Origin of the sequence: Halorhabdus salina (genome assembly GCF_013839425.1) — an archaeon.
GTDB classification, from domain to species: domain Archaea; phylum Halobacteriota; class Halobacteria; order Halobacteriales; family Haloarculaceae; genus Halorhabdus; species Halorhabdus salina.
Genome location: NZ_JACDNP010000006.1, coordinates 56,382 through 112,965, shown reverse-complemented (window position 1 = coordinate 112,965; position 56,584 = coordinate 56,382). Strand labels below are relative to the sequence as shown.

Here is a 56,584-nt window from a genome sequence, read left to right as displayed (position 1 = left end):
AATTCCCACGCCGCCAGGCGGCATGGCACAGGAGAGTAACGCGACGATAGCCACAGACCGACAGACGTCGAGGACCCAACAGGCAGGTGACGAGGATAACGACGATGCGGCCGGGACGTCACCCAAGATACCCACCGCCGAAGAGACGGCGCTTGGCGCACTCGCCCTGGTCGGCGTCGTCGGGATGGCCCGGCGGAGTGGGTTGACACAGCGCGGCTACCGGGCGCTATGGCTCCGCTGGCAGCCGCGAACGGATCCCGCCGCCGACGTCGAACGCGCCTTCGAGCGTCTGGAGTACGTGCTGGCACGAGACCATCGCGAGCGACGGACGGGAGAGACCGTTCGAGCGTATCTCGATGCCATCGACGCGGGCGAACGCGTCCACCGTGTCGCAGCGATCCGTGAGCGGGCACGGTACGGTGGCCAGATCGACGACTCGATGGCCGAGGAAGCTGTCGAACTGGTCAGCGATATCATCAACGAGTGAGACACTGCCAACTAGATCGGTGATATCCGGTATCGGCCGTCGTTCCCATCCTATCTCGACGGCTAATAATCGAGTGGCGTCAGTTGCGTATGCCCAGAACCGTGGTACGTCCCGACAGTGTTTAATATGAAGCTTCCCAACTTCGGACTGTAATGTCGGAAGTCTGCTCGACGTGTGGGCTTCCTGAGGAACTTTGCGTCTGTGAAGACGTCGCCAAAGAATCCCAGGAAATCAACATCCACATCGACGAGCGCCGTTACGGGAAAGAGGTAACGATCATCGAAGGGTTCGATCCCAACGACGTCGACATGGACAGTCTGTCCTCGGATCTCAAGTCCAAGTTCGCCTGTGGGGGGACTATCGAGGATGACCAGATCGAACTCCAGGGCAATCACACCGGGCGCGTCGAGGATTTCCTCCGTGAGAAAGGCTTCAACGTCGCCTGACTGACCCGCGGCCTGCGTGTTCTGGGTTGCGGTCGCCGGCGGGCCAGCCGCTCGTCTCTGGGAGCGGTCGTTGGCGATATCGGCCAGCCGCAGGGTCGAACGGGCGCTTCAGCGACCGATAGAGCGTCCCCCTGCGGGATTCGACGAAATGCCAGGGCACGATCCCGAGAACCGTGGAATCCTGACAACGAATAAATAGCGCCGGGACGATTTTTATACGGGAGAGTACACACCGGTCACCACCCGGACCGGGACCCAAGAGCCCACCACTCGGGCCAGGACATTCACCATGAACGCCTCAACGGACGTGATAGTCATTGGCGGTGGCGTCATCGGCACAGCTATCGCCCGCGAACTATCCCAGTATACGGTCGATGTCGTGTTGCTTGAAGCCGCCCCGGACGTCTGTACCGGCACGAGCAAGGCAAACACGGCACTGTTGCACGCCGGATTCAACGCAGATCCAGCGAAACTGAAAGGGCGACTGAACGTCAGGGGTAACGAACTGTATCACGAGCGGATCCAGCACGAACTCGACGTACCGATCGAGTGGCGTGGCGCGCTCGTCGTCGCCACCGAGGAGTCAGAGCGGCCGAAACTCCAGTCGCTGCTCGAAAAGGGGCGGGACAACGGCATCGAGGACCTCGAAATCGTCGAGGGCGAGCGCCTTCAGGACCTGGAGCCGACGCTGCACGACGACGCCATCGCCGCGCTGTGGGCACCCACGGCTGGCCTCGTCAACCCCTTCGAACTCACGGCCGCCTTCGCCAACAACGCCGTCGAGAACGGGGCGTCGGTCGAACTGAACGCCGAAGTGACCGACATCACGGAGACTGGCGACACCTTCCGCGTCGAGACAGTCACAGGCGACATCGAGGCCGATGTCGTGATCAACGCGGCGGGGCTCTATGCCGACGAGGTTTCGGCGATGGTCGGCGTCGACGACTTCGAGATCACGCCACGGCGGGGCGAGTACTACCTCTACGACAAGAAGATGGATGTCGACGTTCAGCGGACGATCTTTCCTGTCCCCTCGGAAGTCAGCAAAGGCATCGTCGTGACGCCGACCGACGAGGGCAACGTGATGATCGGCCCCAACGCCGAGGAAGTCGGCGATCCGACAGAGAAGGCCACGACACGGGAGGGCCTAGACGAGGTCCTCGCGGGCGCACAGAAGACCGTCCCTGACCTCTCGAAAGACGACGTCATCCGAGAGTTCGCTGGCCTGCGCCCGGCGATCAAGGAAACCGGCGACTTCCGGATTCAGATCGAACGCGAGGAGCCTGGATTCATCAACGCCGCCGGCATCCAGTCGCCCGGACTGGCCTCCGCGCCAGCGATCGCCGAATACGTTGCCGATCTCGTTGCGGATCTCCGTGGCGACCTCACAGAAGATCCGACGTTCGACCCACACTATTCGGGGCCACCGAAAGTCAGGCACTTGAGCCACGCCGAACACGCCGCGTTGATCGAGGAGGACCCCGACTACGGGCAGATCATCTGTCGGTGTGAGTCGGTGACGGAGGGCGAGATCCGTGACGCGATCAACCAGCCGGTCGGCGCTCGAACGATCAACGCGATCAAGCGCCGGGTCCGGCCCGGGGCCGGGCGCTGTCAGGGCGGGTTCTGTCAACCACGCGTCGTCGAGATCCTCGCCGAGGAACTCGGCGTCGATGAGACTGAGATCAAACTCGAAGACGACGGGTCGGAGGTCCTGATCGGTGAAACCAAGGAGCTACTGCTGGCCGAGAACGGCGAGGAGGTGCGCGCCGATGACTGAAACCGAGGCCGAGGCCATTGAATCGACGCAGTCGGCCGCCGCGGCCGAGAGTGCGATCCGCCGGGAGGAACACGATCTGGTGGTCGTCGGTGGCGGCCCGGCCGGACTGGCCGCGGCCCAGGAAGCCTACGACCACGGCGTCGATGACATCGTGATCCTCGAACGGGACTTCGAACTCGGGGGCATCCTCCAGCAGTGTATCCACAACGGCTTTGGCCTGCACTACTTCGACGAGGAGCTGACGGGGCCCGAATACGCCCAGGAGTTCATCGAGAACGTCGCCGAGCGCGGCGTCGACATCCGGCTGAACACGATGGTCGAGGAAGTGACCGACGAAAAGCTCGTGTATGCCGTCAGCGAGGACGACGGCCTGACGGAGATCGACGCCGAGGCCGTCGTGCTGGCGATGGGCTGTCGCGAGCGAACCCGGGAGGCCCTGGACATTCCCGGTGACCGACCGGCAGGCGTCTTCAGCGCCGGGACCGCCCAGCGCTACATCAACATGGAAGGGAAGATGCCCGGCGAGAAAGCGGTCATCCTCGGCTCGGGCGACATCGGGCTCATCATGGCCCGGCGGATGTACCTTGAGGGGGCCGACGTCGAGGCCGTCCTGGAGATCCTGCCCTACACCGGCGGGCTGACGCGCAACGTCGTCCAGTGTCTGGAGGACTTCGACATCCCGCTGCGGACCCAGCAGACTATCACGGAGATCTACGGCGACGAACGCGTCGAGGGCGTCACCGTCCAGGAGGTCGACGACGACTTCGAGCCGATCCCCGGCACCGAGTACGACATCGAGTGTGACACCGTCTTGCTGTCGGTCGGGTTGATCCCAGAAAACGAACTCTCGGAAGGCGCTGGTGTAGACATGCATCCCGTCACCGGTGGCCCAGTCGTCGACGACGGCCGCGAGACCAGCGTCGACGACATCTATGCTTGCGGGAACGTCCTGCACGTCCACGACCTGGTCGACTGGGTGACCGAGGAGAGCATGATCGCGGGTCGCTCGGTCGCCAAACAGCTCCAAGGCGACATCGAGGTCCGCGAGGAGCCGATCGAGATCGAGTCCACCGGCGCAGTGAGCTACGTCGTCCCCGAACGAATCAGCAACGTCGACGACGATCGAGAGGAACTCCCGCTGTATCTCCGGGTATACGCACCGATGGACGAGGTTTTCGTCACGGTCGAGAGCGGTGACGAGCAACTGGCCCGCGAGTTCGAGCGCCGGGCCGAGCCGGGCGAGATGATCACCGTCGATCTCGACACCGAGGCGCTTGAAGACCTCCCGGAGAATCGGCTTACAGTCGACGTCGTCCCGAAGGAGGAGATCTAGATGAGTACCGAAACCGTCGAGATTACCTGTATCGCTTGCCCGGTCGGCTGTGACGTGTCCATCGACGTCGAAGACGGCGAGATTCAATCGATCGAGGGCAACACCTGCCCCAGAGGGGCCGAGTACGCCAAAGAGGAATACCGGAATCCGACCCGGATCCTGCCGACGACTGCCCGAGTCACGGGCGGCGTCCTCCCTCGCGTGCCCGTAAAGTCCGCCCAGCCGATGCCCAAACCGAAATTGGAGGACGCGATGGTCGAGATCGCGGCCGTCGAGGTCGAGGCCCCGGTCGAACTCGGTGACGTGATCGTCGAGAACGTCTGTGACACCGGTGTCGACATTGTTGCCACCCGGGACCTGCCGGCAGCTGAAGATGGCCCGAAAGCCGTCGAGTAAGTGGCCGGTCAGGGGACGGTTTAGGAGGGTTTACAGCCCCGTTCGCTACCCAGCCGATTCGCTCACTACAGACCATCTTTTTCCCGCTCGGGTTCGCGCTTCGCGCGAACCGCTCGCGGCAAAAACATGGGTGAAAAAGCTGAATCCTCGCTTCGCTCGGATTCAGTGAATCGCGCTCGCTCCGCTCACGCCAATGCCCGCGATCAGTTCGCACCCATACAGAGTAGTCGATTCAATTTCAAACCGTCTGAAATAAACTCCTGTGTAAATTAGTCGATAACACCCTGTGAGCATTTGCACTTCACCGAACGATTCGAGGAGCATACGCGCCGCAGAGCGGCGCGTTTCGCCGAACTCGCGGCGAAGCCGCGAGTTCGGACATTTTTGGTCCAGATTTTTGCAAGGAGGGTCGCCGCCGGCGACCCTCCGCAGTAAAAAGGTGGAAATCAGGTCGTCTTAGAAGAACTGAAAGAGGTCGTCGCGTTCGGCCTCGTGAAGGTGGTGGCGGACGGCCTCGTTGAGGGTATCGATCGAACCGCGTTTGGCCGTGATCGGTGCGATCGTGTTTTGCCACTGCTTCCAGGGAGGATGCAGGCCCAAGCGATCACAGAGGGCGTCCAGGCGCTCGTCACGATCGTCGACCTTGTCCATCTTGTTGACGGCGACGACGGTCGGAATCCCGACTTCCCGGAGGAAGTGAAACAGTTCGACGTCGTGGGGGATCTCATCTGGCCCGGAGTGACGGTCGATGATGTCGATGACGCTCTTGCCGTCGACGACGAGGATCCCCACGAGGATGTTCTCGGCATATTCCTCGACGTAGTGGACGACGTCGGTCTTGATCTGCTCGCGGGCCTCGTCGGGGACGCCCTCCATATAGCCAAAGCCGGGGAGGTCCGTGATGACGAAGTCCTGGCTCGTCCAGTCGTAATGATTCGGCTCGCGGGTCACCCCGGGCCGTTGGCCGGTATCGAAGGTGTGGCCGGTCAGCTCCCGCATGAGCGTCGACTTGCCCACGTTCGATCGCCCCGCGAGGACGACCTCACTCCCCCGATTCGGCCGCGTCTCGAACATATCGACTTTACTGGATCTGATGGGAAAGACACCTCGGTTTCTATCGCCGGGAGAAGGTTTATGCTCGCTTGTCCAGCAGAGTTCTGGTATGGTCCCTGCAACTGATTCCGACCGTGGCTGTCCGAAGTGTGGTCACACCGAGACCGACGTCGGCGAGATCTCGACGACCGGCGGCGGGTTGAGCAAGATGTTCGACATTCAGACGAACAGCTTCAAGGTCGTCTCGTGTACCAACTGCGGGTACTCCGAGCTCTATCGGGACACGACGTCCGGGACGAGCGACATCGTCGACGTGTTCCTCGGCTGATGGCTGCCGGCGTAATCGTCGTCCTGGTGCTCGTGATCGGGGTCGCGTTCCCGATCGTCCTCTACGCCCTGGTTCGTGGAGAACACGACAAGCGGGACACGATGACCCGCGAGGAGGCCGAACGGACGGCGCGCCGTGATACTCGCAAAGAGCGGTGAGTTCCTCACCCGGATGGTGAAAGCGTAGGCACACGTCGCGGCTGACTCGACAGCGCGAGCAACCACAGGTATATGGGCGTACCGGCCGACGGGCCGGGTGTGCGACTCGTCCAGATCACGATCCCCGCCGGCAAACGCGAGGCCATCGAGGGCGCTCTGGACGATGAAGACGTCGATTACGTCCTCACCGACGAGACCAGCGGGCGGGAGTACACCGCCGTCGCGTACGTCCCGTTGCCGACCAACGCCGTCGAACCCGTTCTCGAACGGTTGCGGGAGGCTGGTATCGACGAGCAAGCGTACACCGTCGTCGTCGAGGCAAACACGGTCATCTCGCGACGCTTCGAGGAGTTACAGGACCGCTACGCCGAGGAACGCGACGAGGAACGCATCGCTCGCGAGGAACTCACCTCCAAGGCCGCCGATCTCGCACCGGCGACCTGGAGTTACGCGATCCTGACAGTTGTCTCGGCGGTGATCGCCACCGCTGGGCTCTTGCTCGACTCGCCGGCAGTGATCGTCGGCTCGATGGTGATCGCACCGCTGATCGGCCCGGCGATGGCAGCCAGCGTCGGGACCGTTGTCGACGACGAGGCGCTGTTCCGGCGCGGCGTCGGGCTGCAGGTCGCCGGCCTCGCGCTGGCGGTGCTCAGTGCCGCCGTCTTCGCATTCCTGGTGCGCAATCTCTACTTGATCCCGCCGGGATTCGACGTGACGGCGACCCCGGCGATCCGTGAACGACTGCTGCCGGACTTCCTCTCGCTGGTGGTCGCGCTGGGTGCTGGCGTCGCGGGCGTGGTTAGCCTCTCGACGGGCGTCTCGACCGCCCTCGTGGGCGTGATGATCGCCGTCGCGTTGATCCCACCGGCCGCGACCGTCGGCATCGGAATCGCCTGGGGCCTGCCGACCGTCAGCCTCGGCTCGGGCGTGTTGACGCTCGTGAACGTCCTCTCGATCAACCTGGCCGCACTGGCGGTGCTGTGGTACCTGGGGTACCGACCGACCCACTGGTTCCGTGAGGACGACGCCCGCGCGAGTACGCTCAAGCGCGTCCTGGCGCTCGTTGTCGCGATCGCCGTCCTGTCGGTGTTCCTCGGCGGCGTCACGTACGATACGTACGCGCGGGCCACAGTGGACGGTCAGATCGACGAGGGAGTCAACGATGTTGTCGCCGAGACCCCCGGGGTGACTGTTCAGGACGTGTCGGTCGAGCGATCGAGCGGCCTGTTCTTCCAGCAGCCACAGCGCGTCGAGATCACCGTCGGTGTGTCCCCCGGCGATCGACCCCCCGATCTGGTCGATCGACTCGACGAGCGCCTGGACACCATCGTCGCGACGGATCTCACCATCGAGGTCAGGTACGTGACGACCGAGACGGCGTGATAGCTCAAACGACCGTTTGAGCTTGAGATAGGTGTTTTTAGACCCGGGTCGAAGGGGGTAGTGATGCGCACGAACAGATCAGTATTCGTAGTAGCGATCGTCGCCGTGACGCTCCTGGCGGCGGTCGGCGTGGCAACGGCTGTCTCGCCAGTCGCACAGACCGACCAACCAGACCGACAGATCGAAGTCGGCGCGTCGGGTGAGGTCTCGGCCCAGCCCGATCAGGCGCTTCTCCGTGTCGGAGTGGTGGCGACGGCCGAGGACGCCACGACCGCCCGGGATCGAGTCGCCGAGAACGTCACCGCGCTGCGATCGACGCTCGACGAGCGTGGAATCAGCGACGACAATATCGAAACCGTCCACTACGACATCGGCGAGGTGCGGGAACGATCCGAAACGAAACGAACCACCGAATATCGAGCCGTCCACACCTTTCAAATCACGCTCGACGATCCAGACAGGGTCGGTAAGGTAATCGACGGCGTCGTCGACAGCGGGGCCAATCGCGTCCAGGGCGTCTCCTTCACACTGTCCGAGGAGCGCCGGCACGAACTCCGCCAGGAGGCCTTAGAGAACGCGATGGGCCGGGCCCGTGGCGAGGCCGAAACGCTCGCCGGGAGTGCCGACCTAACGATCGAAGGCGCAGCTTCGATCAGTGCAGACGACGTAAGCGTCCGGCCCTACCGCGTCGAACAGGCGATGATGGCAACAGAATCCGGGGACGTCGCTACGTCGACGACCATCGAGAGCGGACCGGTCGACGTCTCGGCAACAGTGCAAGTTATCTACAACGCGACTGCCGTGTAAGGAACCAATCAGACAAACAATAGAACTCGTCACACCCCGATCATCACTCCTCGAAGGGTAGTTCAGGCTCGTACCCGACGGCGTCGATCGCCGCATCGAGGACACCCTCGACGTTGTCGTCTTCAGTGACGCTCATATAGTGGTCGGCCTCGACGTCACGGGATCGGTCTGCCTTGTTGGCGATCGTCAGGACGGGAGCGTCCTGGAAACGTTCGACGACATCGTCCCGGAGGTCCAGCTGGACATCGATCGGGAACCCACACTCGCCGCTGGCATCAACCAGGACGAGCACGGTATCGGCAAGGTGTTCGAGCGCGCTGATCGCCTGGGTCTCGATATCGTTGCGTTCCTCGGGCGGTCGATCGAGGAGTCCCGGCGTGTCCACCAGTTGATACCGGATGTGATCGCGTTCGAGGTGGCCGACGTGGATCTGGGTCGTCGTGAACGGATAGGCAGCGATCTCGTTATCGGCCCGTGTCACCCGATTCACGAACGACGATTTTCCGACGTTGGGGTAGCCCGCGACGACAATCGCCGGTTCGTCGGGCCGGATGTCCGGGAACACCCGAAGGGCATTTCGGGCCTCTCCGAGCGCCGCGAGGTCGTCGCTCACTTCGCGGGTGACGTCCGCCAGACGCGCGAAGGCCTGCTTTCGGAGTTTCCGGGCCCCGTCGGTGTCGGCGTTGCGCAGCCGAGACTGGTACTCGTCGCGGATGTCGTCGGTTTTCCGGCTGGCCCAGGTGACCTCCGAGAGGTGCTTTCGCAAGTCGTCGACGCTGCTCTCGGCATCGGCCAACTGCCGGTAGAACGGATCCAGATCGTCGAAATCCGGCCAGGCCGTGACGACGTTCTCTAAATTGTCCGAAAGGATGTTCGACGCCGTCTGGAGCATCGACTCCTGGGCCTCGTGGCCCTGTTTGGCCCGGCCCGCCCGGGCGGCCCGCGAGAAGGCTTTGTCGATGAGTTCCTCCGACGTGGGCGTCGTCGGCAGAGTCTCGAATGGATGGCTCATTGACGCTGGGTAGGCTGTCACCGGGTAAAAGGGCGTTCTTCGAGGCCTCACCTTCGGTATTCATTTTGAGGTCTCGCTTCGCCCGACCTCGCTACCGTCGCTCGCGCAACTCCGCCCGCAAATCGCTCAGATCCATATCGTTCATCGCAAGCAGGACCAGCAGATGATAGACGATATCGGCGCTCTCGTGGGCGATCTCCTCGCGATCGTCGTCCTTGGCCGCCAGTAGCAACTCCGTCGATTCCTCGCCGAGTTTCTCCAGAACGGCGTTCTCGCCCTTCTCGTGGGTGAACAGGTCGGCTGTGTAGGAATCCTCGGGCAACTTCTCCTTGCGGTCCTCGATGACGGCGAACAGTTCATCGAGGATTGCGTCGTCGGTCATGCCCGAGTCCACGCGGGGCCGGCCCCTAAGCGCGTCGAAGCAAAGTGCGGTCACTCCCGGGTCATCCCCGCCAGAACGTCGGCGTGAAGATCACCAGCACCGAGAGCACCTCCAGGCGGCCGATCCACATCAGGAATGTCATGTAGAGCTTCCCGAGGTCGGAAAACGGCAGGAAGCTATCCATCGGCCCGACGACGCCAAAGCCAGGGCCGACGTTGCCAAGCGTGGCGATGGCGACACTCATCGCGTCCAGCCCGGATAGCGTTACCTCGGGCGTCCGGAGACTATCGAGGTACAGCAGGACCGTCGAGACGACGAAGATCACGAGAAAGAGCGCGACGAACGCGAAGACGTCCCGGACGGTCTCGTTGTCGACGATCTCCTTGCCCAGCCGGATCGGCCGCACTGCGTCAGGGTGAATCGACGTGAACAGCGAGCGGTCGATGCCCTTCGTGACGAGCACCCACCGGACGATCTTGATCGAGCCGGCGGCCGAGCCCGCCGACCCACCGAGGAAGTACGCGAACAGCAGAATCGTCTGGGCGACGGGATCCCAGGTATTGACGTCCATACTCGCGTACCCGGTCGTCGTCACGATCGCGATCGCCTGGAACAGCCCCTGCCGGAGGGCGTTCTCGGTGTTCCCGACGATCGTGCCGACGTTCGCGGGCGTCCCGGCCAGGCCGACACCGGCGAACAACAGTGCCGAGAGGACTGCCCCTACCCCAGCGACGGCGAGCAAGTACGACCGGAACTCGGTGTTGTCGATCAGCTCTCGGGGATCGCCCCGGAGGACGTACCAGAACAGCGCGAAGTTGGTCCCGGCGATCAACATGAACGGCATCACGACCCACTGGACGGCGGGGACAAACGCCTTCATGCTCCGGGCTTCCGGCGAGAAGCCGCCTGTGGGCAGCGTCGTCAGCGCGTGGGCGACGGCGTTGTACAGCCCCATGTTCTGCGCGATTCCGGCGACGTTGAGTGCGTAGTAGACCACCGCCGCGAGGACGGTGAACCCGGCGTAGATGGCCCAGAGGACGCGCGCTGTCACCTGGATCCGGGGCGTCAGCTTCTCTAAGGACAGCCCAGGAGCCTCCTGGTCGATGACCTGCGCGCCGCCGACCGAGAGTTCGGGGAGGATCGCGACCATCAACACGAGGATGCCCATCCCACCGAGCCACTGGGTGAGCTGGCGCCAGAGCATCATCGCGTGGCCGTGCCGGTCGACCGAGATATCCCCCAGGACGGTCGCGCCGGTCGTGGTGAACCCACTCATGCTCTCGAAGAGGGCATTGACGGGACCCGCGACGGTACCCGTCCCCGCGACGAGATACGGGATCGTCCCCGCCAGTGGCACGACGAGCCACGCGAGACTCACGAGCAGGAACGCCTCCCGGTTGCCGAGATCGTCCCCGGAGTCGACCGCTTCGAGCACCCGGCCGCCCAACACCATGACGACACTCGCGACGAGGAACGGGAGTGGGTCCTCGCCGTAATACAGCGATAGGACGAGCGGGAACAGCGGCGTCACGCCGATGTACTTCAGCACTGTCCCGACGTAGGCGAGGCTCACCCGGTAGTCGACGTACGTGCCCATCCTCGCGCGTACCATCGGACGTTCGACACCGTCGGGCGGGGGACAAATGGCCGTTTCGGCCCCGGGGATTCGGCGACTGCGACGGCCACCCGGCTACGCGCCGTATCCCTCACTCTCTATCGGCCCGCTGAACACGCTATAAAGGAACTTGAAGTACCACAGGACGACCAGCAGTACCGGGAACCCGAGGATCGTGGTGAGGTTCAACGCGAGCGGCGAGACCACGGCCATCTCGACGGTCAGCGCCGTCCCCGAGGCCGTCGCGGGATAGATTTCCGGGTACAGCAGGAGGGCGACGAGCAAACTCAACAGTACCGGCAGGGCGAGTGCGAACCCGAGCCACGCCCTGTAGCGATCCCGGAGCGCGAGGACGATCCCGGCGACACCCGCAACGACCGAGAGCCCGACGATGGCGACCCCGGGAACCGAGAGGATCGTACTCGCGGCCCCGCCAGCGTCGGTCCAGATCACGACTGCCAGCAGGACGACCACGCCGCCCAGGTACGCGAGCGTCGCGACAATGCCGAGATCGCGCATCTCCTCGGCGAGTGCAGGCCCGGTCTTGGCTGCCAGGAACGCCGCACCGGTAGCCGCCGAGACGGCCACCAGGCCGACGCCGGTCAGGATCGCGGGCAGTGAGATCGCGCCCACACTGAACACCCACGAGCCGGCCAGGACGCCGAACAGGAACGGCGCGAGGATACTCCCGCCGACGAACGACCAGTCACAGGCCCGCTGCCACTGCTCGTCCTCGCGCTGTTCGCGCAATTCCGGACCGACGCCACGGAACAGCAGCGCGAGGACGAAGCCGAGTGCGATCAGGTAGTTGTCGGCCAGCAGCCGCGAGTAGACGTCCGGGAAGGCGGCGAGCGTCATCGTTCCGAAAGCGATCAGCCACACCTCGTTGGCGTCCCAGATCGGCCCGAACGCCGCCAGGAGCGTCTCCCGATCGTGGTCGTCCTCGCGGGTCGCATACAGCATACCAATGCCGAAGTCGAAGCCGTCCAGCACGACATACATCGCCAGGGCGAACATGACCACCCCGAACCAAACGTCGGGCAACGACGGATGGAGATACTGATCGACCGGGATCACTAACGGCTTACTCATCGTTTCCCACCCCCGGAAGCTCCGGAATCGGACCGTACCAGTGATCGTTTGGCGACTCCTCGACGCCTAGTTCCCGGAGTTCGCCCTCGATCAGCCACCGGAGGGTGTACAGCGCGGCCAGGACCAGGCCGATGTAGATCACCACGAACGCGACCAGGCTCGCTGTAGCTTCCGTGGAGGAAAGCGTCGAGGAGACGGCCTCGCTCGTCTTGAGGACGTCTTGGATCACCCACGGCTGGCGACCGATCTCCGTGACGTACCACCCCGTGAGCAGGGCAGCGTATCCCAGCGGCGACGCGGCGATCATCAGTTTTAGATACAGGCTGCTGTCGGACAGTCGGTCACGGTAAATGAGATAGCCGCCCCAGAAGGCCAGCCCGATGAACAGGAATCCCAGCCCGACCATGAACCGGAACGACCAGAATACGAGCGGGACTGGGGGATTTTGTTCGTACTCGTCGAGGCCTTTCACGACCGCGTCGAAGTCACCACCGCTTGCAAGGAACGACCCGACGCGGGGGAGACTGATCGCAAAGAGGTTCTCCTCGCTGGGATCCATGATTGCGTCGGTACTCGTCGGGATCGCGAAGAGGTGCAGATCGGCTGTTCCCGTCTCGTAGTGCCCCTCCATGGCGGCGAATTTCTGAGGCTGGGTGTCCTCGACGTGGCGGCCGTAGGCATCACCGTGGACGGCCTGCAGCGGCGCGGCGACGATCAGGATCAGGACGGCGATCTTCAAGGCCGTCTGCCAGGCTTTCGCATCGCGCTTCTTCCAGATGATGTAGGCGGCGACGCCCGCGACCAGCAGCGCCACGGCGATCACCGACGCGTTGATCATGTGGACGTACATCCAGGTCATCCGTGGCGTGAAGAACGCGGCGATCGGATCGGTCAGTTGTGCGACCTCCATCCCGTTGCGCGTGATCATCTCGTAGCCCTGGGGCGTCTGCATCCAGGCGTTGACGACCAGAATCCAGAAACCAGAGAGCCACGCGCCAAAGCCAGTCAGGACTGACGAGAGGAAATAGGTCCGGTCGCTAACCCGTTCGCGGCCAAAGAGCAACACGCCGAGGAAGACGGCTTCTAAGAAGAACGCCATCTTGGCCTCGAAGGCTAAGGGTCCGCCGATCAACTCGCCGGCGACCGCCGAGAACTGCGGGAAGTTCGTCCCGAACTGGAAGCTCATCGGGATTCCGGTGACAGTTCCCATGACGAACCCGACGGCAAAGACCTTCAGCCAAAAGGAGCGCAACCGTTCGTAGCGGTCCCTATCGGTCCTGATTGCTTTCCACGTGAAGTAGACGATGAACGGGGCAAGCCCGATCGACAGGGCAGCAAAGAGAATGTGGACACTGATCGTCCAGCCGAACTGGACCCGGCTGGCGAACTCTGCCGGTAAGAACAGTGCCGTCCCGTCCAGTGGTGCCCCGGCCCCAAACGCGACATCGAATAGCTGACTGGGTGGTTCCATCCGTTGGGCCGCGTTTGAACTACCGAACCGATAAGCCGGCGGTATTCTCCCGTCAGCCGGGAATAGGCGAAAATATTTTTATGATTGGGCGAACTGTGTTTTCTGAAGCGGTAAAATCTGAAGGAGCTCGGCTGCGTCACCCACCGGCTGTTTTGAGGGACAATGTCCGAACGCGTCAGTACTGCGGCCGTCCTGGCGCTACTCGAAAAAGGCGAGATCGTGAATCCGATGATCACCGGTCAGTTCCGGATGGAACGAGGTTCCGACGACCGGCCCGTCCTTGACTGCCACGGGTCGGTCCTCCCAGGTGGCGAGGACGTCAGCGTCACCGACCGAACTGATGACCGGCGCACGAATGAACACCGCCTGGAAGGGGTCGTCCAGCCCGTCGACCGACAGTGGCGCTTCGAAGCTGTCTTTCTGGCGACCAAAGGCGTTGCGCTCGACGGTGATATCGAGCAGGTCGAGCGTGTCGACGCGCTCGTCGCCGGCATCGCGGGCGGCGACGATCAAGCCAGCGCAGGTGGCGAGAACCGGGTTGTCCGCAGCCACGTGCTCGCGGATCTCCGGGGCGATCCCCTCACGGTGGATCAGCCGCGAGATCGTCGTCGATTCACCACCGGGCAATAAGAGGACGTCACACTCCGGGACGAGTCCTGCTTCCCGAATCTCGACCACGTCGACGCCCTCACCGTGGGTCTCAGCGGCCGATTTGACGGCCTCGGCGTGTTCGCTGACGTCGCCCTGGACAGCGAGGACACCCGCACGGAGAGTCATACGGTCGCTATCCGATCGAGGGACAAAACCCTCCCGTTACGCGTTGGGTTCACACCCAAGCCGATCCGCGAGCTGGCGACCGGCCCGGAGCCCGCTCGCCAGGGCAGCGTGGGCCTGCCCGACGCCAGCCACCCAGTCACCGGCGATCGCGAGAGCAGCGTCGAGCGTTCGGTTGTGCAGTGCAGCGTCCAGCCCGGCCGTCGGCACGCCCCGTCCCCACCGGTGGTGATCCCACCAATCGGGTTCACGGAGGCGGTCGTCACCGACGAGGCGCGCGACGTAGTGGGCCGACTCGATCGCCGTCTCTCGGGCCGTTGCGTTGGCGTTGGCCGCAGACCACAGCGACCCCAGTTGAAGCGTCAGGACGGATTCACCGTCGGGGACGTGACCGGGTTTGCACTGCTCGCGTCCCATCCAGACGACGTCGCTGGCGCGTTCGATACTGACGAGTCCGTAGTACTCGGCCTCGAAGGCGAACGGATAGTGCAGAGCCACGACGTCGATCGTCCGATGGGCAATGTCGTCGGCTGCTCGGGCGAGCTCGCCCCGGACGGCAGCGTCCCAGTCAGCCCCCTCGAACAGCACGACTGCGGCGGCGGCCGGGACAGCGAGTACCACCGCATCGAAGGCGCGTCGTTCGCCGGCGACGGTCACGACCCACTGCCCGCCCCGACGATCGAGCGTCGTCACTGTCGCCCCTTCCTCGACGCGCGCGCCGCTGATATCGAGCAACGACCGGACGAGACTGTCGATCCCGTCCCGGCCGCTGAAGCGGGGAAACTCCTCGGGTCGTTCGCTGATCGTCCCGTCCGCGTCGAACTGCTTGACGGGCCGATCGATCTCGACGAGGGTGTCACCGGCAGCGTCAGTGACCAGGTCCCGAAGGTCCGCATCGGCCAGGAGCACGTGGTCGGTCCCCACGTCGTAGATACATCCCTCGCGGCGACGACTGGCGAGCCGGCCACCCACTGAACGCGATTCGAAGACGGTCACGTCGGCGGTATTGGGAAGCGCGAGTGCCGCCCCTGCCCCAGCGATCCCGCCGCCGATCACACAGACCGACGGATCCATACGTCGGCTTCGGCCGCCAGCGGTTAAAACCGACGGGCGATGGCGGTCCATTCCTGCCGAGTGGACACCGACAACCGGCGACGATACGTGCCTCGGTCACGTGGCTGCGCCCGGGACCGCCGGCAGACACTTCCCGACGCCACGCACAGACCCCACCATGACCAAGCGCGATCCGATCCAGCGCGCTCACGACGGAACCCTCGACCTCTACGATGTCGTCGAGTGGAACCCCCGGTCGTGGCTCGATCACCTCGCGATCGGGATTCATCGACGCCTTGCCGTCCTGGCCCGATCGATCGTCATCCTCCTGGCAGTGGCGATTCTCGCCGCCCAACTGCTTCTAGGCGGGCTCGGGACCGTGACCGATCCCGTCGTCGGGGCGTTGACCGTCCTTTCGGCCGTCCCGGCACTCGTGCTTGCGGCCTACGTCTGGCGGGCCGACGTGACCACCCAGGAGCCAATCAGCCTGCTCGTGAGGACGTTCCTGCTTGGGGTCCTCTTTGCGGGCTTTGCAGGGATTGTCAACTCCATCTTCGATCCCGTCTTTCTCGCAGTGGGGACGCTGGTCGGTGATCCGTTCTTCGGGCTTGTCGCCATGTTCTATCTCGTGGTCGGCCCGGTCGAGGAAGGCGTCAAGCTCCTGGCGGTCCGACTTGGGGCGTTCCGGGACGATCGCTTCGACGCCGTCGTCGACGGTGCCGTCTACGGGGCCGTCGCCGGCCTCGGCTTCGCCACGATCGAGAACGCGATCTACATCACCGGCGCGACGGTGGGCGAGGGCGGAGTGGCCGTCCTCGCGACCGGTGGCTCGGCGGCCACGGTCCGGGCGCTGGCCGGCCCGGGACACGTCATCTACTCGGCGATCGCGGGCTATTATCTCGGCCTGGCGAAGTTCAATCCCGACGACGCCGGCCCGATCGTCATCAAGGGGCTGGTCGTCGCCTCCCTGATCCACGCCACCTACAACGCGCTGGTTTCGGTCGTGCCCTTCGCACTTGCCCGGAACTTCCCGATCGGACCACTGGCGGCGATCGTGATCTTCGTCCTCGCTTTCGACGGGTTGTTCGGATACTACCTGCTGGGGAAACTTCGAGCCTACCGGCTGGCCTATCAGGCGACACGTGCCGGCGAGCCGTCCGATCCCGTCCCGGAGATGACTGAATTCGACCCGTGACGACCACTGCGAGACGCTTTTGCCGACCGGGACGAAAGTAACCCTCATGGCTGCCGGAATCATGGAGACGATCGGCCGCGCCGGAACGGCAGTGATCGTCGCCCCGATCGCCGTCATCGCACTGGACTTTCTCGCCAGCGGCCGGGTCGTCGGGGGACTCGCCTTTCTTGGAATCATCGGCCTCATCTTCGCCATCGAGCGGTACGTCCTCACGTTGGGAGATCTACTAGAGCGTGGCCTCGGCGGGCTAGTTGGGACTATCGTGAAAACCGAATCGGCCGACGACGAATAGTGACGAGCGGACAAACGTGCCGCGTGCCGCGATCAGTGGTTCTCGTTGTAGGCGTCGACCAGGTCTTGCATCGACTGCTTGGCGTCGCCAAAGAGCATACTCGTGTTGTCCTTGGCGAACAGCGGGTTGGGGATGCCCGAAAATCCGGGCGAGAGGCTGCGCTTGTTGACGATCACCGACCGGGCGTCCCAGACCTCGAGGACAGGCATCCCGGCGATCGGACTCCCCTCGTCCTCTTTGGCCGAGGGGTTGACCACGTCGTTGGCCCCGGTGACGATCACCACGTCCGTCTGGGAGAACGTGGGGTTGACTGACTCCAGTTCACGCATCTGCTCGTAGTCGACATCGGCCTCGGCCAGCAGGGCGTTCATGTGGCCGGGCATCCGGCCGGCGACGGGGTGGATGCCGAACTCGACGTCGACGCCGGTCTCTTCGAGCAGGTCGGCCAGTTCCGCGACGGCGTGCTGGGCCTGGGCGACGGCCATCCCGTAGCCGGGGACGATCACGACCCGTTCTGCGGCGTCGAGCATCATCTCGACCTCTTCTGGTGACGTTTCCGTAATATTGCCCTCGTAGATGTCCTCCATGTCCTCGTCGCCCCCCTCGGCCATGCTGCCAAAGAGGACATTTGTCAGGGACCGATTCATCGAATCGCACATGATGAACGTCAGAATCAACCCGGCCGCGCCGACGAGCGTCCCGGCGACGATCAGCGCCGTGTTATCGAGGACGAACCCGGTCGTGGCGGCGGCCAGGCCCGACATCGAGTTCAACAACGCGATCACGACCGGCATGTCCGCGCCGCCGATCGGATAGACCAGCAGGATGCCAAAGATCGCGGCGGCGGCGACCAGCGCCCAGTAGGCGGGCAACCACTCGGCCACCGGCGCCTCGCCGAGCAGGCCGGACTGGACGATCAAGAAAAGGCCGGCCAGGACGGCAGCGGCGAAGAAGAGGGCCTGCATGACCTGATTGGTCCGGCCCTGAATCGGCGAGTCACCGACGAGCCCGTGGAGTTTGCCCGCGGCGACGAGACTGCCAAAGAACGTGACCGTCCCGACGATACCTGCGATGGCTGCGGTGGTGGTCAACTCGAGGCCGAGGCTGGCAGTCGTTGCCGGATCGACCGCGTCGACCAGTTCCGCCCCGGCAACCAGTGTGGAAGCCCCGCCGCCAAAGCCGTTGAACAACCCGACGAGCTGGGGCATCTCCGTCGTCTCGACACTGACGGCCAGCCACGCGCCGACCGCGCCACCGACCAGCAACGAGGCCGCAAGCAGGACCGGCGAGAGGATCTCGAAATAGAGGACTGTCGCGAGGACGGCCAGGAACATCCCGCCCGAGGAGATGAGATTCCCGCGCGTGGCCGTCCGGGGATGGGTCATGTCTCGCAGGCCCTGGATGAAGAAGATCGCCGCGACCAGGTAGGCGAGTTCCAGCGCCGACGGGGGCAGGTGCCCGAGAACGCCGTCGGCCATTTAGCGCCCACCCCGGTTGAACTGCGAGAGCATGAAGTGACTCACGAGATACCCGCCGACGACGTTGATCGTCGCCATGACGACCGCCAATACCCCGAGAACGGTCGCCAGCATGGTCTCACCGGACCCGGCCACGAGGACCGAGCCCAGGAGCGTGATGCCCGAGATGGCGTTGGCCCCGGACATCAGCGGCGTGTGGAGGTTCGTCGGGATCTTCGTGATGATCTCATAGCCCAAGAACGCGGCCAGGACGAACAGCGTGAGGTTAGTGACGAGACTCACGTCTCCCCACCCCCGTCGGTGTCGCCCGGTTCATCGGGTTGTCCATCCCCATCGCTTTCGGTTCCGTCTCCGTCACCGTCGTCCGCCTCGCTGCCCGTCGACTCGTCGTCACGGTGGGGATTCCGGACGGTCCCGTCGTGCGTGAGAAGGGTAGCGTCGACGATCTCGTCGTCAGTGTCGATCACCAGTTCGCCGTCTTCGAGCATGTTCTCGACGAAGTTGACCAGGTTGTTGGCGTACAGTTGACTCGCCGTCCGCGGGACCGTCGCCGGCAGGTTCGTGGGGCCAAAGACGGTCACGCCCTCGTGGTCGACGCGCTCGTCGGGCACCGTCGGATCACAGTTCCCGCCGCCGGCAGCGGCCAGGTCCACGACGACGGAGCCGTCGTCCATCGCGGCGATCGCCTCGCTCGTGACGAGCCGCGGGGCCTCGCCGCTCGCGACGGCTGCGGTCGTAATCACGGCGTCCGATTCGGCGACGACGTCACCGAGTTGCTCGCGCTGTTTGCGGTAGAATTCCTCGTCTTGCTCGGTGGCGTGACCCTCCTCGTCGCTGGCCTCGTCGGCGTGGACGTCCAGTTCGACGAACTCGGCACCGACGCTCGTGATTTCTTCCTGGGCTTCGGGCCGGATGTCGTAGGCCTTCACCGACGCGCCGAGGCGATCGGCCGTCGAAATCGCCTGCAGACCGGCGACGCCAGCCCCGATGACGAAGACCTCGGCGGGCTGGACGGTCCCGGCCGCAGTCATCTGCATCGGAACCATCCGTCCCAGTGTGTCGGCAGCCTGGACGGCCGCCTTGTACCCGGCGACGTTGGCCTGCGAGGAATTGGCGTCCATGCTCTGGGCCCGACTGATTCGCGGGACGAGTTCGAGTGCGAACGCGTCGACGCCCATCTGGGCCACCTGTTCGACCCGCTCGTCGGCGGCGTCGAAGGGCCCGAGCATCCCGATCACGGCCTGGTCGTCACGATACTGCCCGGAGTCTCCCTCCTCGACGGCACCGAGTGCCGCGACCTCGAAGACCACGTCGGCGTCTGCGATGACGTGCCCGCGATCGTCGCTGATCTTGCAACCGACCTCGCGGTAGGCGTCATCGGCCCAGCCAGCGGCGTCGCCGGCCCCGCTCTCGACGTGGACCTCGTGGCCAGCGTCGATCAGGTCCGCCGCGACGGCGGGCACCATCCCAACGCGTGTTTCGTCGCCCGGGGCAGACGGGGCCCCGACGATCATGTCTCACCTCTCGATACCAGTCCGTCGCCGTCGTGGGACTGTCGCCGTCCGCTCCAACATGTAATGACGTAGTGTAACATGGACAGTCAGGTAGCGGAGCCACTCGCCTGGCAGTATTAGGACTTTCGCAAATACTGCACCAAGCGGAACGGTTACGGCAATTATTGCAGCTACCGACCGACACACCGTCCGCATTCACTCGACACGTTCGCCAGCGGCCAAATACTCTTCGAGCAGCGGTGGGAACGACCGGCCGCGAAGATAGCGGAGGCCAAAGTCCTCGGCCCAGTTGATGATACCCGTATCCTCCGTGACGACGCCGGCATCGAGTTCGCGTGCCAACAGCAGCAGGTCGAAGTCCTCCCGGGAATCCAGGACGCCCTGTCGGAGCGCGCGACGATACTCGTCTCGGAGGTCGGAGATGACCTGGTCCACTTCGCTCATGTGCTCGTGATCGACCCCCGCCTCGCGGGATTGATCGGCTTTCCGGACGGCCTTCTCGGAGACGCGCAATCCTCGGTTGACCCGATCGCTCATCTCGTCGATGAACCCGTAGACGATCTCGGCCGGGATCATGATCTCGTACTGGGCCGGGCTCTTGGTGATGACCCAGGTGTCGAGTTTCTCGATCGTCTCCTCGCTGACGTCGCGGTCTTCGAGCATCGTCGTCAACTCGTCGTTGATCGAGGGGGGCATGTAACAGGAGATGTTGTGTTCGAGTTTCACCTCGGCGACGAGATCCAGCAAGCGCTGTACGGCCGTCTCCAGGTCTTCGTCCTCTTGCCGGATTTCCGGCGTAATGAACACCGACGTGTCGAGGACGAACCGCTGTTTCAGCGGATACTCGGCCATATTGGCACTTGGCGGGCCTCCGGCAAAGATTCTCCGGCGAATGTATCGTGAGGTATGGCACCACACCTATATCGCTCGCCAACCGACAGTGACGTATGGACGCCGATCGCGAACTCGCCGCCACGCTCGGCGTACCCGAAGGGGAACTCGACGCGCTGCTCGAACAATTCCAGCACGAGACGTTCGAGGGGCGGCCGTACCGACATCTTTCGGACGCCCGCCACGGCGTCGAGCGCGGGACCGCGATCGTCGAGGGTGTCGTCGTTCGCGGGTTTCCATCCATTCCGCGCACGCTGGTCCTCGATCCAGGGGTTCCAAAGCACTTCGAGGGTCGCCTCACAATCGAGGAGAAACGCAACGGGTACAACGTCCGAATCGCACGAATCGACGGGGACGTACTCGGATTTACCCGGAGTGGCTACCTCTGTCCGTACACCACGAACACGGTCCGAGAGTTGCTGGAGCCAGATGCGTTCTTCGACGACCATCCCGACCACATGCTGTGTGGCGAATTGATCGGCCCCGAGAACCCCTACACGACCCACGACTATCCCGAGGTCGACTCCGCACGGATCGAGGTCTTCGACGTGCGCCACCGGGAGTCCGGGACGCCGCTTGCAGTCGACCGTCGGCGCGAGATCTGTGCGGAGTACGGTCTCGCCGAAGTCCCCTCCTTTGGCGAGTACGACCCCGAGGCAGCTCCCGAAGCCGTCGCCGAGGTGATCGCCGATCTCGATCGCGAGGGCCGGGAAGGCGTCGTGATGCAATCCCTCGATGGCACCCGCCAGCTGAAGTACACCACTTCGGCGACCCACCGGGCCGATCTCGAGCACGCCTTTTCCCTGCCGTTCGACTACGGACGGGACTTCCTATTCTCGCGGATTATTCGGGAAGTGTTCCAGGCGGTCGAGTGCGACCGGACGGCCGGCGAGTCACGCCAGCGCGCCCAGAAACTGGGCGAGTCGATTCTCCTGCCTGCCATCGAGACCGTCCGGGCGGTCCAACGGGGTGAATCCGTCGGCGAAGAACACACGGTCCGTGGCGACCCGGCCGTGATCGAGGCACTACTCACACACCTGCGCGACCAGCGTCTCTCCCTCGAAATCAAGCGGGATACACGCGCGGACGGGAAACGCATCGTAACCTTCGTCAAAGTCGCGGCCGCGACTCGGGACAACACCCGCGAGTACCTCGACGGGAAATTGAGAGACGAATAGCAGGGTCGCCCATTACGGAAGTACAAGGAGAAAGCCCCGCCCTTCAGGACGGGGATGAATCCGACAAACGACGACACAGACCACCGACGATAGCATGGCCCGATATTCCAACAGATACTCAACCAAGAGTGTGAAATTACAAATGTAATGGTCACGGTGACTGTCACCGCGAAGTTCCACAACCCATCCCTCTCACGGCGCAAAGAGTGGCAACACGCCTCCCGCCTGTACCGTGACACCAAGCAATTTTGCATCGACGGATGGGAGAACGGCGACTTCGACAAATCCGTGACCACGGCCAGCATCGACAACGACCTCTACTCGGCCATCCAGAACCAAGCCATTCGAGAGGCGAACTCTGACCACAACACGGACGGAGCGGTTCGCTACCGAGAGAGTTAGCCGTTCGCCGTCAACAACCAGAACTGGGAACTCGATACGACCGAGAACGGCACGGTCGTCGTCGGCTTCCCATGTGTTTCCCAATGGTGGTACACACCCATCGAAGTGTACGACGATATTGCCGACCCCGTAGACCGACTGGTCGAGGGAGACGCTGACAAGACTCGGCTACAGGTCTATCGTCGCGGAGACGACTGGTTCTGTACGTTCAACATCGAATACGACACCGACACATCTGGTGAAACGCCTATCGGTGTCGATATTGGTGAACGGCACATTCTCGCGGTGACGGCCTACGGCGAGGATGAGTCGATGCTGGTGTCTGGTGGTGAGGCGAAGTATGTCCGACGCAAATATCGTTCCCTACGCGATTCGCTTTCGGAAGCGGGTGCGCTTCGCGCACGCAACCGTGTGGGTGACAAAGAACAGCGTCGAATCAAGGACTTGAACCACAAACTCTCCCGTCGTCTCATCACGTTCGCGGAACAGTTCGAGAACCCCGTCATTCGGATGGAAGACCTCGAAGGCATCCGCGAGAATAGTTCGTGGTCGGGCGTTCACTCTTGGCATTTCCACCAACTCCAACAGTTCATCACGTACAAGGCTGAACGCGCTGGTATCCGCGTCGAAACGGTCGATGCCTATCATACCAGCCAGCGGTGTTCGGCGTGTGGTTCGATGGGAACCCGTGATGACGACCACTTTTCGTGTCCGGAGTGCGGTCGTGGACGCCACTCAGACCTGAACGCGTCGGAGAATATCGCACAACGGGAGGGTGAACCATGCACGGCGTAGCAGTTCGGCTGACGCGAACCGTGCTACCTCGCTGGTTGAACAACCAGCCGTCGTCATCGGGCTACGCCCGATTGCTCGTGGAACGTTGTTCCACGCTGTTGACGCCCGCTGTATGCGGGGAGGAAGGCCCTATTGACAGGGCTATACGCGCTGGAAAGCACGTCCTTGGTCACAACTGGACGGCGACCTTCGACGGCCCACGCGAAAGCGTACTTGAGGTCCGAGGAAACGCGCAACCTGAATATCCCCTTCGGGGAATCCTCGTCCTCGAAAACGCTTCGCGTTTTCGGGTGCAACGAGACGCAACGCGTCTCGTCATGCCCCATTAGGGCGGGGAGGATGTCAAAGCTCAATGTTGCTTGACTGGACACCTGCAAGAAGAGAGAACTCTGGCCGTTCAGTGGACGACCGTGGCTTCCTCTCCAAGGATGTCACGCAACATCTCTGCGGGCTCTTGGTCGGTCGGTTCGTCGTTGAGCAAGACGTCAATCGGCAGCGTCGGCGCGCCGTCGATGAGATTTTCCATGATGACCAGTCGTTCCCGGGCCCGAGACATGCCGACGTAGAAGACCCGTCGCTCGTTATCGGTCAGCGTCGGGACTGGGCTTGTATGTTTGGTGAACTCCTCGCCGCCCGGGATGTCGATACCCGCCTGCTCTGCGGTCGCGGCCATTTGCTCGACGACCTTCTCGGTGAGATCCGTCGTGACGAAGACGTGGTCGGCTTCACGACCTTTCGCGCTGTGGATCGTCCCGACTCGGATACGATCCGGGCTGACGTCCTGGTTATCGCCACGGAAGTACGCCTCGATGGTGCGTTCCTGAAAGCTCGTCACTTTCCGGACCATATCGGCCGCTGCGGGTGGTTCAGGCAGGAAGGGGGCGTGGTCACGTACCAGATCGGGTTCGAGATCGATCTCGGCGAGGTCTTCGGTCTCGGCGGCCTCGGAACGCTCGTCGATCGCATCGAAAAGGTCGTCGCGCTCGCCCGTCCCGAAGGCCGTATCGGCGAGCATGTCAGCCAGCCGGCGGGCTTCTAGGGCGGTCAGTGGCTCGTCAGCCGAGACCGATTCGATCCCGCTGACATAATCGCTCAATCGGTCGGTCCACATGCGCTGGTCGGTCATCACCGAGAACGGAATCCCATCGCCGATGAACTCATCGATAAACTGAAACATCTGATAGCGCGCCCGGAAGAGGATCATCAACGTCCCGTCGTCTTCCTCGACGGTGTCCCGGACGTTGCGTACCAGGTCGAGCATCGACGGTCGCTTTACCGCTGCGACTCGACCGCCCTCTTTACGTGGTGAGAGGTTCTTCTCCTGGCGCTGATCGATGTGGCTGACCTCCTGTTGGACCACTTCGAGGATCTTCGAAGGCAGGCGGTATGACGTATCGAGGATGACGTCTTGGCCCTCTTCTTCGAGTAGCAGTCGCGGGTCGGCACCCTGCCAGGCGTAGACAACCTGGTCGTCGTCACCGCCGATCAACACGCCGTCCATGTGGGGTTTCCACTCCTCGTAGACATCGTACTGCAAGGTTGTGATGTCCTGAAACTCGTCGATCGCCAGATAGTCGACGTTCGGTAGCAGCGACCGCTGTGTAACACGTTCGAGCATGTCCGCAAACCCGACAATTCCTTCCTCACCCTTGTAGGACCGCCAGGCACGGATGACTTCAGGGACATCGATACGGTCGTCATCGCTGGGCCAGGTCGGCGTGTACTTGTTGCCCGTCTGGGCCGCGTCGTCGATCTCGGGGGGCAAACGGACGGTCTCGTCGTCCCACTTGAATGGAACATCGTACCAGTCGCCCACGTCCCGGCGGGTTCGCTGGAGCCACTGGTTCGTGGCGATGATCTTGTTCCCAATTGTCGTTGACCGGGCCGACCGACGACGCGAGCCTTCGTACTCGCCCTCGTATTCGATGCCGAACTGTTCACAGAAGTCCTGTTTGTCGGACTCGCCGACGACGTCGCCACGCGAGAGATTCAACAGCTCGTAGGCTTTCGCGTGCATCGTCGAGACGTTACCCTTCAATGATCGGGGCGAGATGTCGAGGCGCTCGGCCAACCGTTCCCGGACTTCTGAGGCCGCTGCCCGCGTATACGAGACGACCAAAATGTCACTAACGTCGACACCGTCCTCGTCAAGCAATTTCTCGACCCGATCCAATAGGGCCGTCGTCTTCCCGCTCCCTGGTCCGCCAAACAGCCGCGTCACCTGCTCATCGTCGTTCATTGCACAATTACTAGAGCTACTCCCTCATAAGGGTCGTGACTTTTTCCAGAACCCGCAAATGCGACTCAGCGGTATAAAGAGAGGTATAACATCGCAAATCCGATGATGAACGGGACAACCTGGGTGATGTTGAAGAACAATCGCGCCCCGGGGCTGGGTTCAGCGGTGAACATCTGGGTGACGATATTGCTCACCGCCACACCCATGCTGATAAAGGCGAACCCGATGAATGCAAACTGGAGGCGATCGCTCTCACGTTGCTGGTAGGCCTGGAAGCTGATAACAGTGATCCCCAGCGTCAACCCGAACAGAATGAGCCGCAATAACACCAAAAACGCCTGGCCGTACTGCACAATACTAGCGACCATCTATTCATCACGAAGTTGACTACGCCCCCATATCAATGTGACCAAATGTCGCCAGAGTCGACCCAAACAGAGTCGATCGAGGCGGCGGTCCGCTGGACGTCCGACTGATTAGCCGACACCCAGCAGCGCCTCACTGAGAGGAACGAACACCCGAACGTCGAGGGCAACCACCAGCACCGCACCGACCACGTCGAAGACGAGATCGAGGGCGGTATCGAGCCAGCCATAGTGGACTAACACCGGTTCGACGTCGAGTCGGTCGCCAACGTCCCTGGCGAGAAGTTCGAGTCCTTCCCAAAGGACGCCAACCAGCAACGTTCCCGTCACCGTGACCACACCCGGCAATGTCGTAATCCCGGTCGTCTCACCGAGCACGACCACGGCCCCAGCGTACACGAGCGCCGCGACCAGCGCTGCAGAGACGGTGTGCGTGAGATGGTCCCACCACCACGTCGACTCGTAGACACCGAGCATGCCGATGGCGTGCAACAGACTCGCGACCCCGATCCAGGCCGGCAACAACGGCCCAATCGCGAGACGCTGATAGCCAATTGCGTCGAGCAGCGGGGCAGCAACGAACGGCGTCACGACCAGAAGTGCACCGATGAATGCGTTGGTCGCCACGGCAATATCCCGCCGACGAATTGCCCACCCGAAAATACCGACCACCGCAGTCTCCATCACCAGCACGACCAGCCAGAGCGGGTCGGCCATACGTGAGTCCCCTCGTGTACAGCAATCACTGCTGACTGTCAATATTCTTGGGGTCATCGCCCCACGGAACGGACGGCGAGAGCCTATGCGTTGCCGTCAGTTGTCGCTTGGGCAGCACCGTCGATGCCATCACGATAGCGATCGGGAAGTCGATCGATGACGGGGCTTGGCAGTACCGCTGTGAGATCGGTCACCACCGCCAGTCCAATCGACGGCAAGTGTCGCCGGACGGCAGTATAGACGACGGCGATCCCCAGCGAGGCCATGACGAGCGCTTCGAGTCCACCATCGACGATCACGAGCAGCGGCAGGGCCGGGACGACTGACAGCGCCAAATCGCCGGGAGAGCCGTCATAACCCACCCAGCGACGCGGTGCGATCCAGCGTCCCCGGTAGTGGTCGTACACCGCCCGATTGGAGGTTCCCTCCCAGGGTCGCAGTTCCAGCCCACCGCCGTAGACGTCACTTCGACTGTGAAGAGCTGCTGCACTCACGCCCACACCAAGTGCGATCGTCAGCGCGCTCGGGAAGAAGATCCCGACCGCCACGGCGGGAACGACGAGTCCAGCGTAGACAACCGGGTAGTGAAGCGTCTTCCGGTGGCCCACGTACATGTCCAGGTCGGGAACGATCCCGCCCAGAAAGCCCGCAAGTAGCGCAACCCCGGCGTACTCCGGCGCGGTCCAGACGACCGGCAGCGCCAGTGCCATGCCCCAGAGGGCATGGGTGGGAAGCATCATTACCCCCTCGTAGCGCGCCGAACGGGTTTAGTATGTCGGTGTCGTGAGGGATGGTCACAAGGAACAGCCCTGTGGGACGCCACAGACAGGGCTACTCGGCCGAGAGGTCCGCTGTGTCGATCACCGCAGGATCCAGTGCCCCTTCACAGCGTTCAGTATCGATAGTTGTCACGTCAAAACCAAGGGCCTCGTAGAACGATCGCACACCGGGATCGAATCGCGCGACCAGCCGATCGCGCTCGCTGGCGGCGGTCCGAACCAGTGCCGTGCCGATCCCCTGGCCGCGCCGCCGTCGACGCACGGCGATCGACACGATTGCCGGGCCATCGAGGACGCACGCACCGATGACCCGTTCGCCGTCGGTGCCAGCGACGGCGACGAGGACATCCCCCGCTCGAAGCCTGTCGAGAATTCGCTCGCGGTCGGTTTCCAGGGCTGCCCCATCGAGGACGTTGAGGACGGAAACCAGATCTTGAGGCGTCCCCTCCCGGATGCGGACGTCCATTAGCCACCCTTGACGACCCGCAGCACTTCGACACGCTCGGCGCTAACCTCGCCATCCTCAGGCACCGGCTGGCCGTCGACAAGGACGGACGCCTCGTGCGGACTGACATCACATGCCGCCAGCAAGTCGGCATACGTCGCCCCCGACTCGACATCCAGCTCGCGCGTGTCCTCGCCGACGACCTCAACCATGACGTGCATGTGCGGACGTTCGCCCGCGCGGCAATGAGCTCTTCGGCGACGTCCGCCATCGTTCGAACCCGGAAACGCTGTCGGCGGACCGACTCGCGAGGTTTTTCCCCCCTCCCCTCCACGTCCAGACCATGAGCGAGGCCGAGCCAGCCCGGGCGGGCCGCCAGGAAGTCTGGATCGAAAAATACCGCCCACAGTCTCTCGCGGACATCGCGGGCCACGAGGCGATCACCGAACGCCTCCAAAGTTACGTCGACAGCAATGACCTCAGCCACATGCTGTTCGCCGGGCCGGCCGGGACCGGCAAGACGACCGCCGCGATGGCTATCGCCAAAGAACTGTACGGCGACGACTGGGAGGAGAACTTCCTCGAACTCAACGCAAGCGACGAGCGGGGGATCGACGTGGTTCGGGACCGCGTGAAGTCCTTCGCGCGCACTTCGTTTGGCGGACATGACTACAGAATTATATTTCTTGATGAGGCCGACGCACTTACCTCAGACGCACAGTCAGCACTTCGCCGGACGATGGAGCAGTTCTCGAACAACGTCCGGTTCATCATGTCGTGTAATTATTCAAGTCAGATAATTGACCCGATCCAGTCCCGATGTGCCGTCTTCCGGTTCTCGCCACTCGCCGACGAGGCCGTCGAGGAAACGATCCGCACGATTGCCAAGGAGGAGGGTATCGAGATGACCGACGACGGCATGGACGCACTGGTCTACGTCGCCGGCGGGGACATGCGCAAAGCGATCAACGGCCTCCAGGCCGCGTCGATGTCCGGGGATCGGGTCGACGAAGCGGGTGTCTTCGAGATTACCTCGACTGCTCGCCCAGAAGAGATCCGCGAAATGGTCGAGCGAGCCCTCGATGGGGATTTCACCGCTGCCCGGTCACAACTAGATACGCTACTGACCGAGGAAGGGATCGCCGGCGGCGACATCATCGATCAGCTGCACCGTTCAGTCTGGGAGTTCGGGCTGGATGACGACGCAGCGGTTCGGATTCTCGATCGAGTCGGTGAGGCTGACTACCGCATCACGGAGGGGGCGAGCGAGCGGATTCAACTGGAAGCGTTGCTGGCGTCGCTGGCCCTCGAGAAGTAAGCGGCGATCCCGGGCACTCAATCCATAACGGTATCGAGCCGGGTTTCGACGCGATCGACATCGTCTTCGAGTGTGTCTATCTGGTGAGCTTGAGTGTCGGTTTCGGACGCGATCGCTTCGACGGCGTCGGCGACGTCGTCGGCGCGGTCGGCGACTCCATCGATCATACTCGCAATCTCTTCGGCGCTTGCGGCCTGATCGTCCGTCGCGCTCGCGATCTCAGTGACGCCCTCGTCAGTCTCCGTAATGGCCGCTCGAATCGTCTCCTGGTTGTCGATTATTGCCTCGATGTCCGCCTCGACAGCCTGGATCGAACCGTTAGTCTCTCTGACGCGCTCGGCCGTCTCGGTCGCCATTTCCCGAATCTCTTCGACAGTCGTTTCGATCTCGGTGGCGTGTTGTTTCGACTCGTCAGCCAGATCCTTGATCTCGTCGGCAACAACGGCAAACCCGTCGTTGTTGCCCTCGCTGCGGGCGGCCTCGATGTTTGCGTTCAGCGCGAGCATGTTCGTCTGGTCGGCGATGTCGTCAATGACCGCGACGAATTCCTGAATCTCATCGATCCGCTGGCTGAGACGCTCAGTTTTAGTCGCGACGTCCGCCGATTCTGCAGCGACATCGCCGACTTGCTCACTCACGTCCGTCGCGGTCTGGACAGAGTCTCCAGCCAGTGAGGTGGCCTTGGAACTTTGATTGCTGACTTCCTCGGCACTGGAGGCGATCTCTTCGATGGTCGCACTGAATCCCGAGACCTCCGACTGGACCTCCGTCAAGTCTGTTGCCTGCTCGGCAGCGAGGTCGCTAATCTCCCGTGACTGTTGGGCAACGTCACTTGTCGACGCCCCGAGTTCGTCGACCGAAGACTTGACACTCTCCGAAAGGTCGACCTGTAATTCGTGTAGCGTCTCGCGCTGTTCGACGACCTCACTCACGTCCAGTAAGATCTCGACGGCACCGGTAACTGACCCGTCTGCCGATCGGATCGGGACTCCGATCGCACGTGCATGAGCCTGTTCCTCGTCTGCATCCCCGGCTGAGCGAAACTCCGATTCTCTGACGGCCTCGCCTGTCCGAACGACTGTCTCGGCAAGCGTCTCCGAGTGGCCTTCGGTTCCGAAAATGTCGTAGGCATCCATCCCGATCGCTTCCGACGCCGGGAGACCGATGAGCGACGCGACAGCGTCGTTCCAATGAGTGATCGACCCCTCCGTATCCACAGCGAAAGCAGCTTCCGGGAGTCCATCGAGTAACGATTCGAACATAGCTTGCCAGACAGTCGGATCGTCGGTTTCTCCAGCGAGCGAGCGTGAATTGTCGGTTGTCATTTTTGCATGAAAGCCGATCGAGACGGATAAGTTCACGCAAATGATTTCGCGATTCGTCACCGCCATAGCGTCTGAGACTGTGATCTACCCCCTTACAGCGGACAGCCGACAATCGGCAATCGTGCCAACAGACCCATGCGGGCGAACTTCGCCAGCGGTTCGAACGGAAATGCCGTCTAGACAGGCTATACCGGGCGAATCTGTCGGAAAGTACCCTTCGGAACTGATTTACGCCAGGATGGGCCACAATACACCCAACGAATGAGCGATCTCGAGGAGGAATACCGGCTCGACTATTTCGAGGAGCACGGATTCCGACGTACGGAGTGTTCGGAGTGTGGGGACCACTTCTGGACGCTCGACCCTGACCGGGAGACCTGCGGTGAACCGCCCTGTGATGAGTACAGCTTCATCGACGACGCCGGATTCGACGAGGAATTCGAACTGGGCGAGATGCGCGAGGCGTTTCTCTCCTTTTTCGAGGAGCGCGACCACGACCGCATCGATCCCTATCCTGTTGCCGCCAACCGCTGGCGCGACGACGTGTTGTTGACCCAGGCCTCGATTTACGACTTCCAGCCGTTGGTGACCTCGGGGACGACCCCGCCGCCCGCCAACCCGCTGACGATCAGCCAGCCCTGTATCCGGATGCAGGACATCGACAACGTCGGCGTCACGGGCCGACACACCATGGCCTTCGAGATGATGGCCCATCACGCCTTCAACGCGCGTGAGGACATCGACGACCCAGAGCAGTACGCCTACGAGGGCGAGGCCTACTGGAAAGAAGAGACGGTCGCCTACTGCCTGGAGCTGTTCGAGGAACTCGGAGCCGACCCCCAGGAAGTCACACTGATCGAAGACCCCTGGGTCGGCGGCGGCAACGCCGGTCCGGCCTTCGAGGTTATCTACAAAGGCGCGGAACTGGCGACGCTGGTGTTCATGCAGTTCGAGCAGGACGCCGACGGCGAGTACGAGATGAAAGACGGCAACTGCTACAGCCCGATGGACACCTACATCGTGGACACGGGCTACGGGCTCGAGCGATGGGCCTGGGTCTCTCAGGGGACGCCCACCGTCTACGAGGCCGTCTACCCCGACACGATCGACTTTCTCACGTCGAATGCGGGCATCGATCACACCGACGAGGAAGCGGAGATCGTCCACCGGGCCGCGAAACTCGCCGGCCGGATGGACATCGACGAGGCCGAAGATGTCGAGGCTGCCCGGGACGACATCGCCGCCGAGATCGGCGTCGAGACCGAGCGACTGCGCGAACTCGTCGAACCGCTTGAGTCCATCTACGCGATCGCCGACCACTCCCGGACGCTCGCGTACATGCTGGGCGACGGGATCGTCCCGAGCAACGTCGGGACGGGCTATCTCGCGCGGATGGTCCTCCGGCGAACAAAGCGACTGGTCGACACCGTGGGCGTCGACGCCCCGATGGACGAACTCGTCGACATGCAGGCCGAGCGGCTGGACTATTCGAATCGCGATACGATCCGTGACATCGTCCGAACGGAAGTCGAGAAGTACCGCGAGACCCTCGATCGGGGCTCGCGACGAGTCGAATCGCTCGCCGAGGAGTACGCCGAGACTGGCGACCCGATCCCGACCGACGAACTCGTCGAGTTGTACGACAGCCACGGAATCCAGCCGGACATGGTCGAAGAGATCGCGGCCGAACGCGGGGTCGACGTCGACGTGCCCGAGGACTTCTACTCGGCGGTGGCCCAGCGCCACGAGGAAGAAGACGTCGCCAGTGCGGCCGAAACGGCCGGCTACGCGGACCGGATTGCCGACCTGCCCGAGACCGATCGGCTCTACTACGAGGACCAGAATCGGACCGAGTTCGAGGCCGTCGTGCTGGAAGTCTTTGAACGTGAAGACGGCGACTACGACGTCGTGCTCGATCAGACCATGTTCTACCCCGAAGGCGGGGGCCAACCGCCGGATCACGGGACGCTCTCGACGGAGGACGTCACCGCGGACGTGACCGACGTCCAGGTTCACGACGGCGTGATCGTCCACCGTGCCGACGCCGACCCGGGGACGGGTGATTTCGTCACCGGGCAAGTCGACGGGACCCGGCGGCGACGCCTCATGCAACACCACACGGCGACCCACGTCGTCGGTCACGCCGCCCGGCACGTTCTGGGTGAACACGTCCGCCAGGCCGGTGCCCAGAAGCGGACCGACTCGGCACGCTTAGACGTTCGGCACTACGAGCCGGTCGCCCGCGAAGAAGTCAAAGAGATCGAACGCGTCGCCAACGATCTCGTCACGGACAACAGCCAGGTCACCCAGGAGTGGCCCGACCGCCACGCGGCCGAAGCCGAACACGGCTTTGACCTCTACCAGGGCGGGATCCCCCAGGGCGAACAGATCCGGCTCATCACGGTCGACGAGGACGTCCAGGCCTGTGGTGGCACCCACGTCTCCCGGACCGGTGATATCGGAGCGATCAAGATTCGCTCGACGGAACGCATCCAGGACGGCGTCGTCCGGTTGAGTTTCGCGGCGGGCGAGGCCGCCATCGAGGCGACCCAGGAAACCGAAGACGCCCTCTACGAGGCGGGTGACGCCCTCGACGTCGACCCGATGGACGTCCCCGAGACGGCCGAACGGTTCTTCGAGGCCTGGAAGGACCGGGGCAAGGAGATCGAGGAGTTACAGGAGCAACTCGCCGAGGCACGCGCATCTGGGGCCAGCGACGGCGAGGAAGTCGACCTCGACGGGACGACGGCCGTCATCCAGCGGGTCGACGCCGAGATGAACGAATTGCGGGCAACGGCCAACGCCATCAGCGAGGACGGCTCGGTCGCCGTCATCGGGTCAGGGGCCGACGGCGCACAGTTCGTCGTCGCTGCGCCGGAGGGAAGCGGCGTCGACGCCGGCGCGGTCGTGAGTGAACTCGCTGATCGAGTCGGCGGTGGCGGCGGCGGACCGTCTGACTTCGCACAGGGTGGCGGTCCCGACGCGGCGGCGCTCGAAGACGCCCTTGCCGACGCCCCGGACGTGCTCCGGCAAGTGATGAGCGCCTGAGAAACAGTCCAATTACTCACAGTAGTCGATCGCTGTCCTGACGTCGTCGTGACGACCCAGGAACGTCAGGTGATCACCACGTTGGATCTGCTGGCCCGGTTGGGGGATCTGACTCTCACCGTCTCGCGTGACCATCGCGAGGTGGGCACCTTCCGGGAGTGCTGCCGAGAGGTCCGCAACTGTGTCACCGACGTGAGCTTCATCAGTCACTTCGATCTCCTGGACGTCGCCCGTCTCGTCGAGTTCGGTCATCCAGCGGGCGATGGCGGGCCGTTCGAGCAGGTTATCCATCGACCAGGCGATCGATCGCCAACTCGAGACCGTCTGGACATCCAGATCGTCGAAGGCGTCGATATTGCTCGGTTCGTTCACTCGGGAGATGACTGTCTCGACCCCGAAGGTGTTGTTCGCGAGCTGGGCGACCAGGAGATTGACGTCGTCGTCGGCGGTCGCCAGCGCGACGATCCGGGCGTTGCCGATGCCGGCGCTTTCGAGCACATCCCGATCGGTGGCGTCGCCTTCCCTGACGGTGTAGCCGTCGCCACGTAACTGTTCGACGACAGCCGGGTCTCGTTCGACGATCACCACTTCCTCGCCCCGGTTGGCGAGGCGATCGGCTAGCGACCGGCCGATCCGCCCGCCGCCGACGATGAGGACGCGTTTTGGGATCACGTTCAGTGCCTGTGCGAGATGTCGCGCTCCACCCCCTTCAAACGTCACGGTCAGGAAGATGACCAGGAAGACCGTCCCGACGAGTGTCGTCGCAGCTGTCGGGTTCTGAGACTGGAGTTCGAGCGCGAACAGCGTCGCGACCGAGGCCGGGATGATCCCGCGGGGACCGATGGCGCTCATATACGCCCGCTCGGGGAGCGTGAACGGTCGACCGATGGTACAGAGCATGACCGAAAGCGGGCGGACGACGACGGCGACGAGAACTGCCACGAGGACGCCAGCGACCCCGAGGAACTGCAGATCGGACAGCGAGAGCAACGACGCCAGCGTGATGAACACGAAGGAATTGACCAGCAGCGTCACGTCGCCCTTGAACTGCTCGACCGTCTCCCGGTAGGGGAGATCGACGTTCCCGAGAACGAACCCGCCGGCCGCGACGGCGGCGATCCCTGCCTCAGAGAGGATCGACTCGGCCCCGCCGTAGGCGACCAGCGCCGCGACGAGGACGACCAACCGGGCGTTCTGTGGCTCGTTGTCGTTCGACTCGATCCGCGTCAGCACCAGCCACGCCAGGCCGGCGACGCCGACGCCGACTGCCACCCCAGCGCCGAGGCGGTACGCGAATTCCCGGAAAAACATCCCCAGGCCGCGAGTCTCCAAGACGACGTACTCGAAGACGACGACCGCCAGAATCGCGGCCGTCACGTCGTTGATGACACCCTCCGTCTCCAGCGTCGAGGCGACCCGTTCTCGGACAGCCACGACGTTCATGATCGGCGTGATGACCGTCGGCCCCGTCGCGACGAGCAACGAGCCGATCAACAGGGCGAGCGCCCAGGACGTATTCAATAGGACGTACACGGCGAGGGTCGTCCCCAAGAGGGTGATCGCCGCGCCGACGGTGACGAGTCGTACGACCGTACGGGGGGCCTCGCGCAGTCGTTCGGTTTGCAGCGAGAACGCGCCCTCGAAGACGATGATCGCGACGCTGAGTCCGACGATGGCTGGGAGCGCACCGTCCCCGCCCCCGAAGACGGCCGGCGTAATCAGGCCTACCCCTTCAGGACCGACGAGCACGCCCATCAACAGCAAGAAGAGAACGCTCGGCACCCGAAACCGATCGGAAAGGATCTGGGCGAGGACGCCCAGCCCCGCGATCGTTACGACGACCTGGATGATCTCGACGGTCCCGCTCACAGTCGAGGTTCAACGTCGAGTACAATCAACATGGCGCTCGTTAGACCGGGGCAGTCCGGGGCGTCACTGCCCGTAGGTCGTTTCGAGGTGGGCTAGGATGTCGTCGACGAGTCGGGGTTCGAACGTCCAGTAGCCCCGGTATTCGTTGGGTCCGATCTCCTCGGCGACGAGGGCAGCCTTGCGGTCGTCATCACCGTCGCCGTCGTGGACGACGAACCACGAGGTCTGCAATTCGTCTGAGTCTCCGGCGTGGACGGTCAACTCGTCAGCAAAGGCCGGCGAGTCCCAGCCGCCCACACCGTAGACGTGTGTGTCTACGCCCGAAGCGGCCAGTTTTCGGTAGGTCGATTCCGTCCCGCGTTCGTCTCGAACCCGAGAGAGTTGCTGAAACGATGAGTGCAAGGCGCCGGCGTCAGTCTCGAGGGCGAGGGATTCGATATGTCTGGAGATGTGGATCAACAGGAACTTCTGTTTGTCTTCGACGGTGAAGGTAACGTTAGAGAGATGGGCGACGACCTCCGGAGTCTCGACGTCCTCGACGGGGACAGTACCGGTGACGTACAGGTCCGAGTTGACCAGCAAGAGGGTATCACTGACGTCGTTCATCCGTGAGACTGCAAGCGTCCCCGTCTGTTCGTCCTGTAACAGGACGACGTCGCTTGGCGCAGTGGGATCCTCGGACTCGGAAACGGACACCGTCTCAGAATCGAACATATCGGCCAGCATGCGATAGAGGGGGTCGACGGACTCACGATTGAGGACGGTCACCGTCTTCTCACGGTCGTCGAACGCGTCGATAAATGCCGAAATCCCCATTACGTCAATATAGGGCCGCAGGACCTAAAGATTCAGTGGTCGATGCAAGTCCAGTGCCCGTTAGCGGCCCGGGCCAGAGTCGAGTTCGACGCCCGACCGGCGGCCCTAAACCAGCCCCGACCCAACTGGAGGATATGCCGACAGTGCAGAACGGCGACGTCGCGCTCAGATACGCGACGGCCGGCGAAGGACCGACTATCGTCTTCGTCAACGATGTCGGGTTCGGGGCGTGGTACTGGAGCTACCTGCAACCGGCGATTGCCGGCCCCGACGAGACGGTCGTCTGGGACCCGCGCGGGACGGGCGACTCCGGTGCGCCGGATGGTCCCTACGCGATAGAAACGCTCGTCGAGGACCTGGCAACAGTCATCAGCGCTGTTGACACGCGACGAGTCCACCTCGTGGGAGCCGGTCTCGGTGGCGCGATCGCCTTCGAGTACGCCCGACGCAACGACAACGTGGCGTCGCTGGCCCTGTTGGGGACTGCAGCGGGCGACGCCGTCGACGCCGAGCGGTTGGCGGCCCTCGCCGCGCCACTGGACGAGCCGGACGCACTACGAGAGTCACTTTCAGGGGGGTTCAAGCCGGGTGTACCGGAGGAGCACCCGGAGACGATCGAACGCATCGTCGGCTGGCGGGCCGAAGACGACGCCGACCCGGACGGTCACGCGGCCCAGCGAGCGGCCTGGATAGAGGCCGACCTGCCGGACCGCTACGAGGTCACGACGCCCGCCCTGGTCGTCAGTGCCGACGCCGATCGGATCGTCGATCCGGACGCGACGGCGAGGCTGGCGGCCGACCTGCCACGCGGTGAACACCGACGGGTCGACGGGGGCCACCTCTTTCCCGTCAGCGAGAGCCAGGTCGTTGGCGACGAACTGCGGGCATGGCTGGACGAACAGACGGACAACCGGCTGGAGTGACTTGTACCGTCAGCGAGCGGGGCGAATGCTGCCAGTACTGAGACGCTTTTACTCACTGGACCCTTCTATCGGCCAATGACACGGCCACGACTCGCGTTGCTCAACGCGGCCCACGACGGGGCGGACTCCCGACGGAATTTCCGGCGAGAACTCGACGCCGATCTCGTCGAGTTCGACGCAACCGGGCGGGACCTGCCGTCGACGTTCGCGTTCGACGGGTTCGTCGTGACGGGATCGCGCGCCTCGGTGTACTGGGAGGAACCGTGGATCGCGGACCTGAAAGCGTGGGTCTCGGAAGCGGTCGATCGCGGTCTCGGCGGACTGGGCGTTTGCTTCGGTCACCAACTGGTGGCCGAGGTCCTCGGGGGCGACGTCGAGGCGATGGACGACTACGAGATCGGCTATCGAGAGATCCGACGAACCGGCCCCTCGACGCTGCTGTCGGGGATCGACCGCACGTTCAGGGCCTTTACGACTCACTCCGATCGCGTCGCCACGCTACCCCAGGAGGCGACGCACCTGGCCGAAAACGAGTACGGCGTCCACGCCTTTCGCGCGGGAAACGTCTTCGGCGTCCAGTTCCATCCCGAATACGACCGGGCGACTGCGGCATCGGTCACGCGCGGCAAGGACGAACTCGCCGAGGAACGGAAAACCGCGGTTCTGGAGGGCATCACGCGGGAAAACTACCTGGCTGCTTGCGAGGCAAAACGTGTCTTCGAGAACGTGACGCAGGTGTTCGGCACCAGGGAAACCCCTGCCGTCACGCCGTCAGCGGGCGACTGATCGGGCGTACGGAAACTTTGACTGGCCCGCAAAATCGATGAAGGACTGAGCTGAACGAATCGATCAGATTCCAGAACGGCGTGATGTGGGTGACTGGGACCCGAGTAGCGGCCGATCGCAACCGGGCAGACAGACTCAAGAGCGGTCGATGTCGAGATCGAGGTCGTCGTCGATACCCTCCAGCCAGTCGCCGTCAGCGAGTTCCGACATCCGGTTATGGAAGTGCTCCTCACAGAGCCCCACCTTCAGGGCGTCTTTCTCGACCGCGACCTCGGCCTCGCGGTCGCAGTAGTGACACTGCATATCCGACTGTTGGTGGCCGAGGACATTGAAGGCACCGCTGTCGTCTGACGGACAGCAGACGGATCGACGGGAGACAGACAGTCAGCGCTCCAGCCGAGCGCGAAATCGCTCGTAGGCCGGACGGTCGAGTCCAGCCGCTCCGAGCGTCGTCCCGTGGGCGTCGCTGCCGCCGGTCGCGAGCAAGTCGTATTCGTCGATCGTTCGCGCGACCGACGATCGATCGACCGCTTCGTCGTACGGATAGGCCAATTCGAGTGCGTCGAGATCCCGAGCGTGTGTGAGTGCCGAATCCGGGTCGTCGTATCGCAACGGATGGGCGAGGCTGACGACACGCGCTGCCTCGCCCAGCAATTCGCGGCCCCGCTGGAAGGACGGAATCTCGCGGGCAACATAACATGGGCCGTCGTCGCCAAGGAGGTGTTCGAAGGTCTCCGAAACGTCGTAGGGCGCCTCGCTGTCGGCGATCGCCGCTGCGATATGTGGCCGACCCACGCCCGGCTCGAACGAGACATCGAGATCGACGCCGAGACGCGCCTCGACCTGTTCGACGATCGCCCGGGCGCGCTCGATCCGATCTTCCTGCAGGCGTTCGAGTTCCGTTTCCAACGCGTCGGTCTGGGCGACACCATAGCCGAGCAAATCGAGCAACTGGTCGTCGGTCCGGACCCGCAGTTCGATCCCGGCAATGACGGTTACGTCCTGGCGTTCGATCCAGGGCTCACTGAACGGCGGAAGGCGGTCGTGGTCCGTGATCGCCACGGCATCGAGATCGGCCCGTCGGGCGGCATCGGCGACTGACTCGGGCGATATCTGCCCGTCCGAGCGAGTCGTATGGACGTGCAGGTCGGCGACAACCATGGCCGGTTTTCGAGCGGCCGACCTTTTCCGGTTGCGATCGTGACGAAAATCGCATAGGTGACAGTCACTTGCACTATTTGGATGATTAATTGTGAAGGTTTATTAGCATCCATGCCATTCGACGTAGTATGCGAACGATCCAAGACGCGAGTGATCGACTCGGCACGCACCGGTATCCAGCCACAAGAGACGAGTTGCTGGCCGCCCATGGCGACATGGAGATCGAGTTTTCGAATGGGTCCGAGACCCTGACCGAGATTTTGGGGCGTCTCGACAGCGAAACCTACGATACCCACGAGGAAGCGACAGCTGCGATGTACTCGGCGGTCAGCAGCATGGCCATCGGACGGAAGCACTACAGCGACAGAGATCCGTTCAGTCCCGGCACGGACGGTCGTGACCAAACCTCGCTGTGAGACTCACTTTCTGAGAAACTCCGGCAGTCGCTCCCGTTCGAATTCGTCGTCAAGCGGCCGATCCAGCAGGTCCAGATCGTCCAGTGCGGACGGGAGGCCATCCCGACCGCCCGTCGGTATGTCGTCTTCGTCGACGGTCGTCTTCGGTCCGTCGTCCTCGACGAGTGACTCCCAGACGGTCTCGTCCTGGTCGACCTCTGCCCGGCGGCCCGACGCCTTTCGTTTGCCCTCTTGAAAGGCGAGTTCGACGATGCTGCGGTCATAGGAGTTTGCGGCCGTTTCCAGAATGCGTTCGTATTCGTCAGGATCTGGCTTGCCCAGCACGGCCGCGACGCCGAGTGCAAAAGCCCGTTCGGTGGCCGCCGCTTTCTCCAGTGTTTCCCAGTCGGTGCCGTAGGTGCGTTCGTACATCTCAAGTCTGGACTTTTCGGTCGGTGTGGACGTGGAGTCCGCCGTTTGTGAATTCGAGCTCACGAATATCACAGTCGATGGCGGTCCCACGCATCTTGATCACCTGAATGCCCCGTTGCATCCCGCCGGATTCCAGGAAATTGTGGAAGAAGATGACGCCGTGGGCCAGATAGTGCTCGTCGGAGTAGGCACTGGGGTCGGTCATCTCCGAGATGAGGATGATCGTCGCGTCAGTCTGTTTCAGCGCCGAGAGAAACCCAGTTATCTCGTCGTCGACGTCACTGAAAAAGTGCTGGAGCAGCATCGTCGAGTCGATAACGACCCGATCGACGCCGTTTGATTCAATGTACGCGACCAGTCGGTTGGTCAGCCCGCCTTCCTTGCCGAACTGCGAGATTGCCCGTTTGCCGGGTTCGGTCACGAGATTCAGAAACTGCACGGCATTGGACTGGATCGCCCGATCGAAGCCGAATTCAAAGCCGGCCATGTCCTCGCGCAGTTCCGATTTCGTCTCGTGCATCGTGACGTACAGGCAGTTTTCACCCTCCTTGGCGCCCTGGGTGATAAACATCGAAGAGAACGTCGTCTTGCCACTGCCCGGCGGCCCACTAACAACGTAGAGGCGATCGGCCAACAATCCGCCGTCGACGAGTTCATCGAACCCGGGGACGCCACTGGCGACACGCATACCGGTATCGACGTGACCTCGCCACTAAGGTGTTTTCTTCGGCATTCTCGATATTGAGACAGGGCTGCTCAGCGAAGGGGGCCCAGACACTCCCGACAATAAGAGTGGAGCGATTCACGGTTGTTGGACATCCCACAGTGGGGACACTGGAGCCGTTCGCCGGGATCGGGCGCTGTCGACGCAGATTCGCCGGAATCTGTCGCAAGTCTGACGCCGAACTCGCCCTCGAATGGCCTCGAAGACGGACCGTCGAGCGACGCCCCATCCTCTTGGAGATGCCAATACATGAACGCCTGAAAGAGCAAAATCCTCGGAGGGACGCCAGGATGTACCCCCAGACGAGTGGCATATGCTAATCTATAACGTCGTCGTACGTGGGTGTTCTGCTCACAGCAAAAGTAGTAGCGTGAATGGGTCGAACGGGTCACTCAGAGCCATTTTGAAACTCTTTGAACATCGCCGGAAAGTCCGCGTCGTCGACAGAGTGCAGCGTCTCATCGAGTTGTGCTCGGAGCGTGTCCCGCTGGTCGACCAGTTGCTGGAACGCGTCGCTGCGCTGTAGTTCCGCCTCGCTCTTGTTTGCCCGGAGTGTCGCCAGTTTCGTCGTGATGCGATAGAACTGCTGGAACTGGGCCTCATAAGAGCGAAAAGTGAGCAGTCGTTCGATGGTCTCGAACAATTCCTCGCGGGAGACTGGCTTCGTGACGTAGTCGTCGAAAGGCATCTCGATAACGTCGAAATCGGGGTCGACAGCAGTGACCATTGCCATGCGACAGTCGAGGCCACGCTCACGGACCTTCGAGAGCACCTCGTCCCCGGAGATGCCTGGCATTCGCCGGTCAAGCAGGACGACGTCGACAGTCTCGTCGACGGTCTCTAAGGCCTCCTGGCCACTGTAAGCAGTTAACACCGTGTAGCGCTCTTCGAGTTGGGCCGCGTACGCGTCCGCGACATCGCTCTCGTCGTCGACGACCAGCACAATCGGTGCGACACTAGCTGACATCTAACGATGGATACTGGCGTGGCCCGCCAGATAAGGTTTCTGGCGTGCTACCGGACAGCACTGGATCAGTCAGCGCTTCAGCGGGGAAGTATACCGGATGCTCGAGCGACACCCCCAGCGTGTCACCGACGCCCGCGAACGCTCGCCGGTATCCAGTGGCTTAAGCCCGACTCGCCACCACGTTCGAGCATGACAGACGACGACGCCGGCGAGTGGCCCCTCCAGCGACTGATGACGAACGTTGTCGGCTCCGGGCACAAGTCGGCCGACGACATGACGCGTGCACAGGCCCGGCAAGCGATGTCGCGGATCCTTCATCGCGACCCGGCAGAGACGACACTCGGTGCCTTCTGGCTGGCTAACCGGTGGAAACGCAATACGCCGACTGAACTCGCGGCCTTTCTGGACGTTCTCAAGGCGGAAACCGTCACGCGAGCGACCCCTGACGTCGATCCAGTCGACTGTGGGGCTAACTACGACGGGAAAGGCTCGACGGCCCTGCTCGGCGTCGGCGCTGGGCTGGTCGCCGCCCAAGCCGGGACGCCCGTCGTCGTCCACAGCGGTGATCGCGTCCCGACCCAAAAACAGCCGGCCTACAAGCACGTGCTGGACGAACTCGGCGTCCGAACCGATCTCGACCCGAAAGCAAGCGCCCGGATGGTCGAAGACATCGGCTTCGGATTCTACTACCAGCCCCGATTCGCTCCCGACGTGACTGCACTGGCTGATCGACGCGAGGAGATGGGCGTCCGGACGTTTCTGAACACCATCGAGACGCTGGCCAATCCCGCCGGTGCGTCCGTCCATCTGGGGAGTTTCTACCACCTCGCCTTCGCGAAAAAACTCGCCGGCACGCTCGAACGCTCCCGTGAGTCGACGTTTGAGCGCGCGCTGTTCGTCCAGGGGTTGGAAGGCTACGATGACGTCCGCCCGGGATCGACGACGATCGCCGAGTGGGACGGCGGTGACGGGGTCGCGGACGCGACGATCGAGACCGCCGAATACGGATTGACTGCAAGCGAGGACGCCCTCGAGGTGGGAGATGTCATCGCCGACTCGGCGGCGATCACCGAGGCTGTCCTGGCCGGCGATCGGACCGACGCGTTCGCGGACGCTGTCGCGCTCAACGCGGCGCTTCGCATGTACGCCCGCGAGGACGTCCCTGACATCGCGGCGGGCGTCGATACCGCACGGGAGATCCTCGAACGCGGCGCGGCGACGGCGAAACTGGACGCGTTGCGGTCGTTTTGAGCCACCACGTCGAGCCCGCGGACCTATAGTGGTCCGGGCCGTTATCCTCTGTATGGTCGAGGTATCCTACTACTGCCCGTACTGTGGCGCGGTCACGAGCGTCGAGCGGGGCCCGGAACTCCGGGACGGGTCGGTCCGAGCCCAGCCAGACTCGGACCGAGAGTACGCGGCGACGACCGGCGACCTCGAGACTGCCGACGGCATCGAGTTCGTCTGCCTCGGGGATGTCGACGTGCCCGAACGACAACCTGACCGGTCCAATAGGGACGCTGCCACGCCGTCGACCGGTCAATCAACCGGCCCAATCCCTGGCAAGAACGGCTGTGGTCGGACGTTCTATCTCAATTTCTACCGGTCGCCCGCGTACACCGATCGACTGGCGTGATCGGTGCGGATTCGCCCCCAACGCCGGAGACTCCGATGAACCCGAAAACGCTCCCCGAACGACTCGTGCCCGCCTGGTTCGAGGCGGGACTGTTCGCCCTCGAAGAGTTCCTCGAACCACGGCCGCTCCCCGAAGCCGATGCCGTCCTGTGGGCCGTCATTATCGTTGGATCCGTCCTCGACGTGGTAACCACGATCGTCGGCGTCGGATCGGGCCTACCCGAGGGGAACGCAGTCGCACGGGCGTTCATGGCCACCTACGGGACGCCCGGGATCGGCGCACTCAAACTCGCCGCCCTGCTGGTGCTGGTGTTCACCTGGGGATACCTCGAAGGCGAGTCCGCGCGACTCGTCCTCATGGGATTCGCGCTGGTGACGCTGCTAGTGAGTGGCCTCAACACACTCACACTCACCGGGTTGTGAGAGTAATTTCGGCTGAGCACCGCGGCCCAGCCGGCGACACGCTCCGGATCGCGCCGAGCGGCCCGCTGATTTATGCCCGATCACGCCCAGCATACTGCCATGCGTGCAGCTATCTACCGCGGTCCCGGCGAGATCGCGATCGAGGAGGTACCCCGACCCGAGATTGAGGCCCCGACGGACGCGATCGTCCGCGTGACCCACACCGCGATCTGTGGCTCTGACCTCTGGCCCTATCGCGGCCTTGACGACCGCGAGGCCCCCTCGCGGATCGGCCACGAACCCATGGGGATCGTCGAGGAGGTGGGCGAGGACGTCCGCTCGGTCGACCCGGGCGATCGCGTCTTTGCCCCGTTCGTCATGAGTTGCGGGGAGTGTGAGTTCTGCCGGAAGGGACTTCACACCGCCTGTGTCAACGGCGACAGCTGGGGCGGCGACAACGGCGGTGCCCAGGGCGAGTACGTCCGGGCGCGACAGGCAGATGGCACGCTGGTCCGGGTGCCCGACCGCCACGCCGACGACGAAGAGACGCTCCGGTCGATCCTCCCGCTGACGGATGTGATGGGGACCGGACACCACGCGGCTAAGAGCGCTGGCGTCGAAGCGGGGTCGACCTGCGTGGTCGTGGGCGACGGCGCGGTCGGCCTCTGTGGCGTGCTCGCCGCCCGGCGACTCGGTGCCGAGCGTATCGTCGCGATGGGCCACCACGAGGATCGCCTCGAACTCGCTGAGGAGTTCGGGGCAACGGAGACGATCGCCGCCCGCGGCGAGGAGGCAATCGAACGCGCCCGCGAACTCACCCACGGCGGCGCGAACCACGTCATGGAATGTGTCGGTGCCGCGAGCGCGATGGACACCGCGATCGCCGTCGCCCGGCCGGGCGGGACCGTCGGGTACGTGGGCGTCCCCCACGGGATCGAGGACGAGGGGCTGGATATGTTCGGGCTGTTCGGCGACAATATCACGCTTTCGGGCGGCGTCGCACCGGTTCGGGCCTACGCCGACGAACTGCTCGCGGACGTCCTCGGTGGAACCCTGGACCCGTCACCGATCTTCACGAAGGTCGTCGATCTGGATGGGGTGTCGGAGGGCTATGAGGCGATGGACGAACGAGAGGCGATCAAAGTGCTCGTCAAACTGTGAGAAGTTGACCAACCAGATAGATCACCACGGTTATCCATGCCCCACCCGTCTCCCTGTCTATGGGAGACCTGACAGCCACGCTGCAGACGACACACGGCGACATCGAAATTGAACTGTACGACGACCGCGCCCCCCGAACCGTCGAGAACTTCGTCAATCTCGCGACACACGACCCAGCCGCAAACGCCGAACCCGCACCGGACACGCCGACCTGGGAGGACCCGGAGACCGGCGAGACCCGCGGTGACGCCTTCTATGAGGACATCGAGATCCACCGCGTCATCGAGGACTTCATGCTCCAGATGGGCGACCCCACGGGCACCGGCCGGGGCGGCCCGGGCTACACCTTCAACGACGAGTTCCACGACGAATTGGGCCACGACGGCCCCGGCGTCCTCTCGATGGCCAACCGCGGCCCCGACACGAACGGCTCGCAGTTCTTCATCACGCTCGACGCTCAGCCCCACCTCGACGGCGACCACCCCGTCTTTGGCGAAGTGATCGATGGCATGGACGTGGTCGAAGAAATCGGCAGCGTCGAGACCGACCCCCAGGACGGCCCGGTTGAGGACGTCCGACTCGAATCTGTCGAGATCCATGACTGAAAGCGGCGTTTGACCGTTCGGCACCCTTTTTTCAATTCGTTGTCTTCTGGTCGTGTATGCACAGACGGACCCTGCTCGCGGCGCTTGGGACAGGTGTCGCCGGACTGGGTGGCTGCTCGCTCGGTACGAGCGGAGATGGCTCGGCGAGCCCATTCCCCCAGCGGTCGGAGACGCCGTCTGGATCCGGAACGACGGTCCAGTCACCGACGCCGGAAGAGACTGCCACTCCCGAGGAGCCAGAAATCCCCGACGACGCCGTAGCGGTTATCGACCTCGAGACCGGCCCGCGAACGGTCTCGATAACCCCGCTGTATTTTTCGACTGACGATCGCACTTCGATTAGACTCTGGTTCGAACGGACGGCGACGTCTGAGCACCCAGCGCAGATTCGCGGGTGGCTCCGGAACGACAACGATTTCGCGAACACCGTCCGGATCAAGGATATCCCCGCGATCGGGCACACACAGAGCTGGCAACCTGCCGGAGAGGATCACGAAGCACGGCTCCACCTGGCACCGACCGAACGCAACGAACTCGCGACCGAGCTGCCGACCCCCACCCGCGGCGAAGACGGCTACTGGCGGGTCGCAGACATCGGCCCCTGGATGGCCGAGACCCGTCGGCTGGACCCGGGGGAGTTTGTCGAACTGGCATACGCCCTCGTCAGCGAACCCGGATCGCCGGGCCGACCGACCGGAACCTACGAGTTTCAGGGCGATCCCACCGTAGCGATCCACGTCTGGGACGCCGACACGCCGGGCCCCGAACAATCCTCACGATTCGCGGGGCGATCGGTTCCCGAGGTGTCTGAGAAGACCGAAACCGCCTGGTATCACGAGTTGGGCCCATCGACGACGATGTACCTCGAACCGACCGTCGAGCGGATCGAACTTGACGGTCGGATCGACTTCGAGATATACAACCACAGTCACGAGTCGGTACAGTGTGGCCACTGGAACCTGTACAAACTCGTGGACAGCGACTGGTATCACGTCGACCCAAATGTCCACCTATCGGATTGTCGATCGTTGGAACCTGGTGCCAGCATGGCATGGGCGTTACGGGCGTTCAACGGCGAACCCGTCCCGTGTGACACGGGAACCTCCTGTGCGGACGGACTCACGCGAGGATATCTCGGCGGTGGAGAGTACGCCGTCGTGGCGGGATACGGCCAGCCGGCGGATGCAAGCGCGGCTCTCGTCGAGTTCGTCGGCGACCCGGCCCCAGTCCTCTTGACCGACGACGCCAAAACGGAGCGAGACGGCGATGCAATCGACGTCACCACGGACCGATACGGTGATGGCGAGCGGCCAGACGACGCCGTCCTCACCCTCGAACGGGCCGAGACCGCCGAGGAACGCCTCCTTGCGGAACAAGTGATGTCGACGGACGGCTTCATGATAGGACCGAACGCCCTCCGGAACGCCCTCGCCGCGATGGGAACGGACGTGGGCCGCGTCGTGGTCCATAGCGACCAACGGGCGGTCGACCGTGCCGTCGGATACGATGGCGACAGCAGACGCTTTCAGTTCCGTGGGCAGGCTTACGAGGCGCTTCGTGGCGTTCCGGGAGAGAACTGACGCGACCCGTTCCCTTTAGCCGTCGCCGGACGAGACACGACCATGAGCGACGGCGACAAGGAGGGAACGATCGATCCCACGACGATCGGCGAACGCGACGCGCCGCCGATCGATGAGAAACCTTACAAGGTCATTTTCGAGGCCAACAAGTGCATCGGCGCAGGGAAGTGCGCCCAGGTCGCCGACAACTGGGACCTGAACCTGGAAACAGGCATCGCCCGCCCGAAGCAGTATTTCATCGACGAGGACGAACGAGCCCAGAACGTCCGCGCGGCTGAAGTCTGTCCAGCCAAGAAGGATCGTGGGGTCATCCACGTGATCGACCGCCGGACTGGCGAGGAGATCGCGCCCGATCCCCACGGCGACGGAACCGTCTCCGTCGAGTGGTAACGCCGCTGGAGCACCCGCTTACTCGGCGTCGACATCCCACTCGTCGGCCAGGATTCCGTACCAGTGGACGTCGCGGAATCCGCCGTCGGCGAAGGTGGCCTCACGGTGGACACCCTCGTGGGTGAATCCAAGGTTCTCAAGGACCGTTCGCGAGGCCTCGTTGCCATCGAACACTTTCGCCTCGATGCGGTGAAAGCCGAGGTCGCGAAAGCCGTACTCGACGAGCGTCCCGACGGCGTCGGTCGCGTATCCGTTCGAGTGGTGCTCGGTCGCGATCCAGTATCCGAGTTCTCCCCGCCAGGAGTCGTTCGAGACCTCGTGGAAACTCACCATGCCGACCGGCTCTTCCGTGACCGTGATCAGAAGATGAATGGTCTCCTCGTCGGAGATCGTCTCCTCGTAGAACTCCTGGAGTTGCTTGCTATTCGAGGGGAACGGCCACCCGAGCGTCCGCCAGACGCCCGCATCGGAACGTTCCCGCTGGATGAATTCGAGATCTCCGTCCTCGATTGGCCGCAGCGTCACCGTCTCTCCCTCCAGAAACACTGGTCCGGGCATGTCGGCGTCGTTGGATCGATCCGTGGTTAACTGTATCGGAACGTACAACTGCCACTTGCTGTTACCACACACGGGATTAAATATGAAGGCTTTTTTCATCATAAGTAGAATCAGGAATAGATGGACGAAGTCGATCGGGTTGGTGATCAGGCGTGCTGAGCGACGAGCGGCGCTACCAGCTGCTCTATCTTGTGTTGTACGCCGCCGGGAACGGTATCGCCGGGTACCGGAACATATTCTTCGAGGACATCGGGCTCACGGAGTCCCAGATGGGATTGATCGGGGCAGTGCTCGTCGGTGCAGGTATCGTCGCCCAGCCGATCTGGGGGATGTTGGCCGACGCCTACGGCCGGACGAAACTGGCGATGGCCGTCGGCGCAGTGGTGTCGATCGTCGGCGGGCTACTGTTCCCGCTTGGGATGGTCATCGAGTCGCCATTTGTGCTGATGATCGTCGCCGCCGGGATCTACTCGGCGTTCCGGTCGCCGATCGTGCCGCTGGCAAATTCGATGGTCCTCTCGAGTGGCATCGATTACGGAAATGTCCGGGCATTCGGGAGTGTCGCCTTCGGGGTCGGCATCCTCGCACTAGGGCCGCTCGTCGAAACCTTCGGGACGGTCACGATCTTCGGCGTTTACGCCGTCGGGATGGTCGTGTTCGTCATCTCGCTTCGAGGCCTGCCAAAGCCGTCGGCGACCGAGCTGTCACCTGACTTGCGCGAAGACAGCCTGCAGCTGCTGACGAATCCCGCGTTCGTACTGTTGCTCGCGGTCGGCCTGCTTGTCGGTGCCTCAACCACGACGGCAAATTCGTTCTTCTCGGTGTACATCCGCGCGATCGAGGCCAGCGACACGATGACCGGTGCAGCCTGGTTCGTGCGAACGCTGGCCGAGGCGGCCGTGTTCATCTGGATCGTTCGACTGGGCTGGCGCCACCGGACGCAGTTGCTCGTCGGGGCGATCGTCCTCGCCCTCAGTTTCGTCCTGTACGTGACCCCGGGAACGCTCCCCGCCGTCTTCCTGGCCCAGATTCCACAAGGGGCTGGTTTTGCCCTCTTTACACTTGCATCAGTGTCACTCGCCCACGAATACGCGCCCGAAGCGATGAGTGCCTCGGCCCAGGCGCTGCTTGCGGCACTCGGTCTCGGAACGGGGCGGGTGTTCGGGCAGGTGGTCGGCGGCTGGATCGCCGATCTGGTGGGTGTTCAGGACATGTACATCTTCGTCGTACTCGGGACGGGACTGGCAGCACTGTTGACGGCCGGATTCTTCCACCGACGAATTCAGGCCTACCAGTGATCCCATCCTGGCCTACCAGTTGCCATACCGGGTGAAACAGCGGTGACGAGCGGACCGTCCCGGTCGTGGAGTCGGGCGATTGCGTTTCGAAACCTTCAATTGCATCTGTGAGAGAAGTTGGAATACATCGAAACGAACGGGTTGGTAGTCTAGGTTGGTTATGACACCTCCTTGACATGGAGGAGGTCGGCGGTTCAAATCCGCCCCAACCCATATTTTGCGGTGAGCAAATCCGCGAGCGACAAGTGGTCCAATCAGATGTGAACCCAGGCAGACACAGCCCGCACAGCGAACGGAGTGAGCAAAAATGTCTGCATCCGGTTCAAATCCGCGTCACCCCTGCTGATGCCGACTATAACGAACGAAGCGCGGTGCCAAGGTATGTGGCAAGTGGGTGTAGACCAGAGAAAACAAACACAGTAAGTCTACCTGCAGCTGAATCGAGTCTCGATGAAGCCGAAAGCCATCGTCGCCATCAGTACCGGGTCAAGTGGCCCGAAAATGCCCGGCAACAGACAGGTCGGTGACCTCAATCGAACCGTGGCCCAGTGTCGAGAAAAGGTGAATGAATGATAATTATATTATGGAACAAATATGGCCAAATGCCCGCCACGTCGTGTCGGGAACTCAGAACCAGATGGAAATGTAGCCAGTACCAGTAAATATAAACGTTCGTCTTTGTTACGTGGTCACATCATGTCTGACGACAATGAAATGAACCGGCGGCGGTTCCTCAAAGCGACCGGAGCCGCAACGGTGAGTATCGGACTGGCCGGCTGTGGTGGCGGCGATACCGAAACCGAAAGCAGTGGTGGAGACACCGAAACCGAAAGCAGTGGTGGAGACACCGAAACCGAAGGCAGTGGTGGAGACACCGAAACCGAAGGTGACGCATACGAGCCGCCGAGTTCGTACCCCTACGGCCTCAACGAGGCCCAAGTCGGCGAAGCCAAACGAGTGATGGAAGAGGCGGGCTACGGGCCGGACAACAACTACGATCTCGACTGGCTACAGTACCAGAGCCCGGCATGGAAGGAGATGGCGAACACAATCCGTGCACGCCTGGAATCTGCACACATCAACATGAACATCAGCGACTCGGACTTCGGGTCGCTGATCGAAACTACCCAGAGCGGGAACCACGAGGCCTACACGCTCGGTTGGGTCGCCGACTACCCAGGCGCCCAGAACTTCCTGCAGCTCGTCGACCCGGAGAACACGATCTACGACGCCGAGAGCTACACACCCAACGGCGAGACACTGTTCTGGTCCGAAGACACCAAGGGCGACCCAAAAGTTCGCCAGTACGTCACCGAACAGTTCGACCGAATCCAGAACAATCCCGGCCTGAGTGACGAGGCCACGAGTACTCGTGACGACGCGACAGTCAAGATCGAGCGGGCGCTGTGGGACTCGGCGGCACTGTTGCCGGTCTATCACACCGTCGACCAGCTGTTCTGGTACGATCGCGTCGATTACAACCCGCCGGGCGGGATGGGGCCCTCCCGGGCGAAGGCGATCAACTCCGTCAACAGCCTCCAGAACGACGACGTCCTCAACGGCACCTCGTCCACGTTCAGTTCCTTGGACCCGATCGCTTCCGGGAACACGCAAAGTGGGGACAAGATCATGGACATGTTCGACGCGCCGATGAACTACGTCAACGGGACGACGGAGGTCGAACCCCTCATCATCGAGGACTATACCGTCAGCGACGACCTCACCGAGTACGAGTTCACGCTCAAGGAAGGAGTTCAATTCCACGGCGACTACGGCGAGGTCACCGCTGCTGACGTCGTCTACTCGATGCGGCGACTCGTCGAGTCGGACAATTCCACGAACACGTACTTCCCGCTGTCGGTGCTCCAGATCGAACACGAGACCGACGATGACGGCAATGTCGTCCCCGAGACGGCCGCCGTCGAGGCGACGGGTGACTACACGTTCACGATTTCGCTCGCCGCGCCGTTCAGCTACGCGCTCGAAGTGCTCGCATACTCTGCGTTCTCGGTCGTCCCCGAAGGAATCGTCGGCGATATCGATGGCTATGATGGCGATATGGAATGGCAAGAGTTCTCGACGAGCCCGGTCGGCAGTGGCCCGTTCGTCTTCGAGCAGTGGCAGGAAGGGAATGGTGGCGAGTTCCGTGCCTCGCCGTTCGAAGACTACCACGGCGAGACCCCGGACTTCGACCTCCACGACGCGATCATCACCGATACCACTGCCCTCTATAGCTACTTCCAGAACGGGAACGCTGACGTCGCCGGTATCCCGACGGCCCAGTACGATCCCGGACTGGCTACCGAGGAGTCGACCAACGACCAGGGCCAGACGCTGGGTACGTACGGCCCAATGAGCGACGGGACAGAAGTGAACATGGTCTCGACCCCCTCGATCAACACGTACTACATCGGCTTCAACATGGAGAAGGTGCCAAAGCCCGTCCGCGAGGCAATGGCCTACGTGCTCACCCGTGAGGACTTCGTCGAGAGCGTCTTCAAGGGTCGCGGCGAAGCGGCGTACCACCTGGTTCCCAAACAGGTCTTCCCCGGTGGGGCCGAAGGGTACGACTCGAATTACCAGGGATAAACACAGACACAACTGCAGTTCGGCCCCGTCTGCTGGACTCCAATCGATATTGTTAAACCAATATAGCCGATACCACGATCGGATAACGTAGTCATGCCCTCGATGGAGCCATCGTCGTGGCTGACGATATCGTCCCCTGAACGACGAGAGATCGTACTGTCGTCTCGATCGTCACCGGACCACCGGAAGGACATAGACACCGACGCTCTCCAGAGTGGCAGGACACACGACCGTCTACAGACGCTACGTGGTGGGATGAAATGAACCGCTTACTGTACTTATTCAAACGGCTGTTGCTCGCTGTCCCTGTGTTCCTGTTCGGGATCACGATGAGTTTTATGGTCCTATACTTGGGGCCGATCGACCCTGTATTGAACATCCTCGGACAGGACGCCACACCGGAGGACATCCACCAACTGAAAGTCGCACTCGGGCTCATCTACCAAGACGGCTCGACAGTCCCTCTCTGGTCGCAGTATCTCAAGGTCCTCACCGACCTGCTCACGTTTGACTTCGGCCAGTCGTGGATTATCCAGCGTGGCACGCCGGTCGGCGATCTCATCTTGAACCGGATGCCTGTAACGCTGTGGCTCGGATTCTGGTCAGTCGTTGTCGCGTTAGTGGTCGGCATCCCCGGCGGTCTGTACGCCGGCCTCCGGGCCAACACCTGGCGGGACTACATCGCCTCGGGCGGAGGGATCATCTGGCGGGCGATGCCGAACTTCTGGCTCGCCGTGATGGTTGTCGGACTGCTCTCTGCCGGCGGTCTTTTGTCGTTCTATCCCGACCTCTGGGTTTCGACCGACGTGATTGGAACCTCAGATTCGGTAGGGAACTTGTTCGGGAGTAGTCAGGTCTTCGCCGGCATGCCACTTCTCGAGGCAATTTGGGTCCCCGTCCCGAAATGGACAAACATCGCCACTGCAATCAAGTGGATCCTGCCGGCAGCGCTCGTCCTGGGATCGTCGTCGATGGGTAACGAGATCCGAATCGGTCGAACGGCCGTCCTAGAGAGCATCAACTCGAAGTACGTCGAGACCGCAAAGGCAAAAGGCGTCTCCGGGCGGCGAATCGTGACCAAACACGTCGGCCGGAACGCCTTGATCCCACTCCTCCCGATCATCATGAGCGAATTCTACCTGCTGATCGGAGGATCAGTCCTCGTCGAGAAGGTCTTCTCGATCCGGGGGCTTGGCAACATGTTCTTCCGGGGCGTCTTGGGACCGGACATCCCGCTCGTGATGGCGCTTGTCTTCCTGTTCATCATCGTCCAGGTGACCGTGAACATTGCCCAGGACATCTTGTATACGTTCATCGACCCGCGGATCACGTTGGAGGACACTGAGAGGTGACACCGATGTCGGATACTACAGCTACCACGACGCGCGAGGAGTTGACTGGGTTCGAACGCGTTCCGCTCCGGACGCGAATCGTCGAATCGCCGCGGCCGTTCCTCCAGTGGCTCGCCGGGCTATTCGCCTTAGTCGCCGTCGAGTTCGGCACGTACGCGACACTCGCGTTCGCCATGGTCGAACGAGCGTTCGTCGGCGTGACGGCGCTCGTCGAACTGCTCGTCGGGGCTGTCTCCGGGAGCGCAACGAGTACGGTCCTCGACATCCAAGCGGCCGGCTCGACGTTTTTGACGGGCCTCACGGAGTGGGCCGGATCGCTCCCGACGCTGTTTGGCCGCGAGACGATCCCCAATCAGGGATATATGCTCGGCCCGAACGGCCCCTGGAAGGGGACGTTCCTGGGGCTGGAACCCGCACTCGCGTGGGCACTTCGGCTCACGCTCATCGTCGTCTACGCACTGTTCGTGAGCTACTGGCTGTTTCGCGGCTGGAAAATCTACCGCGATCACTACCGACAGGCCGACTGGACGCCGACCGACGATATGGTCGGTCGGCTCCGGGGCCACCGCTGGGGACAGTTTGGTATCCTCGTCCTGTTGCTGTACCTGTCGATGGCGATTTTCGGTCCAGCGCTCGGGCCGACGACCGTCGAGCAGAACATCCAGAGTTCCTACAGCCACGAGATCAAGTACTACGACACGGAGGCCGAATCAGTCGAAACGGTCTTCGTCGGCGAGGCAAATTTCAACTCGAAATCCAAGGGCAGCGGTGAGAACGTCGGGCCGATGACCTACGACAACTACGACCGATTCCATCCATTCGGAACACTAAGTAACGGTCGCGATCTGTTCACGTTCCTCATGGGTGGAGCACGGATCACGATGATCGTCGCCGGGATGGCGATCGGGATCGCGACGCTCATTGCGGCCATACTGTCGATGGTCTCGGCGTATTACGCCGGTTCGATCGACCTCGGTATCCTTACTACTGCCGATGGGATCGTCTCGGTGCCACGGTTGATCCTGTTGATCATGGTGAGTGCCGTCTTCGCGAATCACTGGCTCGGGAACATCCTCGACGGCGGGTTCATCCTCGCGCTCGTGTTCGCGTTTACGACCTGGCCACTTCTCTGGCGGGCCGTACGCGGTCCCGCCCTGCAAGTTGCCCAAGAGGAATGGGTCGATGCCGCACGAAGCTTCGGACAGCGCCCCCGCACGATCATGCGCAAACACATGCTCCCGTACATCGTGGGCTACCTACTGGTGTACGCTTCGATGACGACCGGCGGCATCATCATCAGCCTCTCAGCGCTATCGTTCCTCGGTAACGGCCTCGGGATCAGTGCGCCGACACCGGCCTGGGGGCGGGCCGTCTCGCTCGGCCAAAGCTACGTTGCGACGTCGTCGTGGCATATATCGCTGCTCTCTGGACTAGTCATCGTCGTACTAGTCACTGGCCTCAACGCCTTAGGCGATGGAATCCGAGACGCGATCGACCCCGAGACCGAAAGCGCTGAGGCAGAGGAAGCGGCTGCAGGAGGTGGTGCCTGATGTCCCGTGAGGAAACCGCCGAGAGCGCACGCGACGAGGGTGACCCGCTGCTGTCGGTCCGAAATCTTCAGACAGTCTTCCATACCGACCGGGAGACGATCCGGGCCGTCGACGACGTAAGTTTCGATGTCTACCCCGGCGAAACAGTCGGCATCGTCGGTGAATCGGGCTCGGGCAAGAGTGTCACCGCCCGCTCGATCATGGGCCTAGTCGACTCCCCGGGTGAGGTGCTCCCGGAATCGTCGATCCGGTTTAACGGTCAAGAGTTGACTGCATTCTCCGATGCCGAGTACCGGGAAGTCCGGGGAAGCGGGATCGGAATGGTGTTTCAAGATCCCCAGCAGTCGCTCAATCCGGTCTACACGATCGGAAACCAGATCCGGGAGGCCCTAGAGATCAACCGCGATATTACTGGTGCACAAGCGACCAAAGAGGCGACAAAGTTACTAGAATCGGTCGGTATCCCCGACGCGAAACGCCGCCTCGACGAGCACCCCCACGAGTTCTCCGGCGGGATGCGCCAGCGAGCGGTCATCGCGATGATGCTAGCCTGTGAACCCGACCTGCTGATCGCCGACGAGCCGACAACCGCCCTCGACGTGACGATCCAGGCACAGATACTGGATCTGCTGAAGGATCTCCAGGAGGAGCGTAACCTTGCGATTCTGTTCATCACGCACGACATGGGAGTCATCGCCGATATCTCTGACCGCGTGAACGTGATGTACGCCGGACAGATCGTCGAGAAAGCGTCAGTCGAGAACCTCTTCGAGCGTCCGGAGCATCCATACACGCGTGCTCTCATCGAGTCGATACCGGGCGAACACTCCCGTGGAGAGGGGCTCAACACCATCGAGGGCGAGGTACCAACACCAAACGCCCCGGCCGATCACTGCCGGTTTGCTCCCCGGTGTCCACAGGCATTCGGGGCCTGCGACAAGATGGCACCCCAACACATCGATGTCGGCGAGACAGTCGAACACACTGCAGCGTGTCTGTTGTATCCCGAGGACAAAGCGGAAGGAGAGCGGCTCAAACATCACAGAGCGCTTGCGGGCGGCGACGACGTCAAAACAGAGGTGAGCAACGATGAATAGCGGGATAGAACAGCCCGAACAGACGGCACAATTGGGTGAGACGCTGATCGAAGTCGAGAACCTGAAAAAGCACTACGGCGGCGGAGGCATGTTCGAAAGTTCCTCCGTCAAAGCCGTCGACGGCGTGAGCTTCTCGATACAGCGAGGAGAGACGCTGGGACTCGTCGGTGAGTCCGGCTGCGGGAAGAGCACGCTCGGTCGGACGCTCGTCCGCCTCGAGGAGGCGACCGAGGGAACGATCTCTTTCGACGGGACCGATATCACGACGCTGTCGGGCGACGAATTGAAAACGTGGCGTCGCAATGCCCAGATGGTCTTTCAGGACCCTGAATCCAGTCTGAACGATCGAATGACGGTCGGAGAAATCATTCGCGAACCGCTCGATGCTCACGACTGGAAGACCAAAACGGAGCGCCAGGAGCGGGTGTTAGACCTGCTGACGTCAGTTGGGCTCCGAGAGGAACACTACTACCGATATCCCCACCAGTTCTCGGGCGGCCAGCGCCAGCGGGTCGGCATCGCACGAGCGTTGGCCCTCGAACCTGAGTTTCTTGTCCTCGACGAGCCGGTCAGCGCGCTCGACGTCTCCGTGCAGGCAAAGATCATCACGCTGCTCGAAGACCTCCAAGAGGAGTTCGACCTCACGTACCTGTTCATCGCTCACGACTTGGCCGTCGTCAGGCACATCTGTGATCGGGTCGCAGTCATGTATCTCGGAAAAATGATGGAGATAAGTGATACCG

Annotated in this window: 57 protein-coding genes, 1 tRNA gene and 1 pseudogene (2 of these 59 only partly in view); 32 read left to right on the top strand and 27 right to left on the bottom strand. The window is 62.7% G+C overall.

Translation table 11 applies throughout. From position 1 onward, the window contains the following. The 5 genes from HZR20_RS09835 to HZR20_RS09815 form a co-directional block, all read left to right on the top strand. Positions 1-487: the final stretch of a transglutaminase TgpA family protein gene (locus HZR20_RS09835; RefSeq protein ID WP_258560414.1), read on the top strand. Its footprint begins 1,721 nt before the window's first position; the window shows 487 of its 2,208 coding nt (coding positions 1,722-2,208); its start codon lies beyond the left edge, outside the window; its stop codon occupies positions 485-487. Positions 488-639: 152 nt separating this feature from the next. Continuing rightward, positions 640-933 (top strand): stress response translation initiation inhibitor YciH, encoded by a 294-nt coding sequence (yciH, locus tag HZR20_RS09830; RefSeq protein ID WP_181686414.1) that lies wholly within the window; start codon positions 640-642, stop codon positions 931-933. A 289-nt stretch (positions 934-1,222) separates the two neighbouring features. Beyond that, positions 1,223-2,713: an NAD(P)/FAD-dependent oxidoreductase gene (locus HZR20_RS09825; protein WP_181686413.1), complete on the top strand. Its 1,491-nt coding sequence runs from the start codon at positions 1,223-1,225 to the stop codon at positions 2,711-2,713. Next, positions 2,706-4,046: an NAD(P)/FAD-dependent oxidoreductase gene (locus tag HZR20_RS09820; RefSeq protein ID WP_220132732.1), complete on the top strand. Its 1,341-nt coding sequence runs from the start codon at positions 2,706-2,708 to the stop codon at positions 4,044-4,046. The genes HZR20_RS09825 and HZR20_RS09820 overlap by 8 nt, the downstream gene beginning before the upstream one ends. After that, positions 4,047-4,442, top strand: a complete 396-nt coding sequence (locus HZR20_RS09815) for a DUF1667 domain-containing protein (RefSeq protein WP_181686412.1) — start codon at positions 4,047-4,049, stop codon at positions 4,440-4,442. 456 nt (positions 4,443-4,898) lie between these two features. On the opposite strand, the gene engB is transcribed toward HZR20_RS09815, so the two are convergent. Beyond that, a complete protein-coding gene (engB, locus tag HZR20_RS09810; protein WP_181686411.1) occupies positions 4,899-5,516 on the bottom strand; it encodes a GTP-binding protein EngB in 618 nt (205 codons plus the stop codon). A gap of 88 nt (positions 5,517-5,604) precedes the next feature. Between engB and HZR20_RS09805 the strand changes: the two genes are divergently transcribed. From HZR20_RS09805 to HZR20_RS09790, 4 genes are all read left to right on the top strand, one after another. Continuing rightward, on the top strand, positions 5,605-5,823 hold the full coding sequence (locus tag HZR20_RS09805; RefSeq protein ID WP_181686410.1) for a zinc ribbon domain-containing protein: 219 nt from the start codon (positions 5,605-5,607) through the stop codon (positions 5,821-5,823). Next, positions 5,823-5,981, top strand: a complete 159-nt coding sequence (locus tag HZR20_RS09800; protein WP_181686409.1) for a hypothetical protein — start codon at positions 5,823-5,825, stop codon at positions 5,979-5,981. Before HZR20_RS09805 ends, HZR20_RS09800 begins: the two co-directional genes overlap by 1 nt. A gap of 99 nt (positions 5,982-6,080) precedes the next feature. Further along, on the top strand, positions 6,081-7,364 hold the full coding sequence (locus HZR20_RS09795) for a TIGR00341 family protein (protein WP_181686408.1): 1,284 nt from the start codon (positions 6,081-6,083) through the stop codon (positions 7,362-7,364). Between the two features lie 63 nt (positions 7,365-7,427). Further along, positions 7,428-8,171 (top strand): SIMPL domain-containing protein, encoded by a 744-nt coding sequence (locus HZR20_RS09790; RefSeq protein ID WP_181686407.1) that lies wholly within the window; start codon positions 7,428-7,430, stop codon positions 8,169-8,171. Positions 8,172-8,214: 43 nt separating this feature from the next. Here the strand turns inward: HZR20_RS09790 and HZR20_RS09785 are convergent, their stop codons facing one another. From HZR20_RS09785 to HZR20_RS09755, 7 genes are all read right to left on the bottom strand, one after another. Next, positions 8,215-9,183, bottom strand: coding sequence for an NOG1 family protein (locus HZR20_RS09785; protein ID WP_181686406.1), 969 nt, complete (start codon positions 9,181-9,183; stop codon positions 8,215-8,217). A 91-nt stretch (positions 9,184-9,274) separates the two neighbouring features. Next, entirely contained in the window at positions 9,275-9,565 is a 291-nt protein-coding gene (gene hisE / locus HZR20_RS09780) for a phosphoribosyl-ATP diphosphatase (RefSeq protein ID WP_181686405.1), read from the bottom strand. Between the two features lie 61 nt (positions 9,566-9,626). Then, positions 9,627-11,177, bottom strand: a complete 1,551-nt coding sequence (locus HZR20_RS09775; protein ID WP_181686404.1) for a TrkH family potassium uptake protein — start codon at positions 11,175-11,177, stop codon at positions 9,627-9,629. Positions 11,178-11,255: 78 nt separating this feature from the next. Continuing rightward, positions 11,256-12,272 carry a cytochrome d ubiquinol oxidase subunit II gene (locus HZR20_RS09770; RefSeq protein ID WP_181686403.1) on the bottom strand — a complete coding sequence of 339 codons (1,017 nt, stop codon included), beginning with the start codon at positions 12,270-12,272 and terminating at the stop codon, positions 11,256-11,258. Next, the gene (locus tag HZR20_RS09765) at positions 12,265-13,743 is read right to left on the bottom strand and encodes a cytochrome ubiquinol oxidase subunit I (RefSeq protein WP_181686402.1); all 1,479 of its coding nucleotides are present in this window, start codon (positions 13,741-13,743) and stop codon (positions 12,265-12,267) included. The genes HZR20_RS09770 and HZR20_RS09765 overlap by 8 nt, the downstream gene beginning before the upstream one ends. A gap of 198 nt (positions 13,744-13,941) precedes the next feature. Continuing rightward, positions 13,942-14,520: a pyridoxal 5'-phosphate synthase glutaminase subunit PdxT gene (gene pdxT, locus HZR20_RS09760; protein WP_181686401.1), complete on the bottom strand. Its 579-nt coding sequence runs from the start codon at positions 14,518-14,520 to the stop codon at positions 13,942-13,944. Between the two features lie 36 nt (positions 14,521-14,556). Further along, the gene (locus HZR20_RS09755) at positions 14,557-15,591 is read right to left on the bottom strand and encodes an FAD-dependent oxidoreductase (protein ID WP_181686400.1); all 1,035 of its coding nucleotides are present in this window, start codon (positions 15,589-15,591) and stop codon (positions 14,557-14,559) included. A gap of 157 nt (positions 15,592-15,748) precedes the next feature. Between HZR20_RS09755 and HZR20_RS09750 the strand changes: the two genes are divergently transcribed. Next, complete coding sequence (locus HZR20_RS09750; RefSeq protein ID WP_181686399.1) at positions 15,749-16,765, top strand: PrsW family intramembrane metalloprotease; 1,017 nt, start codon at positions 15,749-15,751, stop codon at positions 16,763-16,765. A gap of 46 nt (positions 16,766-16,811) precedes the next feature. Next, complete coding sequence (locus HZR20_RS09745; protein WP_181686398.1) at positions 16,812-17,057, top strand: DUF7533 family protein; 246 nt, start codon at positions 16,812-16,814, stop codon at positions 17,055-17,057. Positions 17,058-17,089: 32 nt separating this feature from the next. On the opposite strand, the gene HZR20_RS09740 is transcribed toward HZR20_RS09745, so the two are convergent. The 4 genes from HZR20_RS09740 to HZR20_RS09725 form a co-directional block, all read right to left on the bottom strand. After that, positions 17,090-18,535 carry an NAD(P)(+) transhydrogenase (Re/Si-specific) subunit beta gene (locus HZR20_RS09740; protein ID WP_220132730.1) on the bottom strand — a complete coding sequence of 482 codons (1,446 nt, stop codon included), beginning with the start codon at positions 18,533-18,535 and terminating at the stop codon, positions 17,090-17,092. Continuing rightward, the gene (locus tag HZR20_RS09735; protein WP_181686397.1) at positions 18,536-18,817 is read right to left on the bottom strand and encodes an NAD(P) transhydrogenase subunit alpha; all 282 of its coding nucleotides are present in this window, start codon (positions 18,815-18,817) and stop codon (positions 18,536-18,538) included. Beyond that, positions 18,814-20,049 (bottom strand): NAD(P) transhydrogenase subunit alpha, encoded by a 1,236-nt coding sequence (locus HZR20_RS09730; protein WP_181686396.1) that lies wholly within the window; start codon positions 20,047-20,049, stop codon positions 18,814-18,816. The genes HZR20_RS09735 and HZR20_RS09730 overlap by 4 nt, the downstream gene beginning before the upstream one ends. A 195-nt stretch (positions 20,050-20,244) precedes the next feature. Then, positions 20,245-20,901, bottom strand: coding sequence for an RNA ligase partner protein (locus HZR20_RS09725; protein ID WP_181686395.1), 657 nt, complete (start codon positions 20,899-20,901; stop codon positions 20,245-20,247). 95 nt (positions 20,902-20,996) lie between these two features. On the opposite strand from HZR20_RS09725, the gene HZR20_RS09720 reads away from it, so the two are divergent. Further along, positions 20,997-22,118, top strand: a complete 1,122-nt coding sequence (locus HZR20_RS09720; RefSeq protein ID WP_181686394.1) for an RNA ligase — start codon at positions 20,997-20,999, stop codon at positions 22,116-22,118. A 147-nt stretch (positions 22,119-22,265) separates the two neighbouring features. Beyond that, positions 22,266-23,315: pseudogene (locus HZR20_RS09715) on the top strand (RNA-guided endonuclease InsQ/TnpB family protein). A 397-nt stretch (positions 23,316-23,712) separates the two neighbouring features. On the opposite strand, the gene HZR20_RS09710 reads toward HZR20_RS09715, so the two are convergent. The 6 genes from HZR20_RS09710 to samp2 all read right to left on the bottom strand — a co-directional run bounded on the left by HZR20_RS09710 (position 23,713) and on the right by samp2 (position 28,081). After that, positions 23,713-25,554, bottom strand: a complete 1,842-nt coding sequence (locus tag HZR20_RS09710; RefSeq protein WP_181686393.1) for a UvrD-helicase domain-containing protein — start codon at positions 25,552-25,554, stop codon at positions 23,713-23,715. A gap of 65 nt (positions 25,555-25,619) precedes the next feature. Then, the gene (locus HZR20_RS09705) at positions 25,620-25,922 is read right to left on the bottom strand and encodes a DUF7521 family protein (protein ID WP_181686392.1); all 303 of its coding nucleotides are present in this window, start codon (positions 25,920-25,922) and stop codon (positions 25,620-25,622) included. 108 nt (positions 25,923-26,030) lie between these two features. Then, positions 26,031-26,636 (bottom strand): hypothetical protein, encoded by a 606-nt coding sequence (locus tag HZR20_RS09700; protein ID WP_181686391.1) that lies wholly within the window; start codon positions 26,634-26,636, stop codon positions 26,031-26,033. Positions 26,637-26,719: 83 nt separating this feature from the next. Continuing rightward, positions 26,720-27,376 (bottom strand): metal-dependent hydrolase, encoded by a 657-nt coding sequence (locus tag HZR20_RS09695; RefSeq protein ID WP_181686390.1) that lies wholly within the window; start codon positions 27,374-27,376, stop codon positions 26,720-26,722. A 91-nt stretch (positions 27,377-27,467) separates the two neighbouring features. Further along, a complete protein-coding gene (locus HZR20_RS09690; protein WP_181686389.1) occupies positions 27,468-27,881 on the bottom strand; it encodes a GNAT family N-acetyltransferase in 414 nt (137 codons plus the stop codon). Next, the gene (samp2, locus tag HZR20_RS09685; RefSeq protein ID WP_181686388.1) at positions 27,881-28,081 is read right to left on the bottom strand and encodes a ubiquitin-like small modifier protein SAMP2; all 201 of its coding nucleotides are present in this window, start codon (positions 28,079-28,081) and stop codon (positions 27,881-27,883) included. The genes HZR20_RS09690 and samp2 overlap by 1 nt, the downstream gene beginning before the upstream one ends. A gap of 122 nt (positions 28,082-28,203) precedes the next feature. Between samp2 and HZR20_RS09680 the strand changes: the two genes are divergently transcribed. Continuing rightward, positions 28,204-29,178, top strand: coding sequence for a replication factor C small subunit (locus HZR20_RS09680; RefSeq protein ID WP_181686387.1), 975 nt, complete (start codon positions 28,204-28,206; stop codon positions 29,176-29,178). A gap of 17 nt (positions 29,179-29,195) precedes the next feature. On the opposite strand, the gene HZR20_RS09675 is transcribed toward HZR20_RS09680, so the two are convergent. After that, the gene (locus tag HZR20_RS09675; RefSeq protein WP_258560413.1) at positions 29,196-30,503 is read right to left on the bottom strand and encodes a methyl-accepting chemotaxis protein; all 1,308 of its coding nucleotides are present in this window, start codon (positions 30,501-30,503) and stop codon (positions 29,196-29,198) included. A 261-nt stretch (positions 30,504-30,764) separates the two neighbouring features. Here HZR20_RS09675 and alaS point away from each other — a divergent pair, with 261 nt between their 5' ends. Continuing rightward, positions 30,765-33,551, top strand: a complete 2,787-nt coding sequence (gene alaS / locus HZR20_RS09670; RefSeq protein WP_181686386.1) for an alanine--tRNA ligase — start codon at positions 30,765-30,767, stop codon at positions 33,549-33,551. Positions 33,552-33,563: 12 nt separating this feature from the next. Here the strand turns inward: alaS and HZR20_RS09665 are convergent, their stop codons facing one another. Both HZR20_RS09665 and HZR20_RS09660 read right to left on the bottom strand, forming a co-directional pair. Continuing rightward, on the bottom strand, positions 33,564-35,420 hold the full coding sequence (locus HZR20_RS09665; RefSeq protein ID WP_181686385.1) for a cation:proton antiporter domain-containing protein: 1,857 nt from the start codon (positions 35,418-35,420) through the stop codon (positions 33,564-33,566). A gap of 63 nt (positions 35,421-35,483) precedes the next feature. Further along, a complete protein-coding gene (locus HZR20_RS09660) occupies positions 35,484-36,236 on the bottom strand; it encodes a DICT sensory domain-containing protein (protein WP_181686384.1) in 753 nt (250 codons plus the stop codon). A gap of 134 nt (positions 36,237-36,370) precedes the next feature. Between HZR20_RS09660 and HZR20_RS09655 the strand changes: the two genes are divergently transcribed. Both HZR20_RS09655 and HZR20_RS09650 read left to right on the top strand, forming a co-directional pair. Continuing rightward, a complete protein-coding gene (locus tag HZR20_RS09655; RefSeq protein ID WP_181686383.1) occupies positions 36,371-37,159 on the top strand; it encodes an alpha/beta fold hydrolase in 789 nt (262 codons plus the stop codon). 75 nt (positions 37,160-37,234) lie between these two features. After that, positions 37,235-37,945, top strand: coding sequence for a type 1 glutamine amidotransferase (locus tag HZR20_RS09650; RefSeq protein ID WP_181686382.1), 711 nt, complete (start codon positions 37,235-37,237; stop codon positions 37,943-37,945). 135 nt (positions 37,946-38,080) lie between these two features. Here HZR20_RS09650 and HZR20_RS09645 read toward each other — a convergent pair whose 3' ends face one another. Then, positions 38,081-38,248: a DUF6757 family protein gene (locus HZR20_RS09645; protein WP_181686381.1), complete on the bottom strand. Its 168-nt coding sequence runs from the start codon at positions 38,246-38,248 to the stop codon at positions 38,081-38,083. 81 nt (positions 38,249-38,329) lie between these two features. Next, the gene (locus HZR20_RS09640; RefSeq protein ID WP_181686380.1) at positions 38,330-39,106 is read right to left on the bottom strand and encodes a PHP domain-containing protein; all 777 of its coding nucleotides are present in this window, start codon (positions 39,104-39,106) and stop codon (positions 38,330-38,332) included. A 128-nt stretch (positions 39,107-39,234) separates the two neighbouring features. On the opposite strand from HZR20_RS09640, the gene HZR20_RS09635 reads away from it, so the two are divergent. After that, positions 39,235-39,522 carry a DUF5789 family protein gene (locus HZR20_RS09635; protein WP_181686379.1) on the top strand — a complete coding sequence of 96 codons (288 nt, stop codon included), beginning with the start codon at positions 39,235-39,237 and terminating at the stop codon, positions 39,520-39,522. Positions 39,523-39,525: 3 nt separating this feature from the next. Here the strand turns inward: HZR20_RS09635 and HZR20_RS09630 are convergent, their stop codons facing one another. The 3 genes from HZR20_RS09630 to HZR20_RS09620 form a co-directional block, all read right to left on the bottom strand. Beyond that, positions 39,526-39,933, bottom strand: a complete 408-nt coding sequence (locus tag HZR20_RS09630) for a hypothetical protein (protein WP_181686378.1) — start codon at positions 39,931-39,933, stop codon at positions 39,526-39,528. 1 nt (position 39,934) lies between these two features. After that, on the bottom strand, positions 39,935-40,621 hold the full coding sequence (locus tag HZR20_RS09625) for an RAD55 family ATPase (RefSeq protein WP_181686377.1): 687 nt from the start codon (positions 40,619-40,621) through the stop codon (positions 39,935-39,937). Positions 40,622-41,045: 424 nt separating this feature from the next. Then, a complete protein-coding gene (locus HZR20_RS09620; protein WP_181686376.1) occupies positions 41,046-41,624 on the bottom strand; it encodes a response regulator in 579 nt (192 codons plus the stop codon). Between the two features lie 189 nt (positions 41,625-41,813). Between HZR20_RS09620 and HZR20_RS09615 the strand changes: the two genes are divergently transcribed. From HZR20_RS09615 to HZR20_RS09585, 7 genes are all read left to right on the top strand, one after another. Next, entirely contained in the window at positions 41,814-42,875 is a 1,062-nt protein-coding gene (locus HZR20_RS09615) for an anthranilate phosphoribosyltransferase (RefSeq protein ID WP_181686375.1), read from the top strand. 52 nt (positions 42,876-42,927) lie between these two features. Beyond that, on the top strand, positions 42,928-43,260 hold the full coding sequence (locus HZR20_RS09610; protein WP_181686374.1) for a hypothetical protein: 333 nt from the start codon (positions 42,928-42,930) through the stop codon (positions 43,258-43,260). A gap of 35 nt (positions 43,261-43,295) precedes the next feature. Beyond that, entirely contained in the window at positions 43,296-43,682 is a 387-nt protein-coding gene (locus HZR20_RS09605; protein WP_181686373.1) for a DUF5658 family protein, read from the top strand. Between the two features lie 99 nt (positions 43,683-43,781). Beyond that, positions 43,782-44,822, top strand: coding sequence for a zinc-dependent alcohol dehydrogenase family protein (locus HZR20_RS09600; RefSeq protein WP_181686372.1), 1,041 nt, complete (start codon positions 43,782-43,784; stop codon positions 44,820-44,822). 59 nt (positions 44,823-44,881) lie between these two features. After that, positions 44,882-45,427, top strand: a complete 546-nt coding sequence (locus tag HZR20_RS09595; protein ID WP_181686371.1) for a peptidylprolyl isomerase — start codon at positions 44,882-44,884, stop codon at positions 45,425-45,427. A gap of 56 nt (positions 45,428-45,483) precedes the next feature. Continuing rightward, complete coding sequence (locus HZR20_RS09590) at positions 45,484-47,007, top strand: hypothetical protein (RefSeq protein ID WP_181686370.1); 1,524 nt, start codon at positions 45,484-45,486, stop codon at positions 47,005-47,007. A 42-nt stretch (positions 47,008-47,049) separates the two neighbouring features. Further along, entirely contained in the window at positions 47,050-47,397 is a 348-nt protein-coding gene (locus HZR20_RS09585; protein WP_181686369.1) for a ferredoxin, read from the top strand. Between the two features lie 18 nt (positions 47,398-47,415). Here HZR20_RS09585 and HZR20_RS09580 read toward each other — a convergent pair whose 3' ends face one another. Further along, the gene (locus HZR20_RS09580) at positions 47,416-47,955 is read right to left on the bottom strand and encodes a GNAT family N-acetyltransferase (protein ID WP_181686368.1); all 540 of its coding nucleotides are present in this window, start codon (positions 47,953-47,955) and stop codon (positions 47,416-47,418) included. A gap of 152 nt (positions 47,956-48,107) precedes the next feature. Between HZR20_RS09580 and HZR20_RS09575 the strand changes: the two genes are divergently transcribed. The 7 genes from HZR20_RS09575 to HZR20_RS09545 form a co-directional block, all read left to right on the top strand. Continuing rightward, the gene (locus HZR20_RS09575) at positions 48,108-49,253 is read left to right on the top strand and encodes an MFS transporter (RefSeq protein WP_181686367.1); all 1,146 of its coding nucleotides are present in this window, start codon (positions 48,108-48,110) and stop codon (positions 49,251-49,253) included. A 138-nt stretch (positions 49,254-49,391) separates the two neighbouring features. Beyond that, positions 49,392-49,466, top strand: a tRNA-Val gene (locus HZR20_RS09570). Positions 49,467-49,949: 483 nt separating this feature from the next. Continuing rightward, positions 49,950-51,842: an ABC transporter substrate-binding protein gene (locus tag HZR20_RS09565; RefSeq protein ID WP_181686366.1), complete on the top strand. Its 1,893-nt coding sequence runs from the start codon at positions 49,950-49,952 to the stop codon at positions 51,840-51,842. 260 nt (positions 51,843-52,102) lie between these two features. Next, positions 52,103-53,194, top strand: coding sequence for an ABC transporter permease (locus HZR20_RS09560; protein WP_181686365.1), 1,092 nt, complete (start codon positions 52,103-52,105; stop codon positions 53,192-53,194). Positions 53,195-53,199: 5 nt separating this feature from the next. After that, positions 53,200-54,744, top strand: a complete 1,545-nt coding sequence (locus HZR20_RS09555; RefSeq protein ID WP_181686364.1) for an ABC transporter permease — start codon at positions 53,200-53,202, stop codon at positions 54,742-54,744. Beyond that, the gene (locus HZR20_RS09550; protein ID WP_181686363.1) at positions 54,744-55,841 is read left to right on the top strand and encodes an ABC transporter ATP-binding protein; all 1,098 of its coding nucleotides are present in this window, start codon (positions 54,744-54,746) and stop codon (positions 55,839-55,841) included. The genes HZR20_RS09555 and HZR20_RS09550 overlap by 1 nt, the downstream gene beginning before the upstream one ends. Beyond that, positions 55,834-56,584, top strand: the 5' portion of a protein-coding gene (locus HZR20_RS09545; protein WP_181686362.1) for an ABC transporter ATP-binding protein. 587 nt of this gene lie beyond the right edge of the window; only the first 751 of its 1,338 coding nucleotides appear in the window; it begins with the start codon at positions 55,834-55,836; its stop codon lies beyond the right edge, outside the window. The genes HZR20_RS09550 and HZR20_RS09545 overlap by 8 nt, the downstream gene beginning before the upstream one ends.

Bases quoted from the DNA above. Each gene is read 5' to 3' on its own strand.
- HZR20_RS09785 (WP_181686406.1), bottom strand. From the start codon at position 9,183: ATGAGCCATCCATTCGAGACTCTGCCGACGACGCCCACGTCGGAGGAA.
- HZR20_RS09600 (WP_181686372.1), top strand. From the start codon at position 43,782: ATGCGTGCAGCTATCTACCGCGGTCCCGGCGAGATCGCGATCGAGGAG.
- HZR20_RS09620 (WP_181686376.1), bottom strand. From the start codon at position 41,624: ATGTCAGCTAGTGTCGCACCGATTGTGCTGGTCGTCGACGACGAGAGC.
- HZR20_RS09560 (WP_181686365.1), top strand. From the start codon at position 52,103: ATGAACCGCTTACTGTACTTATTCAAACGGCTGTTGCTCGCTGTCCCT.
- HZR20_RS09725 (WP_181686395.1), bottom strand. From the start codon at position 20,901: ATGGCCGAGTATCCGCTGAAACAGCGGTTCGTCCTCGACACGTCGGTG.
- HZR20_RS09770 (WP_181686403.1), bottom strand. From the start codon at position 12,272: ATGAGTAAGCCGTTAGTGATCCCGGTCGATCAGTATCTCCATCCGTCG.
- HZR20_RS09550 (WP_181686363.1), top strand. From the start codon at position 54,744: ATGTCCCGTGAGGAAACCGCCGAGAGCGCACGCGACGAGGGTGACCCG.
- HZR20_RS09615 (WP_181686375.1), top strand. From the start codon at position 41,814: ATGACAGACGACGACGCCGGCGAGTGGCCCCTCCAGCGACTGATGACG.
- HZR20_RS09730 (WP_181686396.1), bottom strand. From the start codon at position 20,049: ATGATCGTCGGGGCCCCGTCTGCCCCGGGCGACGAAACACGCGTTGGG.
- HZR20_RS09750 (WP_181686399.1), top strand. From the start codon at position 15,749: ATGACCAAGCGCGATCCGATCCAGCGCGCTCACGACGGAACCCTCGAC.
- HZR20_RS09655 (WP_181686383.1), top strand. From the start codon at position 36,371: ATGCCGACAGTGCAGAACGGCGACGTCGCGCTCAGATACGCGACGGCC.
- HZR20_RS09565 (WP_181686366.1), top strand. From the start codon at position 49,950: ATGTCTGACGACAATGAAATGAACCGGCGGCGGTTCCTCAAAGCGACC.
- HZR20_RS09755 (WP_181686400.1), bottom strand. From the start codon at position 15,591: ATGGATCCGTCGGTCTGTGTGATCGGCGGCGGGATCGCTGGGGCAGGG.
- HZR20_RS09740 (WP_220132730.1), bottom strand. From the start codon at position 18,535: ATGGCCGACGGCGTTCTCGGGCACCTGCCCCCGTCGGCGCTGGAACTC.
- HZR20_RS09805 (WP_181686410.1), top strand. From the start codon at position 5,605: ATGGTCCCTGCAACTGATTCCGACCGTGGCTGTCCGAAGTGTGGTCAC.
- alaS (WP_181686386.1), top strand. From the start codon at position 30,765: ATGAGCGATCTCGAGGAGGAATACCGGCTCGACTATTTCGAGGAGCAC.
- samp2 (WP_181686388.1), bottom strand. From the start codon at position 28,081: ATGCACGTCATGGTTGAGGTCGTCGGCGAGGACACGCGCGAGCTGGAT.
- HZR20_RS09700 (WP_181686391.1), bottom strand. From the start codon at position 26,636: ATGGCCGACCCGCTCTGGCTGGTCGTGCTGGTGATGGAGACTGCGGTG.
- HZR20_RS09605 (WP_181686373.1), top strand. From the start codon at position 43,296: ATGAACCCGAAAACGCTCCCCGAACGACTCGTGCCCGCCTGGTTCGAG.
- HZR20_RS09585 (WP_181686369.1), top strand. From the start codon at position 47,050: ATGAGCGACGGCGACAAGGAGGGAACGATCGATCCCACGACGATCGGC.
- HZR20_RS09775 (WP_181686404.1), bottom strand. From the start codon at position 11,177: ATGGTACGCGCGAGGATGGGCACGTACGTCGACTACCGGGTGAGCCTC.
- HZR20_RS09610 (WP_181686374.1), top strand. From the start codon at position 42,928: ATGGTCGAGGTATCCTACTACTGCCCGTACTGTGGCGCGGTCACGAGC.
- pdxT (WP_181686401.1), bottom strand. From the start codon at position 14,520: ATGACTCTCCGTGCGGGTGTCCTCGCTGTCCAGGGCGACGTCAGCGAA.
- HZR20_RS09625 (WP_181686377.1), bottom strand. From the start codon at position 40,621: ATGCGTGTCGCCAGTGGCGTCCCCGGGTTCGATGAACTCGTCGACGGC.
- HZR20_RS09595 (WP_181686371.1), top strand. From the start codon at position 44,882: ATGGGAGACCTGACAGCCACGCTGCAGACGACACACGGCGACATCGAA.
- HZR20_RS09555 (WP_181686364.1), top strand. From the start codon at position 53,200: ATGTCGGATACTACAGCTACCACGACGCGCGAGGAGTTGACTGGGTTC.
- HZR20_RS09650 (WP_181686382.1), top strand. From the start codon at position 37,235: ATGACACGGCCACGACTCGCGTTGCTCAACGCGGCCCACGACGGGGCG.
- HZR20_RS09800 (WP_181686409.1), top strand. From the start codon at position 5,823: ATGGCTGCCGGCGTAATCGTCGTCCTGGTGCTCGTGATCGGGGTCGCG.
- HZR20_RS09710 (WP_181686393.1), bottom strand. From the start codon at position 25,554: ATGAACGACGATGAGCAGGTGACGCGGCTGTTTGGCGGACCAGGGAGC.
- HZR20_RS09580 (WP_181686368.1), bottom strand. From the start codon at position 47,955: ATGCCCGGACCAGTGTTTCTGGAGGGAGAGACGGTGACGCTGCGGCCA.
- HZR20_RS09820 (WP_220132732.1), top strand. From the start codon at position 2,706: ATGACTGAAACCGAGGCCGAGGCCATTGAATCGACGCAGTCGGCCGCC.
- hisE (WP_181686405.1), bottom strand. From the start codon at position 9,565: ATGACCGACGACGCAATCCTCGATGAACTGTTCGCCGTCATCGAGGAC.
- HZR20_RS09675 (WP_258560413.1), bottom strand. From the start codon at position 30,503: ATGACAACCGACAATTCACGCTCGCTCGCTGGAGAAACCGACGATCCG.
- HZR20_RS09815 (WP_181686412.1), top strand. From the start codon at position 4,047: ATGAGTACCGAAACCGTCGAGATTACCTGTATCGCTTGCCCGGTCGGC.
- HZR20_RS09765 (WP_181686402.1), bottom strand. From the start codon at position 13,743: ATGGAACCACCCAGTCAGCTATTCGATGTCGCGTTTGGGGCCGGGGCA.
- HZR20_RS09745 (WP_181686398.1), top strand. From the start codon at position 16,812: ATGGCTGCCGGAATCATGGAGACGATCGGCCGCGCCGGAACGGCAGTG.
- HZR20_RS09640 (WP_181686380.1), bottom strand. From the start codon at position 39,106: ATGGTTGTCGCCGACCTGCACGTCCATACGACTCGCTCGGACGGGCAG.
- HZR20_RS09630 (WP_181686378.1), bottom strand. From the start codon at position 39,933: ATGTACGAACGCACCTACGGCACCGACTGGGAAACACTGGAGAAAGCG.
- HZR20_RS09705 (WP_181686392.1), bottom strand. From the start codon at position 25,922: ATGGTCGCTAGTATTGTGCAGTACGGCCAGGCGTTTTTGGTGTTATTG.
- HZR20_RS09680 (WP_181686387.1), top strand. From the start codon at position 28,204: ATGAGCGAGGCCGAGCCAGCCCGGGCGGGCCGCCAGGAAGTCTGGATC.
- HZR20_RS09690 (WP_181686389.1), bottom strand. From the start codon at position 27,881: ATGGACGTCCGCATCCGGGAGGGGACGCCTCAAGATCTGGTTTCCGTC.
- engB (WP_181686411.1), bottom strand. From the start codon at position 5,516: ATGTTCGAGACGCGGCCGAATCGGGGGAGTGAGGTCGTCCTCGCGGGG.
- HZR20_RS09695 (WP_181686390.1), bottom strand. From the start codon at position 27,376: ATGATGCTTCCCACCCATGCCCTCTGGGGCATGGCACTGGCGCTGCCG.
- HZR20_RS09590 (WP_181686370.1), top strand. From the start codon at position 45,484: ATGCACAGACGGACCCTGCTCGCGGCGCTTGGGACAGGTGTCGCCGGA.
- yciH (WP_181686414.1), top strand. From the start codon at position 640: ATGTCGGAAGTCTGCTCGACGTGTGGGCTTCCTGAGGAACTTTGCGTC.
- HZR20_RS09635 (WP_181686379.1), top strand. From the start codon at position 39,235: ATGCGAACGATCCAAGACGCGAGTGATCGACTCGGCACGCACCGGTAT.
- HZR20_RS09825 (WP_181686413.1), top strand. From the start codon at position 1,223: ATGAACGCCTCAACGGACGTGATAGTCATTGGCGGTGGCGTCATCGGC.
- HZR20_RS09645 (WP_181686381.1), bottom strand. From the start codon at position 38,248: ATGCAGTGTCACTACTGCGACCGCGAGGCCGAGGTCGCGGTCGAGAAA.
- HZR20_RS09660 (WP_181686384.1), bottom strand. From the start codon at position 36,236: ATGGGGATTTCGGCATTTATCGACGCGTTCGACGACCGTGAGAAGACG.
- HZR20_RS09720 (WP_181686394.1), top strand. From the start codon at position 20,997: ATGGACGCCGATCGCGAACTCGCCGCCACGCTCGGCGTACCCGAAGGG.
- HZR20_RS09790 (WP_181686407.1), top strand. From the start codon at position 7,428: ATGCGCACGAACAGATCAGTATTCGTAGTAGCGATCGTCGCCGTGACG.